This window comes from Flavobacterium pectinovorum, assembly GCF_006438875.1.
Lineage (GTDB): Bacteria > Bacteroidota > Bacteroidia > Flavobacteriales > Flavobacteriaceae > Flavobacterium > Flavobacterium pectinovorum_A.
In genome coordinates, this window is sequence record NZ_RCZH01000004.1 from 346,028 (window position 1) to 403,698 (window position 57,671).

Consider the following 57,671-nt stretch of genomic DNA (forward strand, 5'->3'; position numbering starts at 1 on the left):
TCAATCTCATAATTATGGTTTCTATTTTACCATTTGGGACAAAATCTTTAAAACTATTTTTTAAATCTCACTATTAAAGGATAATATATCTCTTGTAACTTTCAGAAGTTTTAACAATGACTTATATTTGCACCTTTCGAACAAACAACATAACAATGACTACTTTAAACGAATTGAATGCCATATCGCCAATTGACGGAAGATATAGAAGCAAAACCCTTTCATTAGCACCTTTTTTCTCTGAAGAAGCTTTAATCAAATACCGTGTATTAGTTGAGATTGAATACTTTATTGCCTTGTGCGAAGTGCCATTACCACAACTAGCTGACGTAAATTCAAGCTTATTTGACAGTTTAAGAAACATTTATAAAAACTTCTCTACTGAAGATGCTCTTTGGATTAAAGAAACGGAGAAAGTAACCAACCACGACGTAAAAGCGGTTGAATATTTTATTAAAGATGCTTTTGAAAAACTAGGTTTATCTCAATATAAAGAGTTCATTCACTTCGGATTAACTTCTCAGGATATTAACAATACTGCGATTCCGCTTTCTACAAAAGAAGCTTTTGAGCAGGTATATATGCCATCTTTAATTACTTTGATTTCTAAATTAAAAGACTTAAGCGTTGAATGGAAGGACATCCCGATGTTGGCTCGTACGCACGGACAACCGGCTTCTCCTACTCGTTTGGGTAAAGAAATTTTGGTTTTTGTAGAGCGTTTAGAAGAGCAAATGCGTTTGTTGTTTAATATTCCGTTTGCAGCAAAATTTGGCGGAGCAACTGGAAATTATAATGCGCATCATGTGGCGTATCCGCAAATCGACTGGAAAAAATTTGGTAGTAAATTTGTAGAAACTGATCTTGGTTTACACCACTCGTTTCCAACTACTCAAATTGAACATTACGATCATTTTGCTGCATTTTTTGATGCTTTAAAAAGAATCAACAATATCATTATCGATTTAGATCGTGATATCTGGACGTATGTTTCAATGGATTATTTTAAACAAAAAATTAAAGAGGGAGAAATTGGATCTTCTGCAATGCCACATAAAGTTAACCCAATTGATTTTGAAAACTCTGAAGGAAATTTAGGAATTGCTAATGCTATTTTTGAGCATTTGGCTGCTAAATTACCAATTTCAAGATTACAACGTGATTTAACTGACAGTACTGTTTTACGTAATATTGGTGTTCCAATTGGACATACAATTATTGCTTTTGAAGCTTCTTTGAAAGGTTTAAACAAATTGTTATTGAACGAAGCTAAATTTGCTGAAGATTTAGAGAAAAACTGGGCTGTTGTAGCCGAAGCTATTCAGACTATTTTACGTCGTGAGGCTTATCCAAATCCTTATGAAGCTTTGAAAGGTTTGACTAGAACAAATGAAGCTATTGACAAAAAAGCAATTCATAATTTTATTGCGACTTTAGAAGTTTCTGATGCTGTTAGAGCCGAATTAATGGCAATAACCCCTAGTAATTACGTAGGAATTTAAAGAAAACCTAAAATATTTTCTCAAAAAAAGCTATCTTTATCGATAGCTTTTTTTATTTATAAATCTTGTTGGGTTTTTAGCCCAGAGTGAAATGGAAAGCCTTTTATTCCAAAAACTATATTTTTTTGCAGGAACAGAGCGACCAACGGAAGCTCCTGAAACTGCTTTAAAAAATAAGTGTTTTGGAATAAAAGCTTGAAATGGAAAGCTGGATTAGCTCCTGAACAAAAATATACACACCTTATGATTGCCTTAAACGCCGCCGCAGAAACTACACACCACTTACAACCTTTAATCAGTGATTTGGGATTAATCCTGATGACTGCCGGAATCGCCGTTTTATTATTTAAATTAATTAAACAACCCTTAGTTTTAGGATATTTAATTGCGGGTTTTTTAGCCGGAAATCATTTTGATTTTTTCCCCACTATTACGGAGATGAAAAGTGTTGAAGTTTGGGCGGAAATTGGTGTGATCATTTTATTGTTTAGTTTAGGTCTCGAATTTAGTTTTAAAAAACTGATGAAAGTGGGTGGAACAGCTTCCATAACCGCTATTACCCAGATTATCACCATGGTTATAATTGGTTATCTGGTTGGACAATGGATGGATTGGGGAAAAATGAACAGTATCTTTTTGGGTGTTATTTTATCCATTTCTTCTACTACAATTATTCTAAAAACCTTTGACGAACTTGGCGTAAAAGCCCAAAAATTTGCAGGAATTGTAATTGGATCGTTAATTGTGCAAGATATTGTAGCCATTTTAATGATGGTTTTACTTTCGACAATTGCGGTGAGTCAGCAATTTTCAGGAAGTGAATTATTGATGTCGGTTTTAAAACTTGTATTTTTCCTGACGGCTTGGTTTGTCGGCGGAATTTTCTTTATTCCAACGCTTCTTAAAAAAGCAAAACATCTACTGACAGATGAGATGTTATTGATAATTTCTCTTGCTCTTTGTTTAATGATGGTAAGCTTTGCCTCAAATGTTGGTTTCTCTCCGGCTTTGGGAGCTTTTATCATGGGTTCTATTATTGCAGAAACCACTCAGGCAGAACACATTGAACATTTAATAAAACCAGTAAAAGATTTATTTGGAGCGATTTTCTTTGTATCTGTAGGGATGCTTATTGACCCAAAAATGTTATATACACATGCATTACCAGTAGCTATTTTAACCTTCGTTACTATTATTGGTCAATCTGTGAGTTCTACAGTTGGAGCTTTGTTAGCAGGTCAGCCTTTGAAACAATCCGTACAAACAGGAATGAGTCTATCGCAAATTGGGGAGTTTTCCTTTATTATTGCTACTCTTGGAATGACACTAAATGTAACCAGTTCGTTTTTATATCCTGTTGTTGTTGCAGTATCTGCTATAACTACTTTTACAACACCGTTTATGGTGAAATATGCTGTACCATTTTCTCATTTTCTGGAACAAAAACTTCCTAAAAAATGGGTCAAAAACATCAACCGTTATAGCTTAAATGCACAAGCGATAAAATCGGTAAGCATTTGGCAAAAAGTACTGAACGCCTATATTATACAGATCGTATTACACACTATTATTATTACGGCTGTTATTTTATTGTCGGCAAAATTTGTTGCTCCTTTGGTTGCAGATACTAGATTTGGAAACACATTGGCAGCTCTTATTACAATGGTTGTAATTGCTCCTTTTTTATGGGCGCTTTCTCTTAGGCGAGTTGCTGTCGAAGAAGTCGAAACTTTATGGGAAGAACGCAAATATCGTGGTGCCTTATTAATGCTGATTTTGATTAGAATGAGCCTTGGTTTATTCTTTATTGGTTTTTTGCTGAATATCTTCTTTTCTCCTTTAATTGCTTTTATAGCCTTGATTATTGCTATTGCCGTATATCAAATATTCCCTAAAAAATTAAACGAGCAATATCATAAAATTGAAAATCATTTTCTAAAAAATCTGAATGATCGCGAAAATAAAAAAATTGACAGACGATATGCGAATTTAATGCCGTGGGACGGTCACATGTCACTTTTTGTAATTGGCAGAGAATCTAACCTTGCCGGTAAAACCCTGGAAGAACTGCGCCTTAGAGAATCAATGGGAATCAATATTGCTTATATCAAACGAGGTGATGTGACAATCCCGATTCCAACTAAAAACGAACGTTTGTTTCCCGGTGATGAAATTTGTGTAATTGGTACAGATGCACAGGTAACTGAATTTACTAAATATCTGAATCAAAATGAAATTGAGGCTGCCAAAAACACTGAAGAATCTGAAATCGTGCTGCGCCAGATGGAAATTTTCAATGAAGATTTTATCCAAAAAAGCATTGGACAGTTTAGAGGAAAAACGGGTGGTATTGTGGTAGGAATTGAAAGAAACGGTAATCGAATTTTAAACCCTGAATCACATTTGATCTTAGGGAAAAACGATATTATTTGGGTCGTTGGCGATAAAAAACGAATGGCTGAGTTGATGAAAAAAGCCTGAGAAAGACACTAAGTTGCTAAGGTACTAAGTTTTCTAAGTTAAAGAGTTTAAAAAAACTTAGTACCTTAGAAACTTAGCCACTTAGAACCTTAAAAAATTATTTGTTAGGTTGCGGTGTCATACGTAAATAGGGTTTTATTGGCGTATGTCCTTTTGGGAATTTAGCAGGAATATCACTGTCCGGAACTGCTGGCGTGATGACTACATCTTCACCATCTTTCCAGTTAGCAGGAGTTGCAACACTATAATTTGCTGTTAATTGTAAACTGTCAATCACACGAAGTAATTCATCAAAATTTCTTCCGGTTGAAGCAGGGTACGTTAACGTCAATTTTATCTTTTTATCAGCACCAATTACAAACACAGAACGAACTGTAAATTTATCACTTGCATTTGGGTGTAACATATCATACAACGTTGCTATTTTTTTATCTTCGTCGGCAATTATCGGAAAATTAACTGTAGTATTCTGAGTTTCGTTAATGTCTTTAATCCATTCTAAATGTGACTCTAAACCATCTACACTTAAGGCAATAACCTTTGTATTTCTTTTTGTAAATTCCGGAAGATAATTTGCAACAGTTCCTAATTCAGTTGTACAAACAGGAGTAAAATCTGATGGATGTGAGAATAAAACTCCCCATGAATTACCTAACCATTCGTGAAAATTGATTGGCCCTTGGGTTGTTTCTGCATGAAAATCCGGAGCTATATCACCTAATCTTAATGTTGACATAATTTAATTTTTTTAGTTCCTCTAAAATTACTCAAAAAAAGGACAAAGAAACCACGGATTTTCATAAAAAAAGTTAAAAAAACCAAAACTCTACTTTTTCGGTCAATTTTATATAAATAAGTTAAAATACCGTTGTGAATTTTAAACAAAACTAAGAATCAAATACCAAATTGCAAGCGTCAGAAATGAGATTGGAATCCCAAAACCGATCATCATACTACTCAATTTAGGTTTTAATCCGTAGGTCGAAGCCAAAATTGCTCCCGTAATCATTGGTGCCATAGCAACTTCCATTAAGGTTACTTTTATAGCTTCTGAATGTTGGTTGAAAATAAAAATATACAAAAAGAAAATGATAAAAGGGCTTAAAATTAATTTGAAGAAAAGTCCCAATCGTAGAAATCTCCAGTGTTGACTTCTTCGATCAAACTGAAGTTGCAATCCCACAGAAAGTAATGCCAATGGTGTTACCAAACTTCCTAATTTTAATAAAACCGATTGAATATTAACATCAAACTGGTAGTTAGAAATATTCATTAAACACGCGACAACAAACGTCAGGAATGGCGGAAATAAAAGCACTTTTTTGAAAATACTCAAAGCATCGGGACTTCCTTTAGAATAAAAAGCAGCGACAAAAACACCCAAAGTAGAAACCACAACAAAAGTTCCTGGTTGATCTACTAAAACAGCCGTTTCGAGGCCTTTTTTTCCAAACAAAGCTTCAATTATTGGATATCCAAGAAAAGAACTATTGCTTAATCCGGCCGTTAAAATTAAACAGCCAATAAGCTTGTTGGACCAACCAAATCTTCTTCCTAAGAAATGAAAAAAGATAAAAGCCAAAATAAAGCAAATCCAGCCTGAAGCAATTGGAAACAATAATTCATTACTCCACTTAATTTTTGGAATATGGTATAGAGTTATAGCAGGTAAACAAAAATAAATTACAATTTTATTTAAAACCTTATAGATATTCGTTGGAAATCGTTTTACCCTTTGCAAAAGCAAACCTAAAGTAAGGAAGAAAAATATTAAAATAAAGTTGTTCATATCGTCGAGTAGTCACAAAAATAGACATTTATATATTGATGTCTAAAACAAATTATGCAACTTATTCAAGATTTTTGTTGTTTTTAACGTGCTGGATGCAATTATTTTTAACACATAGAAACATAGTTCTTTGATTCAGCGAAAAGACTGCAAAAAAGAAACACATTTCTTCACACATAGCTATAGCTCAATGTCATTAAGTTAAGCGAATATCTATCCCGAAGCTTCGGGACTTTGCCGAATGGATCTCGCGCAAAGTCGCAAAGCCGCCAAGTTTACATACATTTTCTTTGCGGCTTTCCGACTTTGCGCGAATTTTTTTAGCTATAATTGTCTTAAAAAGGCTTAACTTAATGACATTGAGCTATAGCTATGCGCCTTAATGCAAAGTGAAAATAATTTCGTAAAAAAATAATTTTTAGGTAAAACTTTTTTTATTTCATAAAACGCCTTACATTTGTAACATATTTTATTACAGTATGATTTCAGGTAAGTTTGCCATAACGATTCACATTTTGACTTTACTCACTAAATACCCAAATGATTTTTTGTCATCTGAGTATATTGCGGGAAGTATCAATTTGAATCCTGTATTGGTCAGAAAAGAAATTGCTAACCTGAAAGCGCATCATATTGTAGAAAGTAAAGAAGGTAAAAATGGCGGCACAAAACTGTCTGTTGATCCTTCGAAAATTACATTAAAAGAAATTTTTGAAATGACTTTTGAAACTATTAATTTAGGTTATGCTAAAAATCAGCCTAATCCTGATTGTCCTGTTGGAAAAAAAATCAATCAAAACCTGAGTTCTTTATATGCTGATATGAATCAAAAAGTTAGTTTACAATTAGAGGGAATTTCGCTGGAAGATTTTTCTAATCAATTCTAAATCTATTTTTTTACACAAAACTGTAACATTTTTTATTACTAATTAAAATTATATATTATGAAAATCGCAATTATTGGAGCAACGGGATTTGTTGGCTCAGCCATTTTAAACGAATTAGCAAACAGAAATCACGATATTACTGCCATTGCAAGAACCCCAAAAGATACCTCAAATGCAACTTGGAAAAGTGCTGATATATTTGATGTAGACGCTTTGGCAGAAATTTTAAAAGGAAATGATGTTATCATTAACGCCTATAATCCAGGATGGACAAATCCAAATTACACTAATGATTTCATCAACGGATCAAAAGCAATTCAGGAAGCTGCAAAAAAATCAGGCGTAAAACGTTTTATCTCTATCGGAGGTGGCGGAAGTTTGTTTGTAGCACCAGGTTTACAAGCAGTTGACACTCCTGATTTTCCTAAAGAATATCATGCAGCAGCTTCTGCCGCAAGAGATTATTTGAATATCATTAAAGAAGAAAAAGATTTGGATTGGGCATTTTTTAGTCCGGCTTTCGAAATGCATGCAGGAATTACAACCGGAAGAACCGGAAAATATCGTTTAGGTTTAGAAAACCCGGTTTTTAACGACGAACAAAGAAGTATCTTATCTGTAGAAGATTTAGCGGTTGTTATTGCTGATGAAACTGAAACTCCAAAACATCATCAAGTTCGTTTTACAGCAGGTTATTAATTATTTTTTATAGCCACGAATTGCACGAATTTTTACTAATTATTAGTACCACAATTTTGTCATTCCGAACGAGGAATCTCCGCGAGTAGCTCGACAATTATGGAAAAATACTTTATGTTAGTTTCTTGCGGGGATTCTTCGTTCCTCGGAATGACAAAAATGCGATAAAAAATTCGTGTAATTCGTGGCAAACTTACTTTTTGAAACTGTTTTTGTTTTCTGTACTTTTACAGTACCAAAAAGTATATTTTGTCAGGTTCAAAAAAACAATCTAGCAGCTTACAAGAAAAAGCCGGAATTTCACCTCCTGAAATCACCAATGCTTCTGCTATCTGTCAAATTAAAAAAAACAGAAAACAACTGCCTTCTTCATCTGAATTAATTGATGGAATTCTGGACGGAAACAGAACGGCTTTAAGCCGCGCTATTACCTTAGTCGAAAGTACAAATCCCGAACATACTGCAAAAGCAAATGAAGTCATTAATGGCTGTTTACCTCACGCCAATAAATCAATCCGAATAGGAATTACAGGTGTTCCAGGTGTTGGAAAAAGTACTTTTATTGAAGCTTTTGGAAGTTTCCTGACTAATTTAGGTAAAAAAGTAGCAGTTTTAGCAGTTGACCCCAGCAGTTCGCTTTCTCACGGAAGTATTTTAGGCGATAAAACCCGTATGGAAGAGTTGGTAAAAGACGAAAATGCTTTTATCAGACCAAGTGCTTCCGGAGATACTTTGGGCGGTGTGGCACGCAAAACACGTGAATCAATTATTCTTTGTGAAGCCGCAGGTTTTGATACTATTATTATCGAAACGGTTGGTGTTGGACAAAGTGAAACCGCTGTTCACAGTATGGTTGACTTTTTTCTATTATTAAAAATCTCCGGTGCCGGCGATGAACTTCAAGGTATCAAACGTGGTATTATGGAAATGGCCGACGCGATTGTCATCAATAAAGCCGATGGTGATAACATTAAAAAAGCAAATCAGGCAAAACTGGAGTTCAACAGGGCTTTGCATTTATTTCCTCCAAAAAAATCAAACTGGCAGCCAAAAGTTACGACTTGCAGCGCAATAACTGGAGAAGGAATTTCAGAAATTTGGGATACAATTTCGAGTTATGTCGATATGACAAACGAAACAGCCTTCTTTCAAGAAAAACGAAAAGATCAGAATCAGTTCTGGATGATGGAAACTATAAACGAACAACTCAAACTGAACTTCTATAATCAGCCGGAAATCATTTCGCAACTGGAACAAAACAAAAAAGCAGTGCAAAACGATGAAATATCACCTTTTGCAGCTGCTCAAATATTATTAAAATTATATTTTAATAAAGGTTCAAAGTAGCAAAGGTTCAAAGCAACAAAGTTTTTTTACATACTCCGTTTCTTTGAACCTTTGCCCCTTTGTTCCTCTGAACCTATTTCTTCCTCAACTTATATTTGTTTTCTTTATACAAATTTCCAGCTGTAATTACATGTGCCAAAGCATCTTTTGCTAATTCTTCATTTAATTTAACCGGAATCAAAGTTGTATCATTTTTGATTTCAAATTGCAATGGTTTCAAATTTGGCTGCATAATTACAACTTGATTTTCTACTCTGAATGCATTGATATCATTAAACTGCATGATTGATCTACCTTGTGTTTTTGGATCCAGTTTATTCAGGTTTCTTCCAACCATTGGTGTTTCAAAAGGCACTCCAAGATATCCTAACAATGTTGGCGGAATATCGATTTGACTTGCCAATTTACTATACGAAGCTCCTTTTGGAACTCCAGGTCCCATAATCAAAGCAGGAATATGAAACTTATTGATTGGCACTAAATTTTTCCCGTAAGTTCTGGTGTTGTGATCCGCAATTACGATGAAAATAGTGTTTTTAAAATAAGCTTCTTTTTTAGCCATTTCGAAGAATTTGCCAATAGAGAAATCGGCATATTTCATGGCATTATTTACTGTTGCAGGTTTTTTATCAAATGGTTTGATTCTTCCCTCTGGATATTCAAAAGGCTCGTGATTTGAAGTCGAAAACATTAAAGAGAAGAAAGGTTTATCTCCTTTTGCTTTAAAGTAATTGTTTGCTTTTGTTACCAAATCTTCATCTGAATAACCCCACGTTCCTTTGAAAGCATATTTATTTCCATCAGATTCAAAATCTTCCTGATCTACGATATCCTGAAAACCATTTCCGTTGAAAAACGAAGCCATATTATCAAAATTCGCCATTCCGCCATAAATAAAACTAGTGTCGTATCCTTTATGTTTTAAAGCATCAGCAAGCGTAAAAAATCCTTGTTGGGAGTTTCCTAATTTTACTACACTCTCAGATGGTGAAGGCAAAAATCCGGTTACAACCGCTTCGATTCCGCGAACACTTCTTGTTCCCGTACAATACAAATTGGTAAACAATAAACCTTCTTTCGATAATTTATCAAATTCCGGCGTTAATGGTTTTCCGCCTAAAATTCCAACGTACTCAGCTCCTAAACTTTCTTGTAGAAAAATCACCAAATTGTATGGTTTTTTCGCTACTGAATCAGGTTGTTGAACGTGTAGAAACGGAATTTCAGCATCTGTAAAATCATTTGGACCAGCAATCATGTATTTTTTCACACGAGCAATTGCTTCGGCTTCGTCCATTTTACCGTACATCTTGGTATTTCCTTCATTTTTAATCGAATATGCTGCAAAAGCTACGGTATAAAATGAATTTAATCCCAACGTATTCGTTAACTGATCTGTTGAGAAAACAGCATTACTAGCATTTATAGGACGTTTTGAAGTAAGACTTGAACGTGCTCCAAAGAATAATAAAAACGCAACTAACGGAAAAAGCATTAATTTAAATTTATACGCTGCGCTTGTAGTATGAAAATATTTTTTTCCTTTTTTCAAAGCAAAATACAAAACAACTCCCAAAATTAAAAAAGTCACAATGATAGAAGTCAGGTAACTTTTTAGAAGCATTCCAACTACTTCCTTCGGATAAATTAGATAATCTAAGAAAATCTTATTCGGACGTGTGTCGTACTGTTTTACGAAATCCGGTGTCGCCAATTCTACAAATAGAATCAGAAAAAGGAATAAAAAACTGTAGATTACCAAAAAATTATTGGTAAACTTCAATGATTTATTAGGAAGAAATGTAATTAAAACTGCCGGTAAAAAGGATATATAACATAGTAATATTAAATCCATTCGAAGACCGATTGGAAAAATGTACCAGAAATTTGGCGTTTCTACTACTCTTTCTTTAAAAAGAAAAAATAAAAATATTCGACTTAAAGTTGTTATTAGCAATCCGATTGCTATAAAATTGAAAATGGGTTTTAAATAACTTAATTTTTTCATTAGAAAGATTTAAATATTTTTTGGGTTGAGAAATAAGATTTCAGACACAATGTCGCGCGTTTCTATTCTTCGTAACGCTTTATTTCTCTGTCGTAAAATTCATTAGCCTGAACAATCAAACCTTCCATTTCAACATTTAATTCAGCTTCATCAAGATCTTCTGCTTCTTCCATAAACTCAACCTCATCGTCTTTTAAGTTGATTATGAATCTTGGGTAATCAAGGTGAATGATGAAAATATCATCTGGAAAATCAGTATTATCTCCAAGTAAAAATTTAGGTAATTCCATTTTTATATATGTATTTGTTTATTATTTTTTTACCACTGATTGTTTTAAAATCATTTTAATCTGTGAATCCCGATAGCTATCGGGAGTGGCATATTTTTTCAATGTTCAAATTTAACTATTTGAAAGTGAATTATTGATTAATTTTTTGGTCAGGTAATGAAAACGAATGTACAGGAATATTGCTGCAGAAGTTAATCCCGCCAAAAGCCCAATCCAGACTCCTTGTGCTTTCAAATTTGTATATTCGGCTAAATAGTACGAAACCGGAAAACCAATGATCCAATAGGCAACAAAGGTAATATACATTGGAATTTTCACATCCTGCAAACCACGTAAGGCTCCAAGAACCACAACCTGAATTCCATCAGAAATCTGGAAAACCGCCGCAATTAAAAATAATTTTGATGCAATGCTTATTACTTCATTATTGTCCAAAAGTTGTCCTCCATTTTCCATATTCAAAAAGATATAAGGCAAATAATTATGGAAAACGACAAACAGAATCGCGAAGATGGTTTCAATTATAATGGCTAATAAAAAAATAGAACGGGCAACCACGACTAAATTTTTATAATCATTCAACCCTCTTTGGTTACTAACTCTAATCATAGATGTTACGCTTAGTCCCATTGCAAACATAAAGGTCATTGAAGATAAACTTAACGCAATTTGATTGGCTGCCTGACTGGTTTTGCCAATATTACCACAAAGCCAGATTGATGCTGTAAACAATACCACTTCAAAAAGCATTTGCATTGCCGATGGAAATCCTATGCTTATGATCTTCTTTATAGTTTCTTTTTTAATTTCATCAAAACTGAAATTTTTAAAATATTTTTTCAGATCATTTCTTCTTGATAACATGATGTGCATGAACATTACCAAAAATATTCTTGAAATTACAGTTCCTAAAGCTGCTCCAACAATTCCCATTTTTGGAAAAATCCAGATTCCGTAAATCAACATATAATTTATTCCAACATGTAGCACATTTGCCATAACCATAGCATACATTGAATACTTTGTCATTGACATTCCGTCTGCAAATTGTTTGTATCCCTGATACATAATTAGCGGAATCAATGAGAAAGCTACCCAATCAAGATATGGTTTTGCAAGCGCAATTACATCAGCAGGTTGCTTTAATAATTCCATTATTGGCTTTGCCAAAACAATTACGCCAAAAAGAAGTAATCCTAAAATAATACATAAAAATAAACCGTGATGAAATGCTGAACGAATTTTAGAGTCGTTTTTCTCGGCATCACCTTCAGCAACAATAGGAGTAATTGCCGTTGAGAAACCAATTCCTAAAGACATTGCGATAAAAATCATGCTGTTTCCTAATGAAACTGCTGCAAGTTCAGTACTTCCCAATTTCCCTACCATTATATTATCAACGATACCTATTAAGGTATGTCCTACCATTCCTAATATAATAGGATATGCTAATCTTAAATTGTATGAAAACTCTTTGGTGTACTGCTTTAAATTCAATTCTATTCTTTTAGTCGGCAAAGATAGTCAGAAGCTTTGAATTCTTTGATAATATTAAAAACATAAGCAAACATTAAGTCAATTTTTACAAACCTCGAGATTATATAACAATTTCAAAAAATTGTATAACAAGACCCTAAACGCTTGCTATTATTTTTACACTATATAAAATTTAAAAAAATTGTAATGAAAAATCTAAAAATGTTATGCCTGGCGACTTTCGCCTTATTATACGCCAATACCACTTTCGCTCAAGATGCTACGTTAACTAAAACTGAAGGTGAAATTAAAAATTACGATCAAGGCTTCAGATTAGGATTTGGACTTAACGGAGGTTTACCAACTGACAATGCATACGACTGGTCTTTGGGTGGAGATGTTCGTTTACAATACGATTTATCTAAAAGAACTTCATTGACCTTAACAACTGGTTTTACCAATTTGTTTATGGGAAAAGATGAAAATGGAGTTGATGTTAAAGATCTTGGTTTTATTCCGGCGAAAGCAGGTTTTAAAGCTTTTATCTGGGAAGATCAATTTTATGTTTTAGGGGAAGTTGGTGCTGGTTTTGCCGTTACAAACGGTTACGATCAAACCACTTTTTTATGGGCGCCTGGAATTGGGTACGCCAACAAGTACATTGATATTAGTGTCCGATATGAGGACTATAACAAATTCAAAACCAACCAAGTGGCTTTACGTTTAGCCTATGGTTTTGATTTATAAAAGTAAAGGTTTAATTTATTTTTTTGTTTTTGGTAACAAACCCGACAGCTCGCATAGTCTGTCGGGTTTCGTTTTTTTGTGCATTTGGTCAAAAGATAAGAACCACTTGTCAAATGATTTTTTTAAAAGAGTGCAGAACGCTGTACTTCGCATAAAAATTAATCAAAATCATGAACAAAACAGTTTTTTATCTATCGCAACTATTTCTTTTTCTATTGGTTACCATTTCAGCAAGATCTCAATCGATTATGTCGGGAGAATTCAAAGCAGATTATGTTCCATTTTCTAAATATGTCCGACCAATAGACAGTGCCAAAACAGATGCCAAAAGTAATTTCAAAAGAGCTCAGCTTTCTGTAGAAATTCCACTTTCCATGAAAATGGACCAATACAATCATCCCAGACTTTGGTCAATCATGCTTCAGGGAAGTTATGCTAAAATGGAAAACAAGAATTATGATCTGAAAGATCTTCCTGTAGAATTTCCAAACGGTTTCCCGAATGAGCTTCTTAATGCACAAATTGGAGTCAAACACCTAAGATCAATTTCTCCCTCTTGGTCAATGTTAATAATGGCTTCTGTTGGAGTTTATACGGATATGGTCGAAATCAATAAAGATGATGTGTTATTGCAAGGTGGTGTACTTTTTATCAAGCAATTTAATCCGAATCTGGCTTTTGGTTTCGGACCGGTTTTAACCAATAGTTTTGGTGTTCCGATGGTTCTTCCGGGATTGTATTTTAATTGGGAATCTCAAGGCGCACTACATTTTAAAGTAGCTTTTCCGGAAGGTTTAGAATTAGGTTATCGAATGTCTGAAAGATTAGATCTGAAAACGGTTGTCGAACTAAGCGGAATGACTGCCGAGATAAATCCGGCAAACAAATCGATGTTACTAGGATATCAGCAAATTATTGCGGGTTTAAAACCTCAACTTAAATTAGGCAAACATTGGACTTTTGAACCTACGATAGGAAGTACTTTAGCTCGTTCGTTCTCTACCAATGATAGAAAATTAAAAAATATATTTAAAGAAAAAGATTTAGCAAACCCTAGATTCACTACCACATTTTATGCCGCTTTAGCTTTAAAATGGCAATTCTAAAGCTATCGACTTAATAGGTTTTTATAGACTACCTCTTTCAATAATGCTTCACGGCGTGTTCTTGAAATAGGTAGTTCTTGTCCTTTTACAAATAATCGTCCGCCGGAAACGGAATCAATATGTGTAATGTTTACCAGAAATGATTTATGGATTCTGAAGAAAATCTCCGTTGGAAGTGTTTCTTCTAATGAAATCATCGTTTGATGAATCACAAGAACTTTATCTTTAAAATGAAGTTTAGCATAATTCTGCATTCCTTCGATATATAAAATATCTACCCACGAAATCTTCTGAAATCCTTCTTCCTGCCGAACATAAAGAAACGGATCTAGTTTATTCTGTTTAGGAGAACTCATTTGATGCCATTGTTTTGCTTTTAAAGAAGCCTGGTAAAAACGCTGAAATGTAATTGGTTTCAGCAAATAATCTACGACTTGTAAACGATATCCGTCCAAAGCATGTTCTGAATATGCCGTGGTAAAAATAACCATAGGCGGATTATCCAGAGATTCTAAAAATTCTAATCCGGACAAATAAGGCATATTTATATCCAAAAACAGCAAATCGACTTGCTTATCCTGAATGTACGAAGTCGCTTCTAATGCCGAAGCGCAAGTACCCACAACTTCCAGAAAATCAATTTTCGAAACAAAATCTACTATTCCGTTTCTTGCAATTGGTTCGTCGTCAATAACGAGACATTTCATGTTCATAATTTTAAAATTTTGTTTCAGGTTTTCTTTGTTTCAGGTTTGTGTCTGTTGTTAAAAAGGTTTCTCGCAGATTTTGCATATTAAGCAGATTTACTTGCTCTTCTTTATTCTTTTACAAAACCTTCCTAGTCTGTGGTAAAAAAAATTAACCGCAAAGTCCGCAAAGGTTTACGCAAAGTTCACAAAGTTCTTACCTATTAAAAGAATACAAAGTTCGCAAAGCTTTAGCTTTATAACCAACGGAATTTGTGAAAATTCGTGAATCCGATAGCTATCGGGAGTGGCTAAAAAAATCATTCTAATCTCTTTAATCTGTGGCTAAAAAATATCATTTCAAAGACAAAACAACTTTTACCGTAAAATCTGAATCCGTTTTATCTATGTCTAATTGGTATTTTTCAGGATATTGAATCGCTAATCGTTTCTTTACGTTTTCAAGTCCGAGTCCTTGATTGTTAGACGGAGTTTTGTATTGTTCTGTATAAGAATTTTCTATTTTAAAAATTAATTGTTTGTCAACTTGTTCACATGATAAATGCACATATCCTTTTTGGTTTGGAAGCCTTGAAACATGTTTAAAAGCATTTTCTATTAAAGGAACCAGAAGCAACGGCACAATCTGAAGCTGACCGTTTTCGATATTCCATTTGCTTTTTACTTCTAATTCATTTCCCCAACGGGTTTCTTCGACGGCAATTAAATCCTTTAGATATTTAATTTCAAGATATAGCGGCACGTATTCTTTATTACATTCATACAATTGATATCGCAAAATATCCGAAAACTGAACCAATAAAACCGATGCTAGTTCTACATTGCTTTGCATCAAAATATGGATATGATTAAGCACATTAAACATCAAATGTGGATTGATCTGATCTTGCAAAATCTTTATTTGCGCCTCTAGGTGAACTTGTAATAATTGTGCATGATTTCGCTCGATCACATTATGTTCCTGATAAAAACGAAGTCCGCAAGCTGTGCCATTAATTAAAAGTGCAGCAGGAATACTTCCGCAAAATCGAGCCCATAAAAAATGAATAGAACTCATATGTGCTTCTTCGGGAAATAATCGGGCACGTGCAGATGAATCTGAAAAAACAGCATAAATTACTGCCAGGCAAAGTGATAAAAGCAGCACCACGACAAACGCCTGTAGTGCAAACAATGTCATTTTGTTTTTACGTAGCGCATTAGGAAGTATAACATCACTAAGAAAATGTGCCAAAACACTAGAGCTCAATAATATTAAAATAGACTGGATTGTAGCCGACATTACTCCATAATCGGCTATAAGTTGTGCCCAAATAGTAGTGCCAAGTATGAACCAGAAAAAAACCAGAAATATCCGGTGTCGACCTTTGTTTGTTATATACATCAAAAAAGAATAAGTAAATTAGGAGAAAGTTTAAATTCAAAAATAACCTTATATTTTCTAAAAGAGCAGCAAAGAATCAAAAAGATTCCTTGCTGCTTATATTAAGTTAAACGGTAAAATAAAGGTTATAAGAAAAAATATCCAATGCTGACATTATAGGAATTTGTCTTAGAACTAAAGTCTTTACTGCTATTGTTTAATCCACCCTGATAAATTAGATCTACAGTAAATTTCCACATTTCAACTCCTGCCCCGACCTGATAACCGATATTAGATTTGTTGAATTTCGTATAGGAATTTTTCAGCTGATTCACTGAAGAAACATTCTCATCTAAAACATACGAGTAAACTCCTCCTCCAAAAACTCTGACATTTAGAGTCGAAAGATCTATTACTTTATAACCAATCAGCAAAGGCATTTCGAGACTTCTCCACTTTGCATTTTTAGATCCTGTAATGGCAGTTTTTTCAATTTTAGAAGATTTCTCACTATACAAGAGTTCATTTTGAATGTAGAATCGCTTAAAATCAAATCGCGCCATACCTCCAACAAAATAACCTGCTGCGTATTCTGAATTAAAGCCACTCGTAACCGGCAATTCAGAAAAATTAGAACCTCCTTTAATACCAACATGAATTGGAAGTGGAGATTGTGCATTCGCTTTTGAAGAAATCAAACTTACTAAGAAAATAGTAGTCAGTAATACTAATTTGTACATGTTCATGATAATAGTTTTTATTAATTTGATGCAAAGGAGCACAAACATAAAACACTACTAAAATTAGTTTGATGAACGGCATTCGTATTTTGACCAATGGGGATTTTTGAAGTTTTTTCGCCACGAATTTCACGAATTAGCACTAATTAATTTGTGAAATCTGTGGCTGAAAAATTTAACCGCAAAGTTCGCGAAGTTGTTAGCTGAGGGAAGAATACAAAGTTCACAAAGCAATACGTGAAAATACAGCAAATCAAAAATTTGTGAAAATTTGTGAAATTTGCGGTTAAAAAAAATCTTTTCAATCTATCGCAAAAAAATTGACCGCAGAGTCCACGAAGGCTTACACAAAGTTCACAAAGTAATATGTGAAAATCTACCTCATCAAAAATTTGCGGAAATTCGTGAATCCCGATAGCTATCGGGAGTTGCTAAAAAAATTATCTAATTAACTCATTTTCTAATTGGCACATTTTCTACATACTTACGATCAGTCAAAGTTTTCATAAAAGCAATAAGCTGTTTTTTTTCTTTATCTGTTAAGTTTAATTTGTCTTCCGGTAATGTTTGGTTCGGAACCTCAAAGCCTAAACCTACTCCTCCGCCTTCATTATAGAAATCGATAACTTCTTCAAGAGTCTTATAAACACCATTATGCATGTAAGGAGCTGTAAGTTCAATATTTCTTATGGTTGGCGTTTTGAAGGAATGTTTATGAATTGCTGCTTGCGTGATTACAAACTTTCCCAAATCGCCATCAAGTTTTTTATCTTTATTCGGAACTCCTAGAATCTCACTTTCAGATCTGTCAAAATTTGGCGGAACAGTTCCGTTTGTTAGCGGAATAAAATGGCATGTGGCACATTTAGCTTTTCCTGCAAATAAATTAAATCCTGTTTTTTCATCTGTTGTAAAAGTTGCTTTGTTTTGCATATATGCATCAAATTTTGAATCATAATGACTCAACGAACGAATGTAAGACGCCAAAGCATTTTTGATCGCAAATTCGTTTATTTCTCCTTTTGGGAAGGCCTTCTTAAAATCTTTTACATAAGCAGCATTTTTCTGAATCGCCAAAGCCGATTTCTCCAGCGATCCATGCATTTCGTTTTCGTTTTTAATAACCGCAACAGCCTGATCTTCGAGATAACTTACCCGTGAATCTGAAAAGAACACACGTTGAAACGCAATATTATTTAACGTTGGTGTATTACGCTGAATCATTGATTTTCCGTCTAATGAAACTGCTCTTTCCTGACCATCCGTAAACGCTTTATCGGCATGATGGCACGAAGCACAAGAACGCGTATTGTTTCCGGATAAAATAGGGTCATTAAATAACTTTTTGCCTAAAGCAATTTTCTCTGGCGTTGTTTTATAATCGGGAAAACCCGAAAAAGCTTCTGCGTCAAAAGCTTCTTTATCAAATAACGTTTGCGCGGTTACTTTCAATCCTCTTTGCTCTTTCATTAACGGAATTCCTAATTCAGTCTGAGTTTTATACAATCCTTTGCTTAACGGATTCGTAACTTCTTTGATAAAATAAGCTCGATCAAAAGCGTTGAAATTCGTATTTATTTTTAAATACTTCTTTCCCTTTTCTAAAATAGCAAATACTTGTTTAGCATTCGAAACCGATTTTTTTTCGGTGTAAACCTGATAATATTTTTCGATAGTTTCTAAGGAAATCAAAGCTTCCGGAAGTGAATTCAGTACAACTGGCGAATCAAAACCTGTAATTCCCAAAGTAATGATTCGGTACACTTCTAATCGCATCGCATCAAAAACATGCGCATCGGTTAATTCATTCGTATTTGAAACTTTTTCTAATCGGGTTAAATTAGCCGATAAAACGCCCAATTCCTGAAGAAGTTCTTTTTTGCTTTCTTTATTATATTTCGGAAAAACCAATTCTTCGATAACCTGAAAACCTTCGGGCGGAACTGTTACTTTATCATTTTCTTCAAATTCCGGTATTGCAGGTCCGTTTATCGATTTAGAAACTGAAGGCGAATAGTACTCACTTATCATTTCGACCTTTTTATAACTTTGATGTGCTTCCAGAAACTGCCTCTGAATTTGCGCTTCGGTAGAATCTTCTTGAACTGAATATTTTAGTTTGGCTACTTTTTCGATCAATAAAGTAATATCTGCCTGAAACAATTCATTTACTTCTTGATGTTTGTTTTTTTTTTGACAAGCAGCGAATGCCACCAGGAACAACAAACAATATATTTTTTTCATGATTTAATAACGATTAAAAGAGGAATATTCAGAAAAACAGAAACCACTACCTCAAATTGAAGTAGTGGATTGCTGTTTTGTACTGTTTTAAAAATTTATCTTGGCAAACCTTTTATTACTACGATTTGACTTGCTTGTTGTTCATTCGGACGATTTGTTCCTCCGTCAGGACTTTTATATTTTTCGCCAGTCCAAGTATGTGGCTGTACGCTCAACATAAAAGTATCAGCAATACCAACTTGCTCAGACACATCGATCAAAGCACCATATTCCCAATCTCCAAATTTAGAGATTCCACCTACATTATATTTTGCAGCATCAGTTGCAGTACGACGGTGATCTAATTCTACTACAACTTTTAATTCTTTTGTAGCAATATTGTATTGATAGATATAAGCATCGTGAGTTTCGTCTCCGTATCCGTTAGCATCTTCCTCAACGTAAACATAGTTTTTAGTCACACAAATATTATCCGGGTTTTGAAATTTTCCAGCAATTCCAGAACGGTTATCTCCGTCAAGAACAACTTCAAGAATTCCTTTTAATGGGTCAGCAGCATCAAGATTTAGTCTGTAAACTCTACCATATTTAGTTCTTGAACCATCAGCATTTGTTCCCGTAGTATTTTGTCCTGTTGCGTTAAAATACAATTCACGATCTGCATTGTTACCGCCTTTACGGTAATCTAAATCTTCTACACGACCAAATTTAATTGCTTTCAAAGTATTAACTGAAGCATTGATTTGAGCTCCGGTTAACGTTTTATGATTATCGATTTTTACAAAAGATACCGAATATGTTTTATTAACTTCCATATCTTTTTCTCTTTGATTGTCATCGTTTCTTTTTAACATGTATAAAGAACCATTTGTTAAATCACCAACAGCATTAGATACATACATAAAAACCTGACCTCCGTAAGTTCCTGAATCGTCATCACCAATTACTACAACAGTTTTGCCTTTGTAAGCAGAAGAACGTAATGGCAAAGCATTCTCAGCACTTAAACGACCAAAACCAGCCAATTCTTTAGACACAGATGCAGAACCTGCACTTCCATAAGGATCTAAAGCATGTGTACGAGATTCTTCTCCGGATTCTCCACAAGTTAAATAAACCGGTCCAAAACCATGTTCCGCCGGAGTAGCCATAGTAGCACCACAAAGTCTCCATGTTCCTCCACTTGAATTTAGCAAATATTCCCCTTTAGTCGGTTTGAATGTTTTGTCTAATGTAACTCTCGAAACCGAAAAGTTGTCTTCGTTGTTTACTAAAAAAGTAAAAGTTCCGTCCGTATTTTTCAACAAACCGGAACCATCAGCAGATCCTCCAAAAACAAATTTTGGACTGTCCGCAAAAACATCATCTGAACTAAAAAGAGAATAAATTTTTAAATCTTCAAAACCTGCTTTTGCCTTCAACAAACTTGGCGTTACAGATTGATCCTTTAATACAACACTCGTTGTTGCTTCTTCCTGATCTTTAGAATCGTTATTACAAGACGTAATCAACGATCCAAGAATAATAAGGGGTAAAATAATTCTTTTCATTTCGCTTTAATGTTTAATTTTATTTTTTTACAAAGTAACCCCTTACACTTTAACTAAAAATCACTTTGATATTATCAAAAAAACAAGACTGTGAGCAAAAAACAGATTTTAGCCCTAAAAAAATTAACATTAAATTAGTAATACAAAACATTCATAAAATACCAGTAACATAAGCACAAAAAAAGAGCCCTACTTTTAAGGCTCTTTCTTCAATTGTTCTTTATACATTTCGATATTCGCTTTTATCTTATCATCGAGTTCAGGTTCCTTGATATCAGTATGTTTTTGCATTACTTCCCAGATAATCTTGGCAACGATATAGCGTCCCATTTCCTTATCATCCGCCGGAACAATATACCACGGCGCATAATCTGTTGAGGTTTTGTTTATCGCCTCTTCATAATATTTTTGATATTCCTCCCAATGTTCCCGTTCTTTCAAATCACCGGGCGAAAACTTCCAATTGTGTTTCCCCTCTTCTAAACGGCGTAATAATCGTTGTCTTTGCTCCTCTTTGCTCAAATGCAAAAAGAATTTCAGTACGATAGTTCCGTTTTGGGAAATATGCTTTTCAAAATTATTGATTTGCTCAATTCTGTTTTCCCAAAATTCCGGCGTAATATCTTCAACCGAATTAATTCCCGGCAAATTCTCTCCCAAAATATACTCCGGATGCACGCGCGTAACCAAAACATTCTCATAATGCGTACGATTAAAAATCGCAAACTTCCCTTTTTCCGGTAATACGATATAATGTCTCCACAAATAATCGTGTTCCAGTTCAGTCGAATTTGGCGTTTTAAAGCTATGTACCACCACGCCACGCGCATTAAATTCCTTAAAAACTTCCCTAACCAAACTATCTTTTCCGGACGTATCCATTCCCTGAAGGCAAATTAAAACAGCATATTTGTTATGCGAATACATAACATCCTGCAAATCGCTCAACTTAGCCTTCACCTTATCCAGTTTAGCTTCCTTTTCGTCACTATCAGCATCAATATCAAGCAAAGTCGGAATCTTTGATAATTTTATTTTATTTGTAACTTTAAAATCTTTCGGATCTATCGATTTCATATCATTTTCATTTTTTGTAATATAAATATACTAATTTTACGAAGCATATTCCTGCTATTCATTACAATACTTTTTAGATAAATTGTATTTTTCTAAAACATACCAAGAGCTTCCTCCGGTCGCTTTGTTCTGTCCAGAAAAAATTACAATTTCTTCTCAAAGTATTTTCATTGTTATCAGGGCTAGGCACTGGTTTTCAAAACAACAATTAATTTTATCTATAGTTAAAATCATAAATGAAAAAAATATTCCTGATAATTTTTATTTTATCTCAACAACTTGTTTACTGCCAAAATGAAAATGATTATTCAGAAGCAAAAATATATCTTCAAATTTTTGATAAATGCTTTAATAAATTAGGTCCAATTCCAGAAACTAAAAAATCAACTTCCTTAAGTAAAAGGCGGTTTTGTAGTTTATATCAATGTGTAAATCAAATTGCATATGCAGAAAATGAAAAAGATATTCAGGAAGCAATTCTAAAAAGAGCAGTTGAAATCACTAAATTACTTTACAATGAAGGAACTCCAATATGTTTAATAGTTGGATCGATGAGTTGGCATCAAGCAGATACTAAAAATCAAGATCTAACGGATGATAATAATTTGATATATGTAAGCATCTCAGATTGTATTTCATCTAACGCATTAGTGAAAATTGCAAAAACTGTAAACGAAGAAACTTCAAGATTAATTAATAAAAAATAAATTTACCCTATCTTAAACTAATAATATCTACGATACAACATTCATGGAAAAATTTACATTAGAAATATTATTTCAAATCATTGGAATCGGTTCAGCATCAGGATTATTTTTAAACAATGATTCACTCTATATTATTGGCGATAACAGCGGATTTTTATACGAATACAATATGACGAATCAGCAATTAAACCAACATGCTTTAATTGACAATCCAACGCAAAATATTCCCAAAAACTTAAAACCGGATTTTGAATCCCTAACGCATCATAATGATACCTTATATGTCTTTGGTTCCGGTTCGACCGAAAACCGAAACAAAATGATAGAATTCGATCTGAAGAACAAATCCATTTTACAAAAGAATAATCTGGTCGATTTATATAGCATAATGCAAAGTTTCGGTTCTATAAAACCCGAAGATTTCAATCTTGAAGGCGCTATTTTCGATGGAGAAAACTGGTATTTATTCAATCGCGGAAACGGAGTTTCAAACAAAAATACTATTTTCACCATTCATGCTAAAAACCTGGGAGAAGAATTTGCTTTGGTTGCAACCAATTACAAACTTCCAAAAATAAAAGGCGTTCGTTCCAGTTTTACCGATGCTATTTTAGTCGAAGACAAAATTTATTTCCTTTCCACCGCCGAAGATTCCAAATCAACTTACGACGATGGCGAAATCTTAGGAAGTTTCATTGGACGAATAGATCTTAAAACCATGAAAATAGATTTCACCCAAAAAATAACTTCAACCAATAAATTCGAAGGTTTGACTTTCTACAAAAAATCAAATGACAAAATTGAGTTTTTACTTTGCGAGGATAATGACACGGAATTATTAGAAACGAAGATTTTTAAATTGAGCTTACCGGTTAAGTAAAACTTGTTCTCATTTCATGTCATTTCGACCTAAGGGAGAAATCACACTAGTAATTCGACGTAGAAAATCGTCAATCTTTGTCGAGTTCCGTGTGTGATTTCTCCCTTCGGTCGAAATGACAAATATTGCGAATTATTCACACCAAAATTCCGTAGAGGCGCACAGCAGTGCGTCTCCCGCAAAACAAATCAACAACCCAAATCAAACCAAATCAATCAAACCAAAGAATGAAACAAATTTACAAAAGCATTATAATCATCTTATTCTTTATCAGTCTTAAAAGTTATTCTCAAACACAAGAGGCAATAATTTACTTTAAAGATGGTGATTCCATTGAAGGTTTTGCCTCCATAAAAAATGATAAAATAAAATTCAAAATTTCAGCTGACGATAAAGCTGATACCTGGGACTATGAAAATGTTAAGGAAATCAAGTTTATTGGATTTGATATTGTGCAGACTTATGAATACATTAAACTAAACTCTTCGGATGATCCAAAATTACTGGAACTTATTGTTGAAGGTAACGTTTGCCTTTATAAAGAGGAAAAGGTGCAGTTTTTTACAGATCCAAATATCACAAAGAAAACTGCAATATCAACTCATGGTACTAATAACATAAATAATTATGCCTATCAAACAGAGCAATCTAGGGAACTTTTCTATGTAAAAAGAAAAAAAGACCAATATCCAACTTACATAAATTCTGGAATTCTTTCAAATTGGAAAAAAACTACAATTAATTTTTTTGCTGACTGCGATTTTCTTGTCAAAAAAATAAAAGATAACAAATATGGTTTTAATCAAATTAATGATATTGTAGAATTTTATAATGATATATGTAGAGAATAATTATAATGGTTTAGACAATTTTAAAATTTCAAAACCACAAGATTGTTATTGATGACGTTAGACGCACTACTGTGCGTCTCTACGTAATGCGCCTCTACATAATGCGTTCCTACGATAAAACCTATGAACCTTTGTAACTTTGCACCTATGAACCTTTAAAAAAAACTTTTTTTCACCACCCGTCCCAACCTTTTTATCTTTTTATCTCTCTATATAAAAAAGACAACAATTGTGATAAACGAAACGCTAATTTCTAACTGCAAAAAAATGAACCGCGATGCTCAGCGTCAGGTTTATGAGCACATGGCTCCAAAATTGTATCGCGTTTGCAAACGATACCTCAAAAAGGAAGAAGAAATTGAAGAAGCAATGGCTGACGCTTTCTATACCATATTCACAAAACTGGAACAACTTAAGGAAGTTTTAGCTTTTGAAGCTTGGGCGCGAAAAATAACCGTCAATCATTGTTTGGCAACCATCAAGAAAAACACCAATTTCAATATGTATCTTGATGATGTCAAATTGCTTTCGCAGCCTTTTACAGAAGAAGTTAACGCTTTAGAAGAAGAGGATTTACTCAATTTACTAAACCATATTCCAGACGGCTGTAAAACAGTCTTTAACCTTTTTGTTATAGAAGGTTTTGGACACAAAGAAATAGCGGCAATGCTAAACATTTCTGAAGGCACCTCTAAATCACAATTGAATGCTGCCAAAACCAAGCTAAAGGAATTAGTAAATAAATTGTATTATCAAAAAGCAAAGTAGTCATGGACAATCAAGATAAAATATTCGATAAATTTAAGGAAGCCGCCCACAACGCGGAGTCAAAAGACTTTCCTGGAATGGAAAAAGTCTGGTCACGTGTCGAAGAAAAACTCGACAAAAAAGAAGATAAAAAAGCAATTTCGTTATGGAAGAAAATTGCAGTTGCAGCTTCTTTATTATTATTAATCTCTTTGGGAGCTCAGTTCTTAAAATCTGATAAAATTTCTACAACTCAAACACCTAAAATTGTAGTAAAGGAAAAAGAAACAATTCAGAATTCTGTTGTAGAAAAAAACAAAGCCGTTGTTTCTTCAGATTCGGAAATAATGCCAAAAGCAGAAGCTGTTAAAATTATAGAGCAACAAATTAAAGAGCAGCCACAAGTAGCGTTACAAGAAGTTCAAATCACTACAAGTGATGCTATGGCGGCTGAAGCAAGCCCTTCGCCTGTTGCCGGTCAAATTGCTCCAGCAATATCTATGCAATCCGGTTTTAATAATATGGAAGAAGAAACCACTACTGAAAAAGCTAAAGAGGTACAAAATTTTGGTTATGGAACAACCGTACAAAGAGAATCTGCCAAAGTTGCTTATGCTGACACACAAGCACCGATGTCTAAAAAAAGTGCTCCTTTAATTGTTATAAATGGAAATCCTTTATCTCATAGCGATGACCAGAAAAGAGATAAAATGATGCAAAAAGAAATTCCTAATTTACAACCTGAAAATGTAGATTCTCTTGTTGTATTAGAGCAGCCTTTATATATAATCGACGGCATTTATTATTCAGAATATGATTTATTTGGTCCAAACCCAACAAGTCCTTATGCACCTTTGAATAAACAGGAAATTAAAACCATAACCGTACTTCAAGATCTGGAAGCTACATCAAAATATGGTGAAAAAGGTAAAAAAGGAGTCGTAATTATTACTACTAAAACAGGAAAACCAGCCGCTAAAAACTAGATTAAAATCTAAAACTTAATTTCAGGAATCTTAGTCAAAGTTTAAATCTTTGACATAGATAATCTCTAACATTTACTTAAAAATCATTATCATGAAAAACGTAAAACTTATTTCATTAGCCTTATCTATGCTTATATGTTTCGTAGTATCAGCACAGGAAAAAACGATTACAGGAATCGTTTCAGATGAAAACCGACTACCTATTCCAGGTGCAAACATTACCAATAAAAACACAAAAAAAACAACACAGACTAATTTTGACGGACAATACAGTATTCAGGCTCAAAAAGGAGATCTTTTGATTTTTGATTATATTGGTTATAATTCTCAAAGGCAAAAAGTAGAAAACTCAACTATCATTAATATAAAATTGCTTCCAGCCCACCAATCATTAGAAGAAGTCGTAGTTGTAGGGTATGGCACTAGTAATTCTGAATATGAAGATCGAAGTTATACACGTGCTGAAAAAAGAAAATCTAAAATGGAAACCTCTGAAATGCTGCAAGGAAAAGCTGCAGGAGTCGCTATTTCGCAAGGATTTGTTCAATATGCTCCAAGTCAAAGTATAACAAATAAAGCAACTGAATCTATTGCTGCTAAAAATGAACCTTTATATATTCTTGACGGAATTCCGGTAAAATCAGAACAATTTGCAAAAATAAATCCGAATGATGTTCAGGATGTAAAAGTTTTGAAAGATAAAGACGCAACTTCTATATACGGAAACAAAGCTTCAAATGGGGTTGTTCTCATTGATACCAAAAGCGGAATCTATAAAAATCTTACTGAAAAAGAACTTGATGCCAAATTGAATATTGTACATCCTACTCCAACTGTTACGCCAAATCAGGAAGATTATGATGCTTTTGTAGAAAATGCATTTGAAAGCCCTAAAACAGCACCGCTTTCTACTTTTTCTATCGATGTTGATAATGCTTCCTATACTAATATCAGACGTTTTATCAATAACGGACAAGTGGTTCCTAAAGATGCTGTTCGTGTGGAGGAAATGGTGAATTTCTTTAAATATGATTACCCGCAGCCAAAAGACCAGCATCCTTTTTCGATTAATACGGAATTAAGCGATTCTCCATGGAATTCTAAAAATCAAATTCTTAAAATTGGTTTGCAGGGGAAAAATATTCCAACAGAAAATTTACCGGCTTCAAATATGGTTTTCTTAATTGATGTTTCCGGTTCTATGGAAGACGATAATAAATTACCATTGTTGATACAATCCATGAAAATTTTGGTAAACGAATTAAGAGCAAAAGATAAAGTTGCAATTGTAGTTTATGCTGGTGCAGCTGGTTTGGTTTTACCTCCAACTTCGGGTGATGAAAAAGAAACTATAAATGATGCTTTAGAAAGTTTGCAAGCCGGAGGCAGCACTGCGGGAGGCGCGGGAATTGAACTGGCTTATAAAATTGCTGCTGAAAATTTCATTAAAGACGGAAATAACAGAGTGATTCTTGCGACTGATGGTGATTTTAATGTTGGAAGCACTTCAAATTCTGACATGGAAACTTTGATTGAACAAAAAAGAAAAACGGGCGTTTTCTTAACTTGTCTGGGTTATGGAATGGGAAATTATAAAGACAGTAAAATGGAAACCCTTGCCGATAAAGGAAACGGAAATTATGCTTATATTGATAATATCCAGGAAGCAAATCGTTTTTTAGGAAAAGAATTCAAAGGTTCGATGTTTGCCATTGCCAAAGATGTAAAAATCCAAATCGAGTTTAATCCAAAACAAGTTCAGGCGTATCGATTGATTGGGTATGAGAACCGAAAACTGCGTCCGGAAGATTTTAAAAACGATGCAATTGATGCAGGAGAATTAGGAAGTAATCACACCGTAACAGCATTGTATGAAATTATTCCCGCAGGAGTTGAAAGTGATTATTTGAACCAACAACCAGATGCTTTAAAATATACCAAAGTACAGGAAACCGGAAATAATTATAATGCTGAACTTGCAACAATAAAATTTCGTTACAAAAAACCTGATGGCGACAAAAGTATCGAAATGGTAAATGTAATTGAGAACAAAACTGTTGTTTTAAGCAAAGCGTCAGATGATTTTAAATTTAGTACTGCCGTTGCATGGTTTGGATTGAAATTAAGAGATTCTAAACTGATTTCTAATAAATCATCAGATGATATTTTGAAATTAGCCAAACAAGGAGTTTCAAAAGATTCTGAAGGTTACAAAGCTGAATTTATTCGTCTTGTTCAATCGGCGATATAGAAATTTATTAATAGATATTTTATTACATTTGACCTCTTTTGAGATTCTCTTCAAAGAGGTCAATTAAATATTTTACAAATCATTTTCAAACAAAATTTCATGAATCCTATTTTAAATCAGAATTTATTTCTTGTAAAAGAACACGTTGGAATGTTTAAAGCTGCAAACAATTATGACATCTATAATCCCGAAAGCAATCAGATTATAATGAATTGCAGAGAAAACAATCTGGGATTTTTTACTAAAATCCTTCGTTTCACAGAATATAAAAGAGCGACTCCGTTTGATATCGAAATCACAACAGCTTCTGGTGAGAAAATAATTTCTGTAAAACGAGGTATTGCAATCTTCCGCTCGACGGTTGAAATTTTTGATGAAAAAGATCGTCTGGTTGGTACATTCAAACAAAAATTCTTTTCTATTGGCGGTAAATTTGAGATTTTAGATAAGAATGAAAAACCGGTTGCTACATTACAAGGAAAATGGACTGGTTGGGATTTTAAATTTAGCCATGAAAATAAACAACTTGCGCAGGTTAGTAAAAAATGGGCAGGAATGGGCAAAGAGCTTTTTACAAGTGCTGATAATTACGTTCTTCAAATTGACGAAAATGTAGCGCAGGATAGTCCGCTTAGACAATTAATTCTCGCCGCCGTAATGTGCATCGATATGGTTCTGAAAGAATAGAAAGTTTGTTAAACTTAGATTAAGAAAATAACTAAAAGCATCATTTTAGGAAGCAAAAACTGTATTTTTGTGTAACTAAAATGATGCTTTTGCATTTCTAAAAAATAAATCATGACAGACTTAAAAAATAAAAATGCCCTAATCACAGGCGCAGGAAAAGGAATTGGAAAAGCAATTGCGATTGCACTTGCAAAAGAAGGCGTAAACGTAATTTTAGTTTCAAGAACTCAGGCAGATGTTGACCAATTGGCAATTGAAACGAATAAACTAGGTGTAAAATCTTTAGCTTTATCTGCTGACGTTTCAGATATTAATTCGATAAATAGTGCTGTAGAAAAAGCTTTCGCCGAATTTAAAACTATCGATATTTTAATTAATAATGCCGGTATTGCTGCTTTCGGAAATTTTCTGACGTTGGAACCAGCTGAATGGGAAAAAATTATTCAGGTAAATTTAATGGGAACCTATTATACAACCCGTGCCATTTTGCCAAATATGATTGAAAGACAAACTGGTGATATTATCAATATTTCGTCTACTGCAGGATTAAACGGAAATGCGTTGACAAGTGCTTATAGTGCTTCTAAATTTGCGGTTTTAGGATTAACAGATTCTTTAATGCAGGAAGTTCGTAAATATAACATTCGTGTTACGGCCTTAACACCAAGTACAGTTGCGACGGATTTGGCATTAGATTTAAAACTTACAGACGGAAATCCTGATAAAGTAATGCAATCTGAAGATGTCGCAGAATTAATTATCGCACAATTGAAATTAAGCCGTCGTGTTTTTATCAAAAACAGCAGTATCTGGTCTACTAATCCTTAAACTAAAAATATAAATTTCAATATTTTTAAATTGCTTTGCCTGTTCGCTATCGCTCGGGTCCAAATTCCAATCTCGAACAAACTTTGTCAAATTTTAAACTTTGACAAAGTTCTTAACAGCCTTAATAAAAAACCATATGGAACAATATCTAAGACAATTAATTTCAATAGAATTCACGGATAAAAAAGAACTTTTTACCGGTTTTCTTATTGATTATTCTGATGATTGGATTTTACTCCGAAACAATCCGGAGGATTTTATTCTGGATGGTTTTGTGATTCTTAAAAACAAAAATATCGAAGCGGTTCACAGAGATCAGGATCTTGAATTTACAGAGAAAGTAATTCGCTTAAAAGGTTTAAAAACAAATGCCGAAGATATTATCCCAATTAGAGATCTAAGCTCGATATTGAATTATGTAAATAATAAATACGGAATTTTTCAAATTTCAAAAAAATCAGCAAAATCAGCTTACTTAGGAAAATTAATTGAATTAAATAACGAAGAACTTACAATTGATTTTCTGGATATCAGAGGTCAATTTGGTGGTGAGTTGAGTTTTAATCCCGAAAAAATCAGAGTTATTGAATTTGATACGGATTATATTAATTCTTTGAAATTGGTGATTCCGGAGGATAAGAAATAAGAGTTATTTTTAAATATAATTACGTTTAACCTTTGTCAAAGTTTTGAACTTTGACAAAGATCTCGAAAACAAGAAAGCCCTTTTAAAAAAGGGCTTTTCTGCTTTTTGTCATTTCGACCGAAGGGAGAAATCACATCAGTAATTCCGTTCCTAAATTCGCCAATCTTTACTGAGATTCTAGTGTGATTTCTCCCTTCGGTCGAAATGACAAACTATTCGTGCTCCTTGTTAGTGCGGTTGCTTCGTTCCTCGCAATGACGAGCTGTATGTATGTCTTATACTTCTGCCAATTTATTCAAAAACTCTAAACGAACGCTTCCGTCTTCGTCAATTTTTGTCAAATTGATTTCTTGCAATGTATTTACTAATTCAGGATTCCAAGGCGTTTTTACTTTTACGTAATTCTCGGTAAAACCATGAATATATCCTTCTTTATTTTCACTTTCGAACAAAACCGTTCTGTTAGATCCTAATTGACTTTCGTAGAAAGCACGACGTTTTTTAACGGATAATCCGCGTAACATTTTACTACGTTTCGCTCTAACATTTGCAGGAACAATTCCCGGCATATTTGCAGCTTCTGTATTATCTCTTTCAGAATAAGTGAAAACGTGCAAATAAGAAATATCCATTTCATTAAGGAAATGATACGTTTCTAAAAAGTGCTCATCAGTTTCTCCGGGAAAACCAACAATAACATCTACACCAATACAGGCATTTGGCATTACTTCGCGAATTTTGTTTACTCTTTCTGTGTAAACTTCACGTAAGTAACGACGTTTCATTAATTTAAGAATATCATTGCTTCCTGATTGCAGCGGAATATGAAAATGAGGGACAAAAGTTCTGCTTTTAGAAACAAACTCTATAGTTTCATTCTTCAATAAATTTGGCTCAATTGATGAAATTCTCAAACGCTCAATCCCTTCCACTTTATCCAAAGCCTGAACTAAATCAAGAAAAGTATGTTCGTGTTTTTTATTTCCAAATTCTCCTTTTCCGTAATCCCCGATATTTACTCCGGTTAAAACAATTTCTTTGATGTTTTGCGACGAGATTTCTTTGGCATTCTGCAATACATTTTCTAAAGCATCACTTCTGGAAATTCCTCTTGCTAACGGAATTGTGCAATACGTACATTTATAATCACAACCGTCCTGAACTTTCAGGAAAGCACGAGTTCTGTCCCCAATAGAATAACTACCAACATAAAAATCGGCTTCGGCAATTTCGCAAGAGTGAACTTCACCCATATCGTTTTTGCTTAAATCATTAATATAGTCGGTAATTTTAAATTTTTCTGTAGCCCCAAGAACTAAATCAACACCATCAACAGCTGCTAGTTCCTCAGGTTTCAATTGCGCGTAACAACCTACTGCAGCAACAAAAGCTTTATCATTAAGTTTCATTGCTTTTTTTACAACCTGCTTAAATTGCTTATCAGCATTTTCTGTAACGGAACAGGTATTGATAACATAAATATCAGCCACTTCTTCAAAATCAACGCGATCAAAACCTTCATCATTGAAGTTTCTGGCAATTGTAGAAGTTTCTGAGAAATTCAATTTGCAACCAAGCGTATAAAAGGCAACTTTTTTTCTATTTTCCATGGGAATAAACTACGTTTTAAGTAGTAAGATATTATATTTACATCTCTTTTGGAGAGTTTGCAAATTTACATACAATATTCTTTAAAATAAAATCAATAATATACTATATATCAATATTTTGCACGAAAGCAGTATTTCAAGTCATCATAAAAAACCATAAATTAAAGTAAACAACTTATTAATAAGTTTAATCTGCGGAAAAATAAAATATTATTTCAATAAGAATAAAATGACAAAACATCGATTAAATGCAAATAATATCGATTAAATGCATTTTTTTAATTTTTAAATTCAAATTTTCTTACATTTAACTTTGCTAAGTTAGTTTTTCGAAGTAATTTCACTTCACCAAAAAACAGTTTACTAAAATTATTCTATTTAAATAATAATTTGCTCATAACAATTTTGATTTTCCCTCGTTATGTTGTTGCTTTGTTATTATAAAAAATGGGTAAGCCGAAAACCAGAAAGAGTAGGCAAAAATTATAAATTAAAACTCCATATGAAAGCATTTTTACCCACAATCTGCTTGATGTTCTTAACCATTTTTAGCTCTCAGGCGCAAACTGCTGCTCCAGCTACGGCTAATCCTTTTCCATCTATTAGCACATTGACAAATTGGGCGAGCTTAAACTCTCAATCTCAATTTGATATTGCAGTTCGTGCGGTTGGATTTAAATTTGAAGTAAAAGAGCCTGGTGAAGGATCAACAGCTTATACTTATATTCGTAAAGTAACAGTAAATGAAGTTAATTATACCGATAGAATCGTTTATAGAATTACCAGCAATAATTCAGCAAGTATTATTTCGTTGGTAACTGCTTCTACTGATTTAGTAAGTTTGTACACTCCGCAATTGGCAACTTTCAAAAATAACAATTGCAAAACAGAAATGTCTAAAGACAAAAACACAACTTGCAGCTGTTACGAAAGTGTAAACTTTGCAATCGATCTTTGCGACGAGCGTGTAAAATTGACAATGGGTGATGGAAATAAATATTTTGTTTCTGTAGCTAAAAAATAATATCCAATACCTAAATTATATTTAAGTATTAAAACTACGAGCTGTTTTCCAAATCTTTGCAGATCATCTTAAACGAGATAAGTTTACAAAGATTTGGAACGCATTTCTTAGGTATTTACAAGTTTGGATTTTTCAATTCATACCAAACTTCTAATTCTCCCTGATATTCAAAGGAATTTACATATCGCAAGCCTAACTTTTCAAGAATACTTCTGGAGTTATCATTTCCCGGATCTGCATAAGCATAAAGGGCTTCTACTTTCAAAACATTAAAAGCATAATCTACGAAAGCTTTTCCGGCTTCGGTAGCATATCCTTTTCCCCAATGTTTTTCGATGAAACGATATCCTATTTCATAAAAATCTTTATGATTATTGATTTCATCAGTAATAAATTTTATTCCGGACCAACCTATAAACTCATTAGTTTCTTTGAGAATTACTGCCCAGCGACCCGTTCCAAAATCTCTGTATTGCTGCTGAAGATTTTCAATATAAGCATGACTTTCATCAATACTTTTTACTGGTTTTTTACCAACAAAAACATGTACGTTTGGATTAGAATCTAATTCAAACATTCCTTCTGCATCAGATTTTATCAATTCCCGTAAAATCAAGCGTTCTGTTTCTATTGGCTCTTTCATCAAAAAATAATTTAATTTAAAATATAGCGTTGTACAACCTCAGCAACTCCATCATTATTGTTTGAAGCAACAATTACATCTGCTCTGTCACGCAATTCAGGCGTTACATTATCAACCCAAACTCCAAGTCCGGCATATTCTATCATTGTTAAATCATTTCCTGCGTTTCCTACGGCTATAATTTCACTTTGATGAATATTTAGCTTTGTTGCCAAAAGTTTCAAACTCGCCGCTTTATCAATTCCGTTTTGTGCTGCTTCCAGGAAAAAAGGTTTTGACATTGCAATGCTCAAATGTGGCATTTTCAGTTTTAAATCTTTCTCCAATCCTTTTAGATAAGAAGGCTCTGCCAATAAAATACATTTTACTGCAGGTTTAGTAACCGCCTCTTTAAAACTTAGCACTTTACGATGTGGTAATCCAGTGATTTCTTTTTCTATTTCGATATACTCAGAATCGGTTTCACTCACAATTTCACCATCGATATAAGTGATAATATGCGTTTTCATTTTTATACTATAATCGTATAAATCATGAATCTGTTCCGGAGTTAAAGATTGTTCAAATAGTCTAAGATCATCTTTTACAGTACTAATTATTGCTCCGTTAAACGAAATTATATACGAATCGTACAGATCAAGTTTTAACTCTTTAGCGTAAGCAGTCATTGCCGAAGTTGGTCGGCCAGAAGCCAAAACTACGTGCACTCCCTTTGCCTGCGCTTCAAGAATTACTTTTTTATTAAGGTCAGAAATTTTATGATCGTCTGTCAACAAGGTATCATCCATGTCGAGCACCAGCATTTTATATTGCATATTTTTTTTGAGTTTTCAGTTTTCAGTCGCAGTATTCAATTTCAGTTTCCAGTATTCAGCACCAGTATTCACTGAAAACTGCGACTGAAAACTGTACTAGATACTCATTCTAAAATCTTCGATAACAGGATTTGCTTTTGCAAAATCTGTTTCCTGAATAAATACCTCAACAGCTAAATCTGATCCGCCATAACCGCCTAAACGTGCCGATTGAATATTATCTTTTTTTACTGTTTCTACGCCAGCTTCTTCCAATCTTTCTTGCAATGCAAGTGCTAAAACTTCACTTCCTGAATACATCTTCATTAATCCCATGACATTTTATTTTTATAATTATTAATTCTTATTCTAAAATTATTTCTAACTGCTTTTGAAAATCATTGTTTTCATTCATCCCAATATGACCTTGATCTTTTAAAGGATAAAAATGCCCATTTGACTTTAATTCTTTACTTAATCGAATTGAATTTTTGAAAGGAATCAATTCATCCTTCATTCCATGAAAAATATAAATTGGCACATTAATTTTGGGCAAATATCTATAAGTTTCTAAATGGATTTTTTTCATAAAATCTGGAAAAAACGGAACCTTAGTACTTGATAATTCTATAAAGCTATAATATGGAGATTGTAGAATTAAGGCTTTGGGTTTGTTCTCTGAAGCCAAAATAGCTGCAAGTCCGGAACCAATCGAATATCCGGCAATAATAATTTTATTTTCGGAATATCGTTTTACTAATGTTCTATAGACAATAGAGATATCTTTATTTAATTGTTCTTCATTTTCAATTTCACCTTCACTTTTTCCGAAGCTTCGATAATCCAAAATAAAAATATCATATCCTAAATTGGTATATGTTTTTGCTATTTTACCCCAGGTTTCTAATGTTCCTGCATTTCCATGAAGATAGAAAATAAGACCTTTAGATTTCTCCGTTTTAAATAAAAGCCCATTTAGATATACGCCGTCAAAAGACTTAATATTTAATTCTTCAAACTTTTGTTGATACTCGAACTTGTAATCTTTTGAAAGTGCTGCACTTTGAAAAACCATTTCAACCTGATTGAAATAAACATAGGAAGTAACAGCTACATAAATAACAACGAAAAAACCCAAAAGTACAATCGTCAAAAATTTAAAAGTCTTGAGTATCTCCATAAATCTAATTTAGTTTTCAGTTTTCAGTCTCAGTGATCGCTGCGACTGAAAACTGAAAACCGCGACTTTATTTATTCCTCTTCTTCAATTTGATCGTCTTCTTCATCAAGCTCTTCTTCACCTTCTTCATCCATATCAAATAAATACGGTTCCAACATCATTTTATCAGCCAAAATCTCGATACGTTCTGTCAGGTTTTCTGCAAAAATAATACGTTGTGTTTTTGTGATACTGTTCGAAATACGCATAATTTTAGTTTCGTGACGCAATTTCAACATTGGATCAGCATCATCGATAATAAACATTTTCAAGCGGTTTACATTATAACCCGCTGTGGTAAACATATCGCTTAATTTATTTGGTGTACCAATTAAAACATCGATTCCTGTAGAAATATAATTTTTATCATAATCTGTATCGCCTTTATCATGTACACCATAAACTTCAAGCTTGGAATATTTTCCGTATTTCTCAAAAAGCGCTTCCATCTCCAATACTTTTGCTTTGTCTTCAACAAAAATCAAAGCACGAGGAGATTCCTCAGCATGACCTGACAATTGCTGAATTACATTTAATACGATTGTAGTCGTTTTTCCACTTCCTGCTGGAGAAAGAATGATACAATCTGCACCACTTTTTATAGTCGAAAAAGTTTCTTGTTGCAAAACATTTGCTTCTGTTAAACCATTTTCAATTAAGGCGTCTTGTAACTTCTCGTTTATTTTTTTTAGTTTCATCTTCTAATTTTAGAATTTAGATTTTAGAATTCAGATTAAAATTCAAAATCATTATTTGCTTGCAAACATTTTTACGTCGGTTTCAGAAATTTCGGTTCCTCCCAAAATAATTAATCTTTCGACTACATTTCGAAGCTCACGGATATTTCCGGTCCAATCGTATTCCTGCAATAATTTTATAGCTTGTTGCGAAAATACTTTAACCACATTTCCTTGTTCCGAAGCAATTTTTTCTGCAAAATATCTTACCAAAGCCGGAATATCATCACGTCTTTCATTCAATGGCGGAACTTTAATCAAGATCACAGCTAAACGATGGTATAGATCTTCACGGAAACGACCTTCGGCAATTTCTACTTTCAAATCTTTATTGGTTGCAGCCACAACACGCACATCGACTTTTATATCTTTTTCGGCTCCAACTCTGGTAATCATACTTTCTTGTAAAGCGCGTAAAACTTTGGCTTGCGCCGAAAGACTCATGTCACCAATTTCATCTAAGAAAATAGTCCCTTTATCTGCCGCTTCAAACTTTCCCGCACGATCTTTTACTGCTGATGTAAAGGCCCCTTTTACGTGACCAAACAATTCGCTTTCTATCAATTCACTCGGAATCGCAGCACAGTTTACTTCAATCATTGGAAAATTAGCGCGTTCGCTTCTTTCATGTAATTGATGCGCTACTAATTCTTTTCCGGTTCCGTTTGGTCCGGTAATCAAAACTCTGGCTTCGGTTTGAGCAACTTTATCAATCATCACTTTAATATGATTGATTGCTTCGCTCTCTCCTACCATTTCGTAGTTTTTACTGACTTTTTTCTTTAGGATTTTATTCTCAACTACAAGTTGTTTTTTATCCAATGCATTTCGAACCGTATTCAATAAACGATTCAAGTCCGGTGGTTTTGAGATATAATCAAAAGCTCCCAAACGCATGGTATGAATTGCCGTTTCCATATCGCCATGACCAGAAATCATAACCATCGGAATTTCGGGCTTTATTTTTTTTGTTTCTTCTAAAACCTCAACACCATCCATTTTTGGCATTTTGATATCGCACAAAACCAAATCGTAATCGTTGTTTTTTATTTTCTCAAGACCTGCAATACCATCTTCTGCTTCATCTACCTGATACGTATCATTTTCTTCTGATAAAATTTTTACCAAAACTCTTCTGATCGATGCTTCGTCTTCTATAATTAGTATTTTACTCATTTTTTTTGAGGTTCAAAGTTGCAAAGGTTCAAAGCTACAAAGTTTAAAATCTTTGTCGCTTTGCGCCTTTTAACGTTTATTATATTATTATTCTTAATACTCTTTCTTTGTGTAATTCCTTAAAGCTTTTTTCTGTGTAAGATTTATGGTTCCAATATTCAAAACCTTCGCAACTTTGTACCTGTGAACCTTTGTAACTATAAAAACTAATACTTCAGCCATTTATACAATTCTTTCCAGGTTGGTTTTTTGCCGTACATTAAAATACCTATTCGGTAGATTTTTGCGGCGAACCAAACTACAAGGAAAAACGTTGCAAACAATAATGATACCGAAATTGCAACTTGCCACCACGGCACTCCAAACGGAAGTCGCATTAACATCACAATTGGCGAGGTTAACGGAATCATCGAAAATACTACCGCAATTGTTCCGTGTGGATCGTTTACAACCGTAAAAAATCCGATATAAACACTCAAAATAAGCGGCATAATAATAGGTAAAAGAAACTGTTGGGAATCGGTTTGATTGTCAACTGCTGCTCCAATTGCGGCATAAAATGAACTGTATAAAAAGTATCCTCCGATGAAATAAATCACAAAACCAATTAAGATACTTGTAATAGGTAAATTCCATAATTCGCTAATATACATTTGTGCCGTTCCTGACATTTCATGTTGTGCTGACTGCATTAATTCAGGTGAAATTCTGGCGGTTGGACCAACATTTACACCAAAAAATGCCGAAGCTGCAAACATCAACCCTAAACCAATTATCGCCCAGATCATAAATTGCAATAATCCCGCAAGTGAAGTTCCGATAATTTTACCAATCATCAGTTGAAATGGCTTAACTGATGAGATAATGATTTCAATAATTCGACTCGTTTTTTCTTCGATCACGCTTCGCATTACCATGTTTCCGTAAATGATAATAAACATCATAATCAAGTAACCAAAAGCGCCGCCAATACCAATTTTTATCTCATTTAATCCTTTTAAACTTTCTTCTCCCGAAGCTTTTACCAAATGAATATTAACGGCAGATTGTGCTTTTTGGATTGCCAAAGTATCCAGTTTTGCTGATTCGAGATTTATCTTCGTGATTTTTTCTGCAATTACATCTTGTGTTTTTTCGATAAAAGAAATACTCGGACTATTGTTCGAAATAAACTCAATTTTGCTTTCTAATTCTTTTAAATTAGCCGTTTTTGGAATAATAATTAAACCATCAAAACTTTCATTGGTAATACTGTCTTTTAATATTTTAGTGTCAACTGCAGATAAATTAAGGTATTTAAACTCTGCTTGGTTTTTATTTTGTTTTAAAAAATCATTTGCAAACAAACCTGTTTCGTCATGAATTGCAATTTGTTTGGTTTCGGCTTTCATCGAACTCAAATAACCAATAAATCCGGCAATTGCCACAAACAACAACGGACTTAAAAAAGTCATGACAACAAAAGATTTATTGCGAACTTTTGCAATAAACTCTCTTTTTATAATCAACGAAATGATACTCATAAATATTTAAATTTTCAAATTCCAAATTCCAATTCTGATCACTCTAAAATTGGAATTTGGAATTTATTTTTTGGAATTTTAATTTTTATTTTCAGTAACTGTTTGAATAAATATATCGTTTACACTCGGTATTTTTTCTACAAAATGTGTTACTTGTCCTCTTTGCGTCAGTATATTCAATAACTCATTTGGTGTCGCATCGCCAATTTGAATATCTAATTTTAAATCATCATTTAATGATTTAAAATTCGCCGGGGAGACCGTAAACTTTTGTGTAATATCATACATCAAACCTTCTACATTATCAGTCAAAATTCCAACCTCAAAACTATTGGTTTTAAACTGACGTTTTACATCACTTAATTTACCTTCAATTAATTTATTCGATTTATGAATTAAAGCGATGTGATCACAAAGTTCTTCAACACTTTCCATTCTATGGGTCGAAAAGATAATTGTAGCTCCTTGTTCTTTTAATGCCAAAATTTCATCTTTTATGACATTTGCATTTACAGGATCAAATCCTGAAAAAGGCTCATCAAAAATCAGCAATTTAGGTTTATGCAATACGCAAACTACAAACTGAATTTTTTGCGCCATTCCTTTAGAAAGTTCCTGAATCTTCTTGTTCCACCAACCCTGAATTCCTAAACGGTCAAACCAATATTCAAGCTGTAGTTTTGCTTCGGCTTTAGAAAGTCCTTTCATTTGGGCCAAATACAAACATTGCTCGCCTACTTTCATCGAACTATACAATCCTCTTTCTTCAGGAAGATATCCAATAGTCTGCACATGTTTTGGATGCAATCTTTCTCCGTCCAAAATTACTTCACCGCTGTCTGGCAGTGTAATTTGATTTATAATTCGGATTAGAGAAGTTTTTCCGGCTCCATTTGGACCTAATAGTCCGTAAATACTACCTTTTGGTACATTTAATGAAACTTCGTTAAGCGCTACATAATCACCGTATTGTTTTACGACTTTATGTACTTCGAGTAAGTTGCTCATGCTATTTTTAAGATTTTCTGCGTCAGTTTGACCTTTGTGGTATTGCGCCTGTAAAAGTAAATAATTCGCAGCGAAACTTTACATTATTAATGCAAAAAACCCATTCTAATTTACACTAGAATGGGTTTTTATATTTATTATTTCAATATTTCAGAAAAAAATCTGTTTATGAAAACATATCTTTTACTTTTTCGAAAAATGATTTTTCTGATTTTTCAGGACTTGGCACAAAGTGTTCGTCTGTTAAAGCATTTTCAAAAAATTGCTTTTGCTCTTTATTCAACGTTTTTGGCGTCCATACATTAACATGAACCAGTAAATCACCACTTCCGTATCCGTTGATACTTGGAATTCCTTTTCCTTTTAATCTTAAGATTTTTCCGGATTGAATACCTTCTTCTAACTTAATACGAACTTTTCCGTTGATTGCTTCAATGTCTTTAGAAACTCCTAAAACTGCTTCCGGGAAACTGATATATAAATCAAAATGTATATTTTCACCTTCACGTTTCAAAAATTCATGCTCTAACTCTTCGATAGCTACAATTAAATCACCAGGAATACTATTTCCGGGAGCGTCGTTTCCTTTATTAGAAACTTTCAATTGCATACCATCAACAACTCCAGCAGGAATTTTGATTGATACTGTTTCATCTTCCTGAATCATTCCTTGTGCATCTGCTTCAGAAGGTCTTTTATCTAAAATCTGACCTGAACCTCCACAAGTAGGACAAGTTGATGCAGATTGCATTCTTCCTAAAATAGTATTGGTCACACGCATTACCTGCCCTTGACCGTTACAAGTCGAACAAGTTTTGTATGTCACACCTTTGGCCTGAACCTTACGTTTTACTTTTACTTTTTTCTCAACACCATTGGCAATTTCTTCTAAAGTCAATTTTACTTTAATTCGAAGATTGCTTCCTTTAGCACGACGAGGACCACCTCCGCCTCCGCCGAAACCACCAAATCCTCCGCCAAAAATATCACCAAACTGGCTGAAAATGTCATCCATATTCATACCACCGTGACCACCACCACCAAAACCTCCAGAACCGTCAAAAGCCTGGTGTCCGTATTGATCGTATTTTGCTTTTTTGTTAGGATCGCTTAGTACTTCATAGGCTTCTGCCGCCAATTTGAAGTTTTCTTCTGCCTCTTTGTCGCCTGGATTTTTGTCCGGGTGATATTTCAAAGCACTTTTTCGGTAAGCTTTTTTAATTTCAGCAGCGTCAGCATTTTTTGAAATGCCTAGTATTTCGTAAAAATCTTTTTTCATAATTAGGTTTAAATTCCAAATCTAAAATTCCAAATTCCAATACTTAAAAAATTGACTTTCAGAATATTTATTTTGCATTTTTTAGTTTCCGATAACTACTTTAGGGAAACGAATAATTTTGTCTCCTAATTTGTATCCTTTTTCAATAACATCAACAATTTTCCCTTTTAATTTATCAGACGGAGCTGGAATTTGGGTAATTGCCTCAGCAAAATCAGCATTAAAAGCATCACCTGCTCTTACTTCAACTTGCTCTAAACCTTTAGAAACCAAAGTACTTTTGAATTTTTCGTGAATTAACTCTACTCCTTTTTTCAAATTTTCATCGTCAGACTTGTTGATTTCTACAGTCGCTCTGTCAAAATCATCCAAAACAGGAAGCATTGCTAACAAAACTTCTTGATTTGCCGTTTTAAACAAATCCATACGCTCTTTTGAAGTTCTTTTTTTGTAATTTTCAAATTCAGCAAATAATCTCAAAAACTTATCTTTTTCTTTTGCCAAGTCTTGAGCCAATTGCTCTTCAACACTTAATTCTTCAACAATCAATTGTTCTCCGTTGGCATTGTTTTCTAACGTTACTTCATCTAATTCCTGATCGAATTCTGTATTTTCCGTAGTCATATTACTTGTATTTTTAAAAATATTCTTAAACTTCATTTTTTATTCTTTCTTTTGGATTGCAAAAGTACTGCCAAATCTTTTAAAATGTCAAATTGTCACTTTGGCAAAAATAATACGATCCTGTATTTATAAAATCTTAAAATTTATTCTTCAAATAAATCGACTTATTATCAGCTAATTATTACATATAAAGTATGGCTTATTCTATCTATAAAATAACTTAAAGCGATTACAAAATACCGGATTAGTACTGATTTTAGCAAAATAATTATTTGCTGTAAATTTTGCTAATATAATACACTACAATCTATATATGCATCATGCAAAGCAATATACAAATCAGAATATAGAAACAGTATGCTTAAACTTTACAAAAGAATTCACGACAGGCTTCATTACTGGCAAACCTGGAAAAAAGACGAAGAAACAGCCATTACTTATTGGGGAGTTGTTGGACACATTGGAGAATATAAAGAAGTTAAAAGTGGAATGGCCACTAATATGGTAAGAGCAATTAATAGCGAAATCAGAAAAAAGACAAAAGAAGGTTTTGTAACAGTAGACAATGATAAAATTTTATTTCTCGAAATCAAATATAAAATTGACTCTTTTGAAACCGAAAAAAACCTAAAAAAAAGACATCGTCTTAAAGAAAAACTGGATGAAATTCTAGGTTTAACAGGACTGGGATACAGTAGCAGAGGCGCTATTGATGATGAAACAATGGAGATTAAATGCGTCGTTATCAATTACACTATTGCAAAAAATACAATTGAAGAAGAATTAAAAAATACCGAATTTGAAGATTACATCGGAATTTATAAAAAAGAGCAGTGATAAAGTATTGTTTCCCAAACTATGAAAGATATAAATCACAAAAAAAAATTAGTATAATTTTAAGACTATTACGTTATAGTTTGTAGTATATTTGGATTCCTAATTAGAATCTAAAGTATTACCTAACGAAATTGAATTTAAGGGTTAGCCTCGGCTTTATAAATAATTATTAATTCAAGTTTACCTTATATTAAAAAAAGCTTCGCCTATTTCAGACGAAGCTTTTTTTTATGCCCTTATTTTATCTTTAACTCCTTGAAAGCTTCCGAAAAATAACTATGTTTTTATCGCACGGGCGGAGGGATTCGAACCCCCATCAACGGTTTTGGAGACCGCTATTCTACCCTTGAACTACGCCCGTATCAAGGCCGCAAATTAAAAGCTTTTTTTCTTTTCCAGCAATTATTTTCACGCAGATTTAAAAAGATTTTTCTGTTGTGTATCGTTCGCCACGAATTGCACTAATTTGCACTAATTATTTTTTTAATGTAAGTAGTTAGTTTGCAAACTACTTAAAGGCTTAGGTAAAGCAAAAAAACAAAAATTTATAAAAAATTGGGTTTGTACAATTTTTTATAAATTTTTGGGGAATTTGGGAAAATTCGTGAAATTCGTGGCAAAAAAACCCTTTACTATGCGAGCAAAGCAGCTTTCAATCCTTCGAAATCAACTGAAATTTGTTCTCCTGAAACTAAATTCTTAAGAGAGTAAGAGTTTGAAGCAATTTCCTGCTCACCTGCAATTACCGCAAACGGAATCAAACGTTTGTCTGCGTATTGAAACTGTTTCCCCACTTTTACATTATCCGGATACAATTCTACTTTTATATTTTCTTTTCTCAATTTCTGAATCGCTTGTGAAGCATATAAAGCCTCTGCATCTCCATAATTAATAAACAACGCTTTTGATGTTGCAGCAACAGTTTCCGGGAATAATTGTAATTCTTCCAGAACCAGATAAATTCGGTCTAAGCCAAAAGAAATTCCAACACCACTCATATTTTTTAAACCAAAAATACCTGTCAAATCATCATATCTTCCACCGCCTCCAATAGAACCCATCGAAACCGTTTTTGGAGCTGCTACTTCAAAAATAGCTCCGGTATAATAATTTAATCCACGCGCCAGAGTCACATCAAGATCTAATGTCGCAGTTGCCAGACCTAAAGTTGCCACATTGTCACAAATAAACTTCAGTTCTTCAACTCCTTTCATTCCTTCTTCTGAAGAAGATAATAAATTTGAAAGCTGATTTATTTTATCTGCAAAAGTTCCTGTAAAGTTAAAAAGCGGCTGAACTTTAACCAAAGCTTCTTCGGCAATACCTTTTTCGATCATTTCTTTTTTAACACCGTCTTCACCAATTTTATCCAGCTTATCAAGAGCCACAGTAAAATCGATCAATTTATCAGATGCACCAATTACTTCAGCAATTCCAGATAATATCTTTCTGTTATTGATTTTAATTGTAACACCTTCAAGTCCTAAAGATGTAAAAACGGTATCGTACAATTGAACCAATTCTACTTCCTGCCATAATGATTTTGAACCAACAACATCTGCATCACATTGATAAAATTCTCGGTAACGTCCTCTTTGCGGTCTGTCTGCTCTCCAAACGGGCTGAATTTGATATCTTTTAAAAGGGAATTCAATTTCATTTTGGTGCTGTACAACGTATCTTGCAAACGGAACCGTTAAATCGTAACGTAATGCTTTTTCAGAAATTTTTCCGGTAAATTTATTCAGTTCAATTCTTTGCTCCAGACTAATTGTTTCAGCCGAATTAACTTGTAAAGATTCTATAGATTCCGGTAATTCAATTTTGTTTTTGTTAAAGAAAAAATTACCTGAGTTCAATATTTTAAAAATCAAACGATCACCTTCTTCTCCATATTTCCCCATTAAAGTATCTGAATTCTCAAAAGATGGTGTTTCAATTGGCTGAAAACCAAACTTCTCAAAATTACTTTTTATGGTTTGAATAATATATTGACGTTTTGACACCTCTGCAGGCGAAAAATCTCTTGTTCCTTGTGGAATACTTGGTTTGGAAGCCATCTTTTTTTATTTTAGATTTTAGATTTCTGATTTTTGATTATTTTCCAATCTTTATCTCAAAAAATCTTAACATTAATTTCTTATTGATTTTTGATTTTGTTAAAAACCGTAAATCGTCTGCAAATATCTTATTTTTTAAAATAAATATTACCAGTTCGAAAACAAACTTGTAACAAAAAACGTATTTTCGTGACAAATTGTTCATGATGCTAAAATTATTAAGAGAAAATATTCGAATTGCTTTTGGTTCAATCAAAACACAATTATTACGAACCATTCTTACCGTATTAATTATCGCAATCGGGATTACTGCTTTGGTAGGAATCCTAACGGTTGTAACGGCGCTGGAAAATACTGTTTCGACCAATTTTGCTTCGATGGGAGCTAACACTTTCAATATCAATCAATATGCAAATACGGTTAAAAATCGTGGTGGAAATGAGCGTGAAGTCATTAATCCAATCATTTCATATCCCGAAGCTGTAGCTTTCAAAAACAAATACAAATATCCTTTTACCGAAACTTCTCTTTCGTTTACCGCAACGGCAACGGCAGAAGTAAAATATTTAGACCAAAAAACAGATCCGGAAATTACGATTCTTGGCGTCGACGAACATTATATTTCAAACTCAGGTTTAGAAACTACATCTGGTCGTTCATTCAATCAGTTTGACATTGACAACAACACCTATTCCTGTGTTGTTGGTTCAGATTTTGAAAAAGGATTATTAAAAGATGTCAACCCAATTGATAAAATTATCTCCATTCGTGGTGCACGTTTTAAAGTTATTGGTGTTCTTAAGGAGAAAGGTTCAACTTTTGGACACAGTCAGGATTTACGTGTTTTGATTCCTATACAAGTAGCACGATCTTTATTTACTGCTCCAAATATCAACTACACTATAAGTGCGATGGTTTCTAAAAAGGAACTTCTTGACCAGGCTATTGACAACGCAACAAGTACTATGCGAAGAGTTCGTAAATTGAGCCCTGTTCGTGACAATAATTTTGGTGTTGGACGTAGTGACGATTTAATTAATAAAATTCTGGGAATTACACAATATTTAGGCTGGGCCGCCTGGATTATCAGTATTATTACCATTTTGGGATCATCAATTGCTTTAATGAATATTATGATTGTTTCGGTTACAGAACGTACTCGCGAAATAGGCGTCCGTAAGGCTTTGGGCGCAACAAAAGCAACTATTTCAGTTCAATTTTTTATAGAAACTTTATTAATTGGACAGATCGGTGGATTTATTGGAATTATATTGGGAATTCTCGTAGGTTTTGCTTTTGCAGGTATAATGAATTTTGCTTTTGTGATTCCGTGGATGGCAATTTTTGCCGCTTTCGCAACCAGTTTTACCGTTGCCATTGTTTCCGGATTATATCCCGCAATAAAAGCGTCTAAACTTGATCCTATTGAGGCTTTGCGTTATGAATAATTTTTAGCTTTCAGTCGCAGTTATAGTTTTCAGTGTTTAATCATCAATATTTGAAGCAGAATTAATCGTTTTATCAAGAACTTTATTCCCGCTATTCGTTTCAATCTTTTATGCCGAACAACGGCACAAAAGGATTTTTACTTCTATCGGGGCTAGATTAGAGCTTTTATGGTTTTTAAGAACTTCTCATAGAAGGCTTTCAAAATCCTGTAGATTAAACAAATAAAACAACCATAATCTTTTGTCATTCCAATTTCTTTGATAAAAACTAACTTTTGTTTCGTTTCAACGGAGTAATCCCGAAGCTTCGGAACCCAATCTTGTCATCCCGAGGAACGAGGGATCTCCGCAAGAAACTAACACACAGTATTTTCTTTAGATTGTCGAGCTGCTTTTGGAGATCCCTCGTTCCTCAGGATAACAATATTGTGTTTAAACTTTGCGAAGATGGATTGAAATCCATTCTACAATATATTTTGTTCCTTCGGAACTGCTTTAAAAATCTCTATGGAATAATTTATTTTGTAGCAATGCCCCGATCCCGAAACGTCGGAACGAGATTAATTCATTGAAACTTTCCACCAAATAATTAATTTCTAAAATATATCTCGGAGAGATTATCTATTGGTAGAACATAAAGATACCCATCAACATTTGTCCTGTAGGGACTACACCGTCGTGTTTCCGGTTTATTACTTACTGTCTGGACACAAATACAAAACAAACACTAATTTCACGAATTTGCACAAATTTTAACTGGTTAATTCAGCTTGTTAAATTAATTTCACGAAATGAATTAGTGAAAATTAGTGAAATTTGTGTTCAAAATTCATTAATAATACTTATGTCCAAACGGTAGGTTTCTTACGGAGATTGCTTCTTCGTCCTTAAAACCTATTGTTTCTTTTAATACATATCACGGTTCCTTCAAGTTTTTTTTTCAACCTTGTAGTTTGACAATTTATTCGAAATCTAAACTCGATCGTATAGTCCCTACGGGACAAATGTTTGGTGGGTGTAATACTATTCTACCAACAGATAATCTCTCCGAGATACTACTTTTAGGGCAAGATTATGCTTATTACTACAAAGAATGGATTAAATGCGTCGAAACGACAAAAATAGTTTTATAACATCAAAAATCGGAATGATAAAAAGGGACAAACCAATTTTGAAAATTAATTTTGTCAAAGTTCCTTAAACTCTTGGTTCAAAATTTTGACAAAGATGTTTGTACTCATAATCGTTTTGTTAAGCAAAATATAAAACCCACATCGCTTAGCTGTCCTACGCCACAAAAAGCGTTGCGATTGTTTCCAATACCGCCAGCATACCACACGGGTAAAAATTTTTCTATGTCATAAAACAAAAAGACTGTCATAATTGACAGCCTTTCTTCTTTAATTATTCAACATCCAAATAAGGATTTAGAATTTCTGCTAATTCATTCAGCCAATAAAAACCATTTTCAAGATTTGTTTTATCAATCTCTAAGGTTTCACATTTTCGCATTAAGCTCAAGGCAAGCATATAATTTACTTGTCGAATTGTTTTTGCCAAACTTTGAGGATCGACTGATTTGTTAAAAAAATCAAGTAGCCTCGTTTCAGCTTCTTTTGAAAGGGTGTTTGTAATCATAATTTGGACAATTAGGAAAATATGAAGCCCGCACATTTTAGATGTCCTACGCTGTCCCGCGTTACGGTTGTTTCCAATACCGCCATCATATTGCACGGGCAAAAGTTTTTTCAAAATCATAATTCGGACAGTTAGGGTCACGAAGATACTCAAAAAAGAACGAAAATGATTACAAAAAATATTTATATTTAAACTTTAACATTGTCATTTATTCAATAAACACAAACTATGTCATTTATACCAAGATTTGGTTTTGATTGCGAATGATGGATTAAAATCCATCCCTACAATATATTTTGTTCCTTCGGAACTGCCTAAAAAAATTCCGGAGGAATAATTTATATTGTAGCAACGTCTCGATCCCGAAGCTTCGGGACGCTACCAAAAATCGCCAATCTTTGTCGAATTACTCGTGTGATTTCTCCCTTCGGTCGAAATGACAAATCAAACGAAAACATTCTTATGAAAATGTCAGCCCAGCCCCGATAGTCCCGAAGCTTCGGGAGAAAATCCTTTTGCTTTTTTCCTTAAAAAGCAAAAGATTGAAACGGATAGCGGGATTAGCTCCTAAAAAAAATCAATATTATCATAGGAAATCGGAATACAAAAATGCTTTATCAAATTTCTTTAAACGTCTTGCTTTTAAACCTTACAAGAAATCATACGGTCGTTATCGTAGATATCTTTTCTTAATTCGATGTTTTTGAAATCCATATTTTCAAGTAAATCTCTTGTTTCCTGACCCAAATATTGATTGATTTCAAAATATAATTGTCCGTTTTCAATAAAATTCTTTTTAGCCAATTCAGCAATTTTTCGATAAAAAATCAAAGCATCATTATCATCAACAAAAAGTGCTAAATGCGGTTCATAATCCAGCACATTCTTTTTGATTTCTACTTTCTCTAAATTGCGAACATAAGGCGGATTTGAAACAATAATATCAAAATTACATCTCAGTTCTTCTAACGCTAAAACATCCTGAAACAAAAAAGTAACATCAACTTTGTTGTTTATTGCATTTCTTTTGGCTGTTTCGATTGCTTTTTTAGAAACATCAAAACCATAAACTTCAGCATTTGGAAGATTTTTGGCCAATGAAATTGCGATACATCCACTGCCGGTTCCAATATCCAGAATTTTTATTTTTTTTGATTTATTACTTGCAGCATTCTCATTGATAATCCATTCTACCAATTCTTCGGTTTCCGGACGAGGAATGAGAACGTTCTCGTTTACTTCAAAATCCAAACCATAAAAATTAGTTTTTCCTAATAAATACTGAATCGGAACTTCTTTTTTTAATTGCGCCAATAGCGAATCCCAAATCACAAAATCACTTTCAGAAAAAGTCAATTCATGATTTAGAGCCAAATCAATTTGCCGCAATTGATGCTTGTCTTCTAAAATTAAATAGAAAAAACTTTCTGCTTCGTATGCATCGTAAAAGGCAGATAATTCTTTTATAAATTGAGTTCTATATTGTTTAATTTTCATTTTCTTTATACCTATAGTTAAAAAAGAGATTTCCTTAGCAATCGAATTGCACTACTGTTTCAGAAACTTTTTTTACGTTATTTTCGTTTTCAGCTTTAGAGGAAAGAAACAAAATCACACATTCTTCTTCCACATTTTTTCTTGTACTAAAAACAAAATCCAATTTTCCATCACCATCAATATCTCCAACAAAAAGTATCTCCAGAAGAGTTTCATAAAATAAATCTTCTGTAAAAATCAACTCTTCAGAACCATTTCCAACAGTTAAGTAAAGTTTATAATTCGTTACTTCGTTAAAATTTTCTTTATTAACATTATCTGTAATTACCCCTCCCTCAAAAAGCACTTCTCCTTCTGCACGCAAAGTGTAATTGATATTATTAAATGTAAAATTCTTTTTTTCTTTGGGCCAAAATTTACTTTTTTCTGTTTTTATGAAATTAATTTTACCAAATTTCAATTCAGGATAATCCAGAAATAACAAAGTTTCTTTTTTAGAATTAATAACTTTAAGAGGAGCTCCTGAACAATCATCTGTATAATTTTCAATTTTAAAATCAGGCTTTCCTAAATAATACTCTCCATTCTGTTTATACAAATCAACCCATTTTTCTGTTAGGGAAGACACAGGGTTTTTACCTTTATAAGTTTGATACGCTACTGGTAACAAAGTTTCAAAATCATTTAAAGATTCGTCATTTGATAAGGTTTCAACCTTTTCAAGAGAATCTATAACTGGTGTTTTGGTAACAATTTGGATTTTTTTATCTGCTTTTTTATCTGCTTTTTTTCCTTCGCTTTTATTACAAGAAAATAAACCTAAAACAAGAACAATTCCAAGAGTAATTTTTTTCATAAGCTATAAAACTTTCAACATCCAAACCGGGCAAGAACAATGCCCAGTATTTCCCATGGGAGCATCTAAATATTCAAAACCTGATTTTTTATATAATTTTTGAGCAGCGTGCATAAAATGCATTGTTTCGATATAACATTTTTCAAAGCCAAAATTTTTTGCTTCTGCCAAACATTTTTCCATCATCTTACTTCCAATTCCTAAACCACGGGTTTCAGGCAAAAAATACATTTTTTGTAATTCGCAAATTTTAGGATCTCCATTTTCCAGTGGTGCAATTCCAGCACAACCCACAATTTCACCTTCGTTTTCTACTACAAAATAAGCCGATTTTGGCTTGTTATATTCTTCAAACATTAAATCTAAATACGGATCTTCATATGCCGTACCTACTTTCGGAATCTCCATTTCGTCAAAAACTGATCGTATTAATTTAGCAACTGCCTGATTGTCTTCTTTTTTAATTGCTCTGATAATCCAATTTTTCATATTTCTTAATTCATGCGACATTATATACAAAAGTAGAAATACTTTTTTGATAGTTTCTTAACTAGTCCAATAACTATATGGACTAAACAAAAATAACTACTTTTGTACTGTGAATATACATGAAAAATATATAAAACGCTGCATTGAATTGGCACAAAATGGCTTTGGAACTACGTATCCCAATCCAATGGTTGGAAGTGTAATTGTTTATGAAGATAAAATTATTGGCGAAGGCTGGCACAAAAAAGCCGGTGGACCTCATGCCGAAGTAAACGCGATTCGATCTGTAAAAGATAAATCGCTGCTGGAAAAAGCTACTATATATGTAAGTTTAGAACCTTGCAGTCATTTTGGAAAAACTCCTCCTTGCTGCGATTTAATTATCGAACACAAAATCCCGAATGTAATTGTTGGAACTGTTGATCCTAATGAAAAAGTAGCAGGAAACGGAATTAAAAAAATAATTGCTTCGGGAGCAAATGTTGTCGTTGGTATTCTGGAAAAAGAATGTAACGAACTCAACAAACGTTTCTTTACTTTTCATCAGCAAAAAAGACCTTATATCATATTAAAATGGGCCGAAAGTCAAGATGGCTTTTTGTCTCCTGAAAAAGAGGACAATCAGGATCGTAAACCTGTCTGGATTACCAATCAATATTCCAGACAATTGGTTCATAAATGGCGCAGCGAAGAACAGGCGATTTTAGTTGGAACGAAAACTGTTATAGATGACAACCCAAAATTAAACGTTAGGGATTGGTCCGGAAATAATCCGATAAGGGTTGTTTTAGATCAAAATAACCGAATCTCAAAAGACAGTTTTATTTTTGATAACTGTGTAAAAACCATCATATTCACCAAATCTGAAACTAGCATTTCAGCAGAAAACACTACCTTTGAAGTAATTGATTTTAAGGAGAATATAATTCCGCAAATTTTGGGGATTTTACATCAAAATCAGATTCAGTCTATTATTATTGAAGGTGGTTTACAGACTTTACAATCTTTTATAGATCAGAATATTTGGGATGAAGCTCGTATTTTTGTTGGAAAATTACTTTTCGGAAATGGAACAAAAGCACCAATTCTTCAAAAGAAAAATGTAACGAAAACTTACATTCTAAATGATGAATTAATAAATGTTAGAAATCATGATTGATACTATAATTTTTGACTTTGGAGATATTTTTATCAATTTAGATAAACAAGCGACTATTTCCGGATTGCAAAAATTAGGCATGACGGAATGGAATTCAGAATTGGATCGTCTAAATCTTTTGTTTGAAACGGGAGACGTTTCTCATGATGATTTTTTGGCTGGTTTTCAAAAAGAACTTCCAAATGCTTCTATCGAAAAAATCCTGGAAGCCTGGAATGCTGTTTTGGCAGATTTTCCTTTGTACCGATTAGAATTTTTACAAATGCTTACGCAAAAATACCGTCTGTTTTTATTGAGTAATACGGATTCGATTCATATTGAAACTTTCGAAAATAAAAGCGGAATTTCTTTTTACAGTGATTTTTACCAATGTTTTGAAAAAGTTTATTTTTCATTTGAAATTGGAATGAGAAAACCAAATGCTGATGTTTTTCAATATCTAATCAACAAACATGAATTATCTCCTAAACGTACTTTATTTATAGATGATAAAAAAGAAAACACTGATGCTGCCGCTGCTTTAGGTTTCCATGTTTGGAATTTGCAAGTTGGTCAGGAAGATATTGTGGATCTATTTGATAAAAAAATATTATAGCAAACGTATATTTTGCGACAGATTAAATGATTTTTTCACGCAGATTCTGCAGATTTAAGCAGATTTAATTTTAATTATAATCTGCGTAGATCAGCTGAAATCTTTTTAAATCTGCGTGAAAAACTTACTCATAGTTAAGAGAAAAATAATTTAGAAATTTACTTTTGGAATATAACGATACGTATCAAACCATTGCTTTTGAATCAGAAGAAGTGCTTTTTAAGGAGAAAGGAAGTAAGTTCTTTGGCTACGCCTACCCTATAGAAAATGAAGATGAAGTAAAGCCCATCATCGAGAATCTAAAAAAGCAACATCCGCATGCTGTACATTTTTGCTATGCTTATCAATTAGGCACAGCTCCCAAAATTTCTTATCGCGCCAATGATGATGGCGAACCAAGCAATACGGCTGGCGCACCCATTTATGGACAAATTCAGTCTTTTGGGGTGACGAATGTTTTGATTGTTGTTGTTCGGATTTTTGGCGGAACTAAATTAGGCGTTGGCGGTTTAATTGCCGCTTACAAAACAACGGCACAAATGACGCTTGAAATTTGTGAAATTATCGAAAAAACAATCGATGTTCAGTTTTTAATCTCTTTTGATTATAAAAACATGAATAAAGTTATGCGTGTTATTAAAGAAAAAAAACTGGAAATTACATCTCAGGAAATGGAGATTAATGAAGAATCTGGTCTTCCAATTGGTAAAATAACGACAAAAACACGCAAAAAAAATGCCGAATCTATATTCGACATTTTTGATTTAATGTTTGAAATCGATATTAAAATTATATAAATTAATATTAAAACACATCTCGTTTTAACAATTATACAAGTGTTTTGAACAATTCTAAAATATAATCCGGAGGTGCTGTTGGACGACCTGTTTTTAACGAAATAAATACTAAAATAAACACTGCAGTTGTTAATAACTCATTCGCTTCATTATAGATCTCACAGTCGAATTCGATCTTCACAGATGATTGACTTTTGAAAGTAGTATGAATCGTTAACAGCTCATCGTAACGTGCCGATTTTTTGTAATTTATTTGCATCGAAACAATGGGTAACCCAATTCCGCTTTCTTCCATACTTTTATACGAAATCCCTTTGTCTCTAAGCCATTCCACGCGTCCTATCTCAAAATATGGAATATAATTTCCGTGATAAACGACTCCCATTTGATCCGTTTCTGAGTAACGAACACGCACTTGCGTTTGATGATTTTTCATTATTTATATATTAAAAAAAATTAACTTCCAAAAGTTCTCTTACAACATTTTTTTATAAAATTAGAGCCCAAAATATTTTTTTTTACAGAAATTTGTTCACATATTTGTTATCCCGAAATACGGAATAAAATTGCTCCTTTTTTATTAGGAGAATCTTTATCAATAATATAAAATTTATCTGAATCTATGACTAAAACTGCTCAATCGGTATGGGAAAACTGTTTGTCTTTTATAAAGGACAATATTCAAGATCAAGCATATAAAACTTGGTTCGAACCAATCAAATCAGTTGAGCTAACCGACAACGCGTTATATATTCAAGTACCAAGTAAATTTTTCTACGAATGGCTCGAAGAGCACTACGTAAAATTATTGAAAGTTGCGCTTACCAAAGAACTGGGAAAAAACGCAAAGTTACTCTATAAAATTAAAATGGAGAACACTTATGGCAATAAACAACCGTTTACCGAACAGTTGCCAAGTGCCAATAGAGTGCCTATGAAACCGCAAGAGGTTGATGCTCCGTTTAAAAACCTAAATCCTGAATTAAAAAATCCTTTTGTAATTCCCGGAATTAGAAATCTTAAAATTGAATCGCAATTAAATGCAAATTACAGTTTTGATAATTTCTTAGAAGGAGACTCAAACCGTTTGGCTCGTTCTGCAGGTATGGCTGTTGCCAACAAACCTGGAGGAACATCATTTAATCCGTTATTGATTTTTGGTGGAGTTGGTTTAGGAAAAACACACTTAGCACACGCAATAGGTGTAGAAGTAAAAGATAAATATCCTGAAAAAACGGTTTTATATATTTCTGCCGAAATTTTCACACAACAATATATCGATTCGGTAAAAAAGAATAATCGTAATGATTTCATTCACTTTTACCAATTGATCGACGTTTTGATTATTGATGATGTTCAGTTTTTATCTGGAAAATCAGGAACTCAGGACGTATTTTTCCATATTTTTAACTACTTACATCAAAATGGGAAACAGGTAATTTTGACTTCGGACAAAGCTCCTGTTGACATGCAGGATATTGAACAACGTTTATTATCTCGTTTTAAATGGGGATTATCTGCTGAATTACACCAGCCGGATTATGAAACCAGAATCTCGATCTTGAAAAACATTTTATATCGTGATGGTGTTGAGATGCCGGAAGACATTATTGAGTATGTTGCCCGCAATATCAAATCTAACGTTAGAGAACTTGAAGGTGCTATTATTTCGTTGATCGCACAATCTTCTTTCAATAAAAAAGAAGTTACACTTGAGCTAGCCAAAAGTGTTGTCGAGAAATTTGTTAAAAACGTAAAGAGAGAAATCTCTATCGATTATATTCAAAAAATTGTGTCTGATTATTTTCAGTTGGATATTGAAACACTTCAATCTAAAACCAGAAAAAGGCACGTGGTTCAGGCGAGACAATTGGCCATGTTTTTTGCAAAGAAATTTACTAAAGCTTCTTTGGCAAACATTGGTTCACAAATTGGAGATCGTGATCACGCAACCGTATTGCATGCTTGTAAAACTGTAGACAATTTAGTTTCTACAGACAAACAGTTCAAGAAATTTGTCGAGGACATCAACAAAAAATTAACGCTATAAACGCGAATCATGCCAGTAAAAATTTTAATGGTTTGCTTAGGAAATATTTGTAGATCACCTTTAGCGGAAGGAATTTTAGCATCAAAACTACCTCAGGACAAATTTACGGTTGATTCAGCCGGAACTGGATCCTGGCATATTGGCCACGCACCAGACAAACGTTCTATTGAGGTTGCCCAAAAAAACGGTTTATGTATTGACGGTCAAAAAGGAAGGCAATTTAAGAATTCTGATTTTGATGAATTCGATTACATTTATGTTATGGACAATTCCAATTACCGCGACATCATACATTTAGCTAAAACTTCAGAACATAAAACCAAAGTTCATCTTATATTAAACGAATTATTTCCGGATGAAAATGTAGATGTTCCAGATCCTTACTATGGATCAACAAATGGATTTGATAATGTTTATCAAATGCTAGATGAAGTCGCTGATATCATTGCACAAAAACTTATCGAGAAACATTCATAACTTAATTTGTATTTTAATTACTTCATTGATAATTAAAATACTTTTTTGTTTAAACTCTAAAATATCATAAAATGAAACTTCTAGGAAAACTATATTTAATTCCAACAACAATGGGCGAAAGCGATCCAATGGATGTTTTACCGCAAACAGTAAAAAGAAGCATTGATTTTATAGATCATTATATTGTTGAAAACGAAAAAACAGCAAGAAAATCAATAAAAGCAGTTTCTCCAGATAAAAAACAATCAGAACTTATACTTTTTACACTTAACAAACGCACGGAACCAAGTGAGCATTTAGAATTTATAAAACCTTTGTTAGAAGGAAAAAATGTTGGTTTAATGAGCGAAGCCGGTTGTCCGGGCGTTGCTGATCCCGGTGCAGTAATTGTAAAATTAGCGCATGAAAAAGGAATCCAAGTTGTGCCTTTAGTTGGACCATCTTCTATTTTATTAGCAATGATGGCTTCCGGAATGAATGGTCAGAGTTTTACTTTCAACGGATATTTACCAATTGATAAAGACGAGAAAAAATCAGCATTAAAGTATTTTGAAAAATTATCTCAGGATAAAAATCAATCACAACTTTTTATTGAAACACCATATAGAAACAACAAACTGGTTGAAGATATTCTGCAAATTTTAAATCCGTCGACACATCTTTGTATTGCAACAGATATTACTTTACCAACAGAATTTATTAAAACAATGCGAGTTGCAGATTGGAAAAAACTGAAAGTTGATTTACATAATCGACCAACGATTTTTATTATACATAAAATGTAATTGTAAAAATTACCTTATATTGTACTCACAAGTTTTCCCCAAATCAAACTTTATCATGAGTAAACTTCCAAATATAACCACGAGCATTTTTACGGTAATGTCAAAAATGGCAACCGAATATAATGCAATCAACCTTTCGCAGGGATTTCCAAATTTTCCTGTTGACGAAAGATTAACGGATATTATCGCAAGACTAGCCAAAGAAAATGTGCATCAATATACACCAATGGCGGGTTTTCCACCATTGATGAATCAAATTGCAAAACTGGTTCAAAGTTCCTACAACAGAACAATTAATCCTGAAACAGAAATTTTAGTGACTGCTGGAGCAACGCAAGGAATTTTTACCACGATTTTAGCTTTAATAAAAACAGGTGACGAAGTAATTATTCTGGATCCTAGTTATGATTCGTATGAATCTCCTGTTTTATTATGCAATGCAAAACCTGTTCGCGTTGCCTTAAACGATGATTATACTCCTAATTGGGATACTATAGAAAAAGCCTGCTCCTCAAAAAGCAAGATGATTATTATAAATAATCCGCATAATCCAACTGGGAAAATCCTTAACGAAGAGGACTTTTTACAACTGGAAAGATTACTTTCAAAATATCCTGATCTTCTTGTTTTATCAGATGAAGTTTATGAATACATTACTTTTGAAGAAAAACACATTTCTGCCCATACCAAAGATTTTCTTTTAAATCGTTGCATAATGGTTTCTTCTTTCGGAAAATCATTTCACATCAC

55 protein-coding genes and 1 tRNA gene (2 of these 56 running past the window's edge) are annotated in these 57,671 nt (G+C 33.3%); 27 read left to right on the forward strand and 29 right to left on the reverse strand.

From position 1 onward, the window contains the following. The 3 genes from EAH81_RS07785 to EAH81_RS07795 form a co-directional block, all read left to right on the forward strand. Nucleotides 1-64, forward strand: the final stretch of a protein-coding gene (locus tag EAH81_RS07785) for a sterol desaturase family protein (protein WP_140505591.1). 629 nt of this gene lie to the left of the window's left edge; only the last 64 of its 693 coding nucleotides appear in the window; its start codon lies off the left edge, out of view; its stop codon occupies nt 62-64. A gap of 91 nt (nt 65-155) precedes the next feature. Beyond that, nucleotides 156-1,502, forward strand: coding sequence for an adenylosuccinate lyase (gene purB, locus EAH81_RS07790; protein ID WP_140505593.1), 1,347 nt, complete (start codon nt 156-158; stop codon nt 1,500-1,502). A 243-nt stretch (nt 1,503-1,745) separates the two neighbouring features. Then, nucleotides 1,746-3,983 (forward strand): cation:proton antiporter, encoded by a 2,238-nt coding sequence (locus tag EAH81_RS07795; RefSeq protein WP_140505747.1) that lies wholly within the window; start codon nt 1,746-1,748, stop codon nt 3,981-3,983. 97 nt (nt 3,984-4,080) lie between these two features. On the opposite strand, the gene EAH81_RS07800 is transcribed toward EAH81_RS07795, so the two are convergent. Continuing rightward, on the reverse strand, nt 4,081-4,719 hold the full coding sequence (locus EAH81_RS07800) for a peroxiredoxin (protein WP_140505595.1): 639 nt from the start codon (nt 4,717-4,719) through the stop codon (nt 4,081-4,083). A gap of 141 nt (nt 4,720-4,860) precedes the next feature. Then, on the reverse strand, nt 4,861-5,772 hold the full coding sequence (locus EAH81_RS07805; RefSeq protein ID WP_140505597.1) for an AEC family transporter: 912 nt from the start codon (nt 5,770-5,772) through the stop codon (nt 4,861-4,863). Between the two features lie 479 nt (nt 5,773-6,251). Here EAH81_RS07805 and EAH81_RS07810 point away from each other — a divergent pair, with 479 nt between their 5' ends. From EAH81_RS07810 to meaB, 3 genes are all read left to right on the forward strand, one after another. After that, nucleotides 6,252-6,659: an Rrf2 family transcriptional regulator gene (locus EAH81_RS07810; RefSeq protein WP_140505599.1), complete on the forward strand. Its 408-nt coding sequence runs from the start codon at nt 6,252-6,254 to the stop codon at nt 6,657-6,659. A gap of 57 nt (nt 6,660-6,716) precedes the next feature. Further along, nucleotides 6,717-7,358 carry an NAD(P)-dependent oxidoreductase gene (locus tag EAH81_RS07815; protein ID WP_140505601.1) on the forward strand — a complete coding sequence of 214 codons (642 nt, stop codon included), beginning with the start codon at nt 6,717-6,719 and terminating at the stop codon, nt 7,356-7,358. A 249-nt stretch (nt 7,359-7,607) separates the two neighbouring features. Beyond that, nucleotides 7,608-8,705 (forward strand): methylmalonyl Co-A mutase-associated GTPase MeaB, encoded by a 1,098-nt coding sequence (gene meaB, locus EAH81_RS07820; RefSeq protein ID WP_140505603.1) that lies wholly within the window; start codon nt 7,608-7,610, stop codon nt 8,703-8,705. Between the two features lie 73 nt (nt 8,706-8,778). Here the strand turns inward: meaB and EAH81_RS07825 are convergent, their stop codons facing one another. From EAH81_RS07825 to EAH81_RS07835, 3 genes are all read right to left on the reverse strand, one after another. Then, nucleotides 8,779-10,713 (reverse strand): LTA synthase family protein, encoded by a 1,935-nt coding sequence (locus EAH81_RS07825; RefSeq protein ID WP_140505605.1) that lies wholly within the window; start codon nt 10,711-10,713, stop codon nt 8,779-8,781. A gap of 62 nt (nt 10,714-10,775) precedes the next feature. Next, the gene (locus tag EAH81_RS07830; protein ID WP_140505606.1) at nt 10,776-11,003 is read right to left on the reverse strand and encodes a hypothetical protein; all 228 of its coding nucleotides are present in this window, start codon (nt 11,001-11,003) and stop codon (nt 10,776-10,778) included. Between the two features lie 111 nt (nt 11,004-11,114). Beyond that, complete coding sequence (locus EAH81_RS07835; protein ID WP_140505608.1) at nt 11,115-12,500, reverse strand: MATE family efflux transporter; 1,386 nt, start codon at nt 12,498-12,500, stop codon at nt 11,115-11,117. 186 nt (nt 12,501-12,686) lie between these two features. Between EAH81_RS07835 and EAH81_RS07840 the strand changes: the two genes are divergently transcribed. Then, nucleotides 12,687-13,226 carry a hypothetical protein gene (locus tag EAH81_RS07840; protein WP_140505610.1) on the forward strand — a complete coding sequence of 180 codons (540 nt, stop codon included), beginning with the start codon at nt 12,687-12,689 and terminating at the stop codon, nt 13,224-13,226. Nucleotides 13,227-13,396: 170 nt separating this feature from the next. Further along, the gene (locus tag EAH81_RS07845; RefSeq protein ID WP_140505612.1) at nt 13,397-14,332 is read left to right on the forward strand and encodes a DUF6268 family outer membrane beta-barrel protein; all 936 of its coding nucleotides are present in this window, start codon (nt 13,397-13,399) and stop codon (nt 14,330-14,332) included. Nucleotides 14,333-14,334: 2 nt separating this feature from the next. Here EAH81_RS07845 and EAH81_RS07850 read toward each other — a convergent pair whose 3' ends face one another. From EAH81_RS07850 to EAH81_RS07875, 6 genes are all read right to left on the reverse strand, one after another. Continuing rightward, on the reverse strand, nt 14,335-15,045 hold the full coding sequence (locus tag EAH81_RS07850; RefSeq protein ID WP_194150815.1) for a LytR/AlgR family response regulator transcription factor: 711 nt from the start codon (nt 15,043-15,045) through the stop codon (nt 14,335-14,337). Nucleotides 15,046-15,373: 328 nt separating this feature from the next. After that, nucleotides 15,374-16,423, reverse strand: a complete 1,050-nt coding sequence (locus tag EAH81_RS07855) for a sensor histidine kinase (RefSeq protein ID WP_140505616.1) — start codon at nt 16,421-16,423, stop codon at nt 15,374-15,376. Between the two features lie 125 nt (nt 16,424-16,548). Then, on the reverse strand, nt 16,549-17,148 hold the full coding sequence (locus EAH81_RS07860) for a porin family protein (protein WP_161595795.1): 600 nt from the start codon (nt 17,146-17,148) through the stop codon (nt 16,549-16,551). Between the two features lie 447 nt (nt 17,149-17,595). Next, nucleotides 17,596-19,386: a cytochrome-c peroxidase gene (locus tag EAH81_RS07865; RefSeq protein ID WP_140505620.1), complete on the reverse strand. Its 1,791-nt coding sequence runs from the start codon at nt 19,384-19,386 to the stop codon at nt 17,596-17,598. A 95-nt stretch (nt 19,387-19,481) separates the two neighbouring features. Further along, the gene (locus tag EAH81_RS07870; RefSeq protein WP_140505622.1) at nt 19,482-20,936 is read right to left on the reverse strand and encodes a hypothetical protein; all 1,455 of its coding nucleotides are present in this window, start codon (nt 20,934-20,936) and stop codon (nt 19,482-19,484) included. A 195-nt stretch (nt 20,937-21,131) separates the two neighbouring features. Further along, complete coding sequence (locus EAH81_RS07875) at nt 21,132-22,013, reverse strand: PPK2 family polyphosphate kinase (RefSeq protein WP_140505624.1); 882 nt, start codon at nt 22,011-22,013, stop codon at nt 21,132-21,134. A gap of 236 nt (nt 22,014-22,249) precedes the next feature. Here EAH81_RS07875 and EAH81_RS07880 point away from each other — a divergent pair, with 236 nt between their 5' ends. From EAH81_RS07880 to EAH81_RS07920, 9 genes are all read left to right on the forward strand, one after another. After that, on the forward strand, nt 22,250-22,720 hold the full coding sequence (locus tag EAH81_RS07880; protein ID WP_140505626.1) for a hypothetical protein: 471 nt from the start codon (nt 22,250-22,252) through the stop codon (nt 22,718-22,720). A gap of 43 nt (nt 22,721-22,763) precedes the next feature. Beyond that, nucleotides 22,764-23,600: a DUF6929 family protein gene (locus tag EAH81_RS07885; RefSeq protein WP_140505628.1), complete on the forward strand. Its 837-nt coding sequence runs from the start codon at nt 22,764-22,766 to the stop codon at nt 23,598-23,600. A gap of 227 nt (nt 23,601-23,827) precedes the next feature. Next, nucleotides 23,828-24,451, forward strand: coding sequence for a hypothetical protein (locus tag EAH81_RS07890; protein ID WP_140505630.1), 624 nt, complete (start codon nt 23,828-23,830; stop codon nt 24,449-24,451). Between the two features lie 267 nt (nt 24,452-24,718). Beyond that, nucleotides 24,719-25,219 carry an RNA polymerase sigma factor gene (locus EAH81_RS07895; protein WP_140505632.1) on the forward strand — a complete coding sequence of 167 codons (501 nt, stop codon included), beginning with the start codon at nt 24,719-24,721 and terminating at the stop codon, nt 25,217-25,219. 2 nt (nt 25,220-25,221) lie between these two features. Then, entirely contained in the window at nt 25,222-26,184 is a 963-nt protein-coding gene (locus EAH81_RS07900; RefSeq protein ID WP_140505634.1) for a hypothetical protein, read from the forward strand. Between the two features lie 91 nt (nt 26,185-26,275). Next, the gene (locus EAH81_RS07905) at nt 26,276-28,435 is read left to right on the forward strand and encodes a vWA domain-containing protein (protein ID WP_140505636.1); all 2,160 of its coding nucleotides are present in this window, start codon (nt 26,276-26,278) and stop codon (nt 28,433-28,435) included. 99 nt (nt 28,436-28,534) lie between these two features. Beyond that, nucleotides 28,535-29,122, forward strand: coding sequence for an LURP-one-related/scramblase family protein (locus EAH81_RS07910; protein ID WP_140505638.1), 588 nt, complete (start codon nt 28,535-28,537; stop codon nt 29,120-29,122). 111 nt (nt 29,123-29,233) lie between these two features. Next, nucleotides 29,234-29,950 (forward strand): 3-ketoacyl-ACP reductase, encoded by a 717-nt coding sequence (locus EAH81_RS07915; protein ID WP_140505640.1) that lies wholly within the window; start codon nt 29,234-29,236, stop codon nt 29,948-29,950. 136 nt (nt 29,951-30,086) lie between these two features. Beyond that, on the forward strand, nt 30,087-30,596 hold the full coding sequence (locus EAH81_RS07920) for a hypothetical protein (RefSeq protein WP_140505641.1): 510 nt from the start codon (nt 30,087-30,089) through the stop codon (nt 30,594-30,596). Nucleotides 30,597-30,871: 275 nt separating this feature from the next. On the opposite strand, the gene mtaB is transcribed toward EAH81_RS07920, so the two are convergent. Beyond that, nucleotides 30,872-32,206 carry a tRNA (N(6)-L-threonylcarbamoyladenosine(37)-C(2))-methylthiotransferase MtaB gene (gene mtaB, locus EAH81_RS07925; RefSeq protein WP_140505643.1) on the reverse strand — a complete coding sequence of 445 codons (1,335 nt, stop codon included), beginning with the start codon at nt 32,204-32,206 and terminating at the stop codon, nt 30,872-30,874. 502 nt (nt 32,207-32,708) lie between these two features. On the opposite strand from mtaB, the gene EAH81_RS07930 reads away from it, so the two are divergent. Further along, the gene (locus EAH81_RS07930) at nt 32,709-33,230 is read left to right on the forward strand and encodes a hypothetical protein (protein WP_140505645.1); all 522 of its coding nucleotides are present in this window, start codon (nt 32,709-32,711) and stop codon (nt 33,228-33,230) included. 115 nt (nt 33,231-33,345) lie between these two features. On the opposite strand, the gene EAH81_RS07935 is transcribed toward EAH81_RS07930, so the two are convergent. The 10 genes from EAH81_RS07935 to EAH81_RS07980 all read right to left on the reverse strand — a co-directional run bounded on the left by EAH81_RS07935 (nt 33,346) and on the right by EAH81_RS07980 (nt 42,269). Continuing rightward, the gene (locus tag EAH81_RS07935) at nt 33,346-33,873 is read right to left on the reverse strand and encodes a GNAT family N-acetyltransferase (RefSeq protein WP_140505647.1); all 528 of its coding nucleotides are present in this window, start codon (nt 33,871-33,873) and stop codon (nt 33,346-33,348) included. Between the two features lie 11 nt (nt 33,874-33,884). Next, on the reverse strand, nt 33,885-34,688 hold the full coding sequence (locus tag EAH81_RS07940) for a Cof-type HAD-IIB family hydrolase (RefSeq protein ID WP_140505649.1): 804 nt from the start codon (nt 34,686-34,688) through the stop codon (nt 33,885-33,887). Nucleotides 34,689-34,784: 96 nt separating this feature from the next. Continuing rightward, a complete protein-coding gene (locus tag EAH81_RS07945; RefSeq protein WP_140505651.1) occupies nt 34,785-35,003 on the reverse strand; it encodes a putative signal transducing protein in 219 nt (72 codons plus the stop codon). A 28-nt stretch (nt 35,004-35,031) separates the two neighbouring features. Further along, the gene (locus tag EAH81_RS07950) at nt 35,032-35,847 is read right to left on the reverse strand and encodes an alpha/beta hydrolase (protein ID WP_140505653.1); all 816 of its coding nucleotides are present in this window, start codon (nt 35,845-35,847) and stop codon (nt 35,032-35,034) included. A gap of 71 nt (nt 35,848-35,918) precedes the next feature. Then, nucleotides 35,919-36,584 (reverse strand): DEAD/DEAH box helicase, encoded by a 666-nt coding sequence (locus EAH81_RS07955; protein ID WP_140505654.1) that lies wholly within the window; start codon nt 36,582-36,584, stop codon nt 35,919-35,921. Between the two features lie 51 nt (nt 36,585-36,635). Next, nucleotides 36,636-37,799 (reverse strand): sigma-54-dependent transcriptional regulator, encoded by a 1,164-nt coding sequence (locus EAH81_RS07960; protein ID WP_140505656.1) that lies wholly within the window; start codon nt 37,797-37,799, stop codon nt 36,636-36,638. Between the two features lie 206 nt (nt 37,800-38,005). After that, nucleotides 38,006-39,322, reverse strand: coding sequence for an ABC transporter permease (locus EAH81_RS07965; RefSeq protein WP_140505658.1), 1,317 nt, complete (start codon nt 39,320-39,322; stop codon nt 38,006-38,008). 78 nt (nt 39,323-39,400) lie between these two features. Continuing rightward, nucleotides 39,401-40,330 (reverse strand): ABC transporter ATP-binding protein, encoded by a 930-nt coding sequence (locus tag EAH81_RS07970; protein ID WP_140505660.1) that lies wholly within the window; start codon nt 40,328-40,330, stop codon nt 39,401-39,403. Between the two features lie 166 nt (nt 40,331-40,496). Continuing rightward, nucleotides 40,497-41,609, reverse strand: a complete 1,113-nt coding sequence (gene dnaJ / locus EAH81_RS07975; RefSeq protein ID WP_140505662.1) for a molecular chaperone DnaJ — start codon at nt 41,607-41,609, stop codon at nt 40,497-40,499. Between the two features lie 81 nt (nt 41,610-41,690). Then, on the reverse strand, nt 41,691-42,269 hold the full coding sequence (locus EAH81_RS07980; protein WP_140505664.1) for a nucleotide exchange factor GrpE: 579 nt from the start codon (nt 42,267-42,269) through the stop codon (nt 41,691-41,693). Nucleotides 42,270-42,590: 321 nt separating this feature from the next. On the opposite strand from EAH81_RS07980, the gene EAH81_RS07985 reads away from it, so the two are divergent. Then, a complete protein-coding gene (locus tag EAH81_RS07985) occupies nt 42,591-43,070 on the forward strand; it encodes a hypothetical protein (RefSeq protein ID WP_140505666.1) in 480 nt (159 codons plus the stop codon). A 290-nt stretch (nt 43,071-43,360) separates the two neighbouring features. Here the strand turns inward: EAH81_RS07985 and EAH81_RS07990 are convergent. Together EAH81_RS07990 and hisS are read right to left on the reverse strand one after the other, a co-directional pair. Next, nucleotides 43,361-43,431 (reverse strand) — tRNA-Trp (locus EAH81_RS07990). Between the two features lie 271 nt (nt 43,432-43,702). After that, nucleotides 43,703-45,130 carry a histidine--tRNA ligase gene (gene hisS, locus EAH81_RS07995; protein WP_140505668.1) on the reverse strand — a complete coding sequence of 476 codons (1,428 nt, stop codon included), beginning with the start codon at nt 45,128-45,130 and terminating at the stop codon, nt 43,703-43,705. Nucleotides 45,131-45,333: 203 nt separating this feature from the next. Here hisS and EAH81_RS08000 point away from each other — a divergent pair, with 203 nt between their 5' ends. After that, nucleotides 45,334-46,578: an ABC transporter permease gene (locus EAH81_RS08000; RefSeq protein WP_140505670.1), complete on the forward strand. Its 1,245-nt coding sequence runs from the start codon at nt 45,334-45,336 to the stop codon at nt 46,576-46,578. A gap of 1,404 nt (nt 46,579-47,982) precedes the next feature. Here the strand turns inward: EAH81_RS08000 and EAH81_RS08005 are convergent. The 4 genes from EAH81_RS08005 to EAH81_RS08020 all read right to left on the reverse strand — a co-directional run bounded on the left by EAH81_RS08005 (nt 47,983) and on the right by EAH81_RS08020 (nt 51,058). Further along, a complete protein-coding gene (locus EAH81_RS08005) occupies nt 47,983-48,216 on the reverse strand; it encodes a hypothetical protein (RefSeq protein ID WP_140505749.1) in 234 nt (77 codons plus the stop codon). Between the two features lie 642 nt (nt 48,217-48,858). Further along, nucleotides 48,859-49,713, reverse strand: a complete 855-nt coding sequence (gene prmC / locus EAH81_RS08010) for a peptide chain release factor N(5)-glutamine methyltransferase (protein ID WP_140505672.1) — start codon at nt 49,711-49,713, stop codon at nt 48,859-48,861. 34 nt (nt 49,714-49,747) lie between these two features. Then, the gene (locus EAH81_RS08015; RefSeq protein WP_140505674.1) at nt 49,748-50,569 is read right to left on the reverse strand and encodes a hypothetical protein; all 822 of its coding nucleotides are present in this window, start codon (nt 50,567-50,569) and stop codon (nt 49,748-49,750) included. 3 nt (nt 50,570-50,572) lie between these two features. Next, nucleotides 50,573-51,058 carry a GNAT family N-acetyltransferase gene (locus EAH81_RS08020; protein WP_140505676.1) on the reverse strand — a complete coding sequence of 162 codons (486 nt, stop codon included), beginning with the start codon at nt 51,056-51,058 and terminating at the stop codon, nt 50,573-50,575. Between the two features lie 109 nt (nt 51,059-51,167). Between EAH81_RS08020 and ribD the strand changes: the two genes are divergently transcribed. The 3 genes from ribD to EAH81_RS08035 all read left to right on the forward strand — a co-directional run bounded on the left by ribD (nt 51,168) and on the right by EAH81_RS08035 (nt 53,609). Continuing rightward, complete coding sequence (gene ribD, locus EAH81_RS08025; RefSeq protein ID WP_140505678.1) at nt 51,168-52,217, forward strand: bifunctional diaminohydroxyphosphoribosylaminopyrimidine deaminase/5-amino-6-(5-phosphoribosylamino)uracil reductase RibD; 1,050 nt, start codon at nt 51,168-51,170, stop codon at nt 52,215-52,217. After that, a complete protein-coding gene (locus EAH81_RS08030) occupies nt 52,210-52,812 on the forward strand; it encodes an HAD family hydrolase (RefSeq protein ID WP_140505680.1) in 603 nt (200 codons plus the stop codon). Before ribD ends, EAH81_RS08030 begins: the two co-directional genes overlap by 8 nt. 164 nt (nt 52,813-52,976) lie before the next feature. After that, the gene (locus EAH81_RS08035) at nt 52,977-53,609 is read left to right on the forward strand and encodes an IMPACT family protein (protein ID WP_140505682.1); all 633 of its coding nucleotides are present in this window, start codon (nt 52,977-52,979) and stop codon (nt 53,607-53,609) included. A gap of 31 nt (nt 53,610-53,640) precedes the next feature. Here the strand turns inward: EAH81_RS08035 and EAH81_RS08040 are convergent, their stop codons facing one another. Further along, nucleotides 53,641-54,045 (reverse strand): acyl-CoA thioesterase, encoded by a 405-nt coding sequence (locus EAH81_RS08040; RefSeq protein WP_140505684.1) that lies wholly within the window; start codon nt 54,043-54,045, stop codon nt 53,641-53,643. A gap of 186 nt (nt 54,046-54,231) precedes the next feature. On the opposite strand from EAH81_RS08040, the gene dnaA reads away from it, so the two are divergent. From dnaA to EAH81_RS08060, 4 genes are all read left to right on the forward strand, one after another. Further along, nucleotides 54,232-55,659, forward strand: coding sequence for a chromosomal replication initiator protein DnaA (gene dnaA / locus EAH81_RS08045; protein ID WP_140505686.1), 1,428 nt, complete (start codon nt 54,232-54,234; stop codon nt 55,657-55,659). A gap of 9 nt (nt 55,660-55,668) precedes the next feature. Further along, a complete protein-coding gene (locus EAH81_RS08050) occupies nt 55,669-56,136 on the forward strand; it encodes a low molecular weight protein-tyrosine-phosphatase (protein ID WP_140505688.1) in 468 nt (155 codons plus the stop codon). 71 nt (nt 56,137-56,207) lie between these two features. Then, a complete protein-coding gene (locus tag EAH81_RS08055) occupies nt 56,208-56,921 on the forward strand; it encodes an SAM-dependent methyltransferase (RefSeq protein WP_140505690.1) in 714 nt (237 codons plus the stop codon). 55 nt (nt 56,922-56,976) lie between these two features. After that, nucleotides 56,977-57,671, forward strand: partial view of a methionine aminotransferase gene (locus tag EAH81_RS08060; RefSeq protein ID WP_140505692.1) — the 5' portion only. 433 nt of this gene lie beyond the right edge of the window; only the first 695 of its 1,128 coding nucleotides appear in the window; the start codon lies at nt 56,977-56,979; its stop codon lies beyond the right edge, outside the window.

Bases quoted from the DNA above. Each gene is read 5' to 3' on its own strand.
- purB (WP_140505593.1), top strand. From the start codon at position 156: ATGACTACTTTAAACGAATTGAATGCCATATCGCCAATTGACGGAAGA.
- EAH81_RS07795 (WP_140505747.1), top strand. From the start codon at position 1,746: ATGATTGCCTTAAACGCCGCCGCAGAAACTACACACCACTTACAACCT.
- EAH81_RS07800 (WP_140505595.1), bottom strand. From the start codon at position 4,719: ATGTCAACATTAAGATTAGGTGATATAGCTCCGGATTTTCATGCAGAA.
- EAH81_RS07805 (WP_140505597.1), bottom strand. From the start codon at position 5,772: ATGAACAACTTTATTTTAATATTTTTCTTCCTTACTTTAGGTTTGCTT.
- EAH81_RS07810 (WP_140505599.1), top strand. From the start codon at position 6,252: ATGATTTCAGGTAAGTTTGCCATAACGATTCACATTTTGACTTTACTC.
- EAH81_RS07815 (WP_140505601.1), top strand. From the start codon at position 6,717: ATGAAAATCGCAATTATTGGAGCAACGGGATTTGTTGGCTCAGCCATT.
- EAH81_RS07825 (WP_140505605.1), bottom strand. From the start codon at position 10,713: ATGAAAAAATTAAGTTATTTAAAACCCATTTTCAATTTTATAGCAATC.
- EAH81_RS07830 (WP_140505606.1), bottom strand. From the start codon at position 11,003: ATGGAATTACCTAAATTTTTACTTGGAGATAATACTGATTTTCCAGAT.
- EAH81_RS07840 (WP_140505610.1), top strand. From the start codon at position 12,687: ATGAAAAATCTAAAAATGTTATGCCTGGCGACTTTCGCCTTATTATAC.
- EAH81_RS07845 (WP_140505612.1), top strand. From the start codon at position 13,397: ATGAACAAAACAGTTTTTTATCTATCGCAACTATTTCTTTTTCTATTG.
- EAH81_RS07850 (WP_194150815.1), bottom strand. From the start codon at position 15,045: ATGAACATGAAATGTCTCGTTATTGACGACGAACCAATTGCAAGAAAC.
- EAH81_RS07855 (WP_140505616.1), bottom strand. From the start codon at position 16,423: ATGTATATAACAAACAAAGGTCGACACCGGATATTTCTGGTTTTTTTC.
- EAH81_RS07860 (WP_161595795.1), bottom strand. From the start codon at position 17,148: ATGAACATGTACAAATTAGTATTACTGACTACTATTTTCTTAGTAAGT.
- EAH81_RS07865 (WP_140505620.1), bottom strand. From the start codon at position 19,386: ATGAAAAAAATATATTGTTTGTTGTTCCTGGTGGCATTCGCTGCTTGT.
- EAH81_RS07870 (WP_140505622.1), bottom strand. From the start codon at position 20,936: ATGAAAAGAATTATTTTACCCCTTATTATTCTTGGATCGTTGATTACG.
- EAH81_RS07875 (WP_140505624.1), bottom strand. From the start codon at position 22,013: ATGAAATCGATAGATCCGAAAGATTTTAAAGTTACAAATAAAATAAAA.
- EAH81_RS07880 (WP_140505626.1), top strand. From the start codon at position 22,250: ATGAAAAAAATATTCCTGATAATTTTTATTTTATCTCAACAACTTGTT.
- EAH81_RS07885 (WP_140505628.1), top strand. From the start codon at position 22,764: ATGGAAAAATTTACATTAGAAATATTATTTCAAATCATTGGAATCGGT.
- EAH81_RS07890 (WP_140505630.1), top strand. From the start codon at position 23,828: ATGAAACAAATTTACAAAAGCATTATAATCATCTTATTCTTTATCAGT.
- EAH81_RS07895 (WP_140505632.1), top strand. From the start codon at position 24,719: ATGAACCGCGATGCTCAGCGTCAGGTTTATGAGCACATGGCTCCAAAA.
- EAH81_RS07900 (WP_140505634.1), top strand. From the start codon at position 25,222: ATGGACAATCAAGATAAAATATTCGATAAATTTAAGGAAGCCGCCCAC.
- EAH81_RS07905 (WP_140505636.1), top strand. From the start codon at position 26,276: ATGAAAAACGTAAAACTTATTTCATTAGCCTTATCTATGCTTATATGT.
- EAH81_RS07910 (WP_140505638.1), top strand. From the start codon at position 28,535: ATGAATCCTATTTTAAATCAGAATTTATTTCTTGTAAAAGAACACGTT.
- EAH81_RS07915 (WP_140505640.1), top strand. From the start codon at position 29,234: ATGACAGACTTAAAAAATAAAAATGCCCTAATCACAGGCGCAGGAAAA.
- EAH81_RS07920 (WP_140505641.1), top strand. From the start codon at position 30,087: ATGGAACAATATCTAAGACAATTAATTTCAATAGAATTCACGGATAAA.
- mtaB (WP_140505643.1), bottom strand. From the start codon at position 32,206: ATGGAAAATAGAAAAAAAGTTGCCTTTTATACGCTTGGTTGCAAATTG.
- EAH81_RS07930 (WP_140505645.1), top strand. From the start codon at position 32,709: ATGAAAGCATTTTTACCCACAATCTGCTTGATGTTCTTAACCATTTTT.
- EAH81_RS07935 (WP_140505647.1), bottom strand. From the start codon at position 33,873: ATGAAAGAGCCAATAGAAACAGAACGCTTGATTTTACGGGAATTGATA.
- EAH81_RS07940 (WP_140505649.1), bottom strand. From the start codon at position 34,688: ATGCAATATAAAATGCTGGTGCTCGACATGGATGATACCTTGTTGACA.
- EAH81_RS07945 (WP_140505651.1), bottom strand. From the start codon at position 35,003: ATGGGATTAATGAAGATGTATTCAGGAAGTGAAGTTTTAGCACTTGCA.
- EAH81_RS07950 (WP_140505653.1), bottom strand. From the start codon at position 35,847: ATGGAGATACTCAAGACTTTTAAATTTTTGACGATTGTACTTTTGGGT.
- EAH81_RS07955 (WP_140505654.1), bottom strand. From the start codon at position 36,584: ATGAAACTAAAAAAAATAAACGAGAAGTTACAAGACGCCTTAATTGAA.
- EAH81_RS07960 (WP_140505656.1), bottom strand. From the start codon at position 37,799: ATGAGTAAAATACTAATTATAGAAGACGAAGCATCGATCAGAAGAGTT.
- EAH81_RS07965 (WP_140505658.1), bottom strand. From the start codon at position 39,322: ATGAGTATCATTTCGTTGATTATAAAAAGAGAGTTTATTGCAAAAGTT.
- EAH81_RS07970 (WP_140505660.1), bottom strand. From the start codon at position 40,330: ATGAGCAACTTACTCGAAGTACATAAAGTCGTAAAACAATACGGTGAT.
- dnaJ (WP_140505662.1), bottom strand. From the start codon at position 41,609: ATGAAAAAAGATTTTTACGAAATACTAGGCATTTCAAAAAATGCTGAC.
- EAH81_RS07980 (WP_140505664.1), bottom strand. From the start codon at position 42,269: ATGAAGTTTAAGAATATTTTTAAAAATACAAGTAATATGACTACGGAA.
- EAH81_RS07985 (WP_140505666.1), top strand. From the start codon at position 42,591: ATGCTTAAACTTTACAAAAGAATTCACGACAGGCTTCATTACTGGCAA.
- hisS (WP_140505668.1), bottom strand. From the start codon at position 45,130: ATGGCTTCCAAACCAAGTATTCCACAAGGAACAAGAGATTTTTCGCCT.
- EAH81_RS08000 (WP_140505670.1), top strand. From the start codon at position 45,334: ATGATGCTAAAATTATTAAGAGAAAATATTCGAATTGCTTTTGGTTCA.
- EAH81_RS08005 (WP_140505749.1), bottom strand. From the start codon at position 48,216: ATGATTACAAACACCCTTTCAAAAGAAGCTGAAACGAGGCTACTTGAT.
- prmC (WP_140505672.1), bottom strand. From the start codon at position 49,713: ATGAAAATTAAACAATATAGAACTCAATTTATAAAAGAATTATCTGCC.
- EAH81_RS08015 (WP_140505674.1), bottom strand. From the start codon at position 50,569: ATGAAAAAAATTACTCTTGGAATTGTTCTTGTTTTAGGTTTATTTTCT.
- EAH81_RS08020 (WP_140505676.1), bottom strand. From the start codon at position 51,058: ATGAAAAATTGGATTATCAGAGCAATTAAAAAAGAAGACAATCAGGCA.
- EAH81_RS08030 (WP_140505680.1), top strand. From the start codon at position 52,210: ATGATTGATACTATAATTTTTGACTTTGGAGATATTTTTATCAATTTA.
- EAH81_RS08040 (WP_140505684.1), bottom strand. From the start codon at position 54,045: ATGAAAAATCATCAAACGCAAGTGCGTGTTCGTTACTCAGAAACGGAT.
- dnaA (WP_140505686.1), top strand. From the start codon at position 54,232: ATGACTAAAACTGCTCAATCGGTATGGGAAAACTGTTTGTCTTTTATA.
- EAH81_RS08050 (WP_140505688.1), top strand. From the start codon at position 55,669: ATGCCAGTAAAAATTTTAATGGTTTGCTTAGGAAATATTTGTAGATCA.
- EAH81_RS08055 (WP_140505690.1), top strand. From the start codon at position 56,208: ATGAAACTTCTAGGAAAACTATATTTAATTCCAACAACAATGGGCGAA.